General features: G+C 72.5%; 61 protein-coding genes (2 of these 61 cut by a window edge). 24 read left to right on the top strand and 37 right to left on the bottom strand.

Features of this window, described 5'->3' with window-relative positions; genetic code table 11:
• The 3 genes in view from ACFP2E_RS18420 to coxB are tightly spaced (each overlapping or abutting the next) and all read right to left on the bottom strand, a layout consistent with a single transcriptional unit that may run on beyond the window.
• Window positions 1–295, bottom strand: the 5' portion of a protein-coding gene (locus ACFP2E_RS18420; protein ID WP_378524195.1) for a cytochrome c oxidase subunit 4. Its footprint begins 104 nt before the window's first position; the window shows 295 of its 399 coding nt (coding positions 1–295); it begins with the start codon at window positions 293–295; its stop codon lies beyond the left edge, outside the window.
• The gene (ctaD, locus tag ACFP2E_RS18415) at window positions 295–2,049 is read right to left on the bottom strand and encodes a cytochrome c oxidase subunit I (protein WP_378524196.1); all 1,755 of its coding nucleotides are present in this window, start codon (window positions 2,047–2,049) and stop codon (window positions 295–297) included. Before ctaD ends, ACFP2E_RS18420 begins: the two co-directional genes overlap by 1 nt.
• Entirely contained in the window at window positions 2,046–2,849 is an 804-nt protein-coding gene (gene coxB, locus ACFP2E_RS18410; protein WP_378524197.1) for a cytochrome c oxidase subunit II, read from the bottom strand. The genes ctaD and coxB overlap by 4 nt, the downstream gene beginning before the upstream one ends.
• A 169-nt stretch (window positions 2,850–3,018) precedes the next feature.
• Between coxB and ACFP2E_RS18405 the strand changes: the two genes are divergently transcribed.
• Both ACFP2E_RS18405 and ACFP2E_RS18400 read left to right on the top strand, forming a co-directional pair.
• Complete coding sequence (locus tag ACFP2E_RS18405; protein WP_378524198.1) at window positions 3,019–4,218, top strand: cysteine desulfurase family protein; 1,200 nt, start codon at window positions 3,019–3,021, stop codon at window positions 4,216–4,218.
• Window positions 4,215–4,466 (top strand): sulfurtransferase TusA family protein, encoded by a 252-nt coding sequence (locus ACFP2E_RS18400; protein WP_378524199.1) that lies wholly within the window; start codon window positions 4,215–4,217, stop codon window positions 4,464–4,466. The genes ACFP2E_RS18405 and ACFP2E_RS18400 overlap by 4 nt, the downstream gene beginning before the upstream one ends.
• A 10-nt stretch (window positions 4,467–4,476) precedes the next feature.
• Here the strand turns inward: ACFP2E_RS18400 and ACFP2E_RS18395 are convergent, their stop codons facing one another.
• Window positions 4,477–5,724, bottom strand: coding sequence for an NAD(P)/FAD-dependent oxidoreductase (locus ACFP2E_RS18395; protein ID WP_378524200.1), 1,248 nt, complete (start codon window positions 5,722–5,724; stop codon window positions 4,477–4,479).
• Window positions 5,725–5,781: 57 nt separating this feature from the next.
• A complete protein-coding gene (locus tag ACFP2E_RS18390; protein WP_378524201.1) occupies window positions 5,782–6,768 on the bottom strand; it encodes a carbohydrate kinase family protein in 987 nt (328 codons plus the stop codon).
• Between the two features lie 109 nt (window positions 6,769–6,877).
• Between ACFP2E_RS18390 and ACFP2E_RS18385 the strand changes: the two genes are divergently transcribed.
• Window positions 6,878–7,138 (top strand): hypothetical protein, encoded by a 261-nt coding sequence (locus tag ACFP2E_RS18385; protein ID WP_378524202.1) that lies wholly within the window; start codon window positions 6,878–6,880, stop codon window positions 7,136–7,138.
• 129 nt (window positions 7,139–7,267) lie between these two features.
• Here ACFP2E_RS18385 and erpA read toward each other — a convergent pair whose 3' ends face one another.
• Window positions 7,268–7,630, bottom strand: coding sequence for an iron-sulfur cluster insertion protein ErpA (gene erpA, locus ACFP2E_RS18380; protein ID WP_378524203.1), 363 nt, complete (start codon window positions 7,628–7,630; stop codon window positions 7,268–7,270).
• A gap of 91 nt (window positions 7,631–7,721) precedes the next feature.
• Window positions 7,722–8,816 (bottom strand): glycerate kinase, encoded by a 1,095-nt coding sequence (locus tag ACFP2E_RS18375; RefSeq protein WP_378524204.1) that lies wholly within the window; start codon window positions 8,814–8,816, stop codon window positions 7,722–7,724.
• Between the two features lie 45 nt (window positions 8,817–8,861).
• Here ACFP2E_RS18375 and ACFP2E_RS18370 point away from each other — a divergent pair, with 45 nt between their 5' ends.
• Window positions 8,862–9,743, top strand: a complete 882-nt coding sequence (locus ACFP2E_RS18370) for a GNAT family N-acetyltransferase (RefSeq protein ID WP_378524205.1) — start codon at window positions 8,862–8,864, stop codon at window positions 9,741–9,743.
• A gap of 29 nt (window positions 9,744–9,772) precedes the next feature.
• The gene (gene nadA, locus ACFP2E_RS18365) at window positions 9,773–10,957 is read left to right on the top strand and encodes a quinolinate synthase NadA (RefSeq protein WP_378524206.1); all 1,185 of its coding nucleotides are present in this window, start codon (window positions 9,773–9,775) and stop codon (window positions 10,955–10,957) included.
• A gap of 5 nt (window positions 10,958–10,962) precedes the next feature.
• Here nadA and ACFP2E_RS18360 read toward each other — a convergent pair whose 3' ends face one another.
• From ACFP2E_RS18360 to ACFP2E_RS18340, 5 genes are read right to left on the bottom strand one after another with little or no spacing between them, the layout of a single operon-like run.
• A complete protein-coding gene (locus ACFP2E_RS18360) occupies window positions 10,963–11,727 on the bottom strand; it encodes a histidine kinase dimerization/phospho-acceptor domain-containing protein (protein WP_378524207.1) in 765 nt (254 codons plus the stop codon).
• Window positions 11,724–12,293 (bottom strand): hypothetical protein, encoded by a 570-nt coding sequence (locus tag ACFP2E_RS18355; RefSeq protein ID WP_378524208.1) that lies wholly within the window; start codon window positions 12,291–12,293, stop codon window positions 11,724–11,726. The genes ACFP2E_RS18360 and ACFP2E_RS18355 overlap by 4 nt, the downstream gene beginning before the upstream one ends.
• A gap of 4 nt (window positions 12,294–12,297) precedes the next feature.
• Window positions 12,298–13,200, bottom strand: a complete 903-nt coding sequence (gene htpX, locus ACFP2E_RS18350; RefSeq protein ID WP_378524209.1) for a zinc metalloprotease HtpX — start codon at window positions 13,198–13,200, stop codon at window positions 12,298–12,300.
• Between the two features lie 6 nt (window positions 13,201–13,206).
• On the bottom strand, window positions 13,207–13,485 hold the full coding sequence (locus ACFP2E_RS18345) for a hypothetical protein (protein ID WP_378524210.1): 279 nt from the start codon (window positions 13,483–13,485) through the stop codon (window positions 13,207–13,209).
• Window positions 13,482–14,273 carry a PspA/IM30 family protein gene (locus ACFP2E_RS18340; protein WP_378524211.1) on the bottom strand — a complete coding sequence of 264 codons (792 nt, stop codon included), beginning with the start codon at window positions 14,271–14,273 and terminating at the stop codon, window positions 13,482–13,484. Before ACFP2E_RS18340 ends, ACFP2E_RS18345 begins: the two co-directional genes overlap by 4 nt.
• A 172-nt stretch (window positions 14,274–14,445) precedes the next feature.
• Between ACFP2E_RS18340 and ACFP2E_RS18335 the strand changes: the two genes are divergently transcribed.
• Window positions 14,446–15,039: a DUF3043 domain-containing protein gene (locus ACFP2E_RS18335; RefSeq protein WP_378524212.1), complete on the top strand. Its 594-nt coding sequence runs from the start codon at window positions 14,446–14,448 to the stop codon at window positions 15,037–15,039.
• Window positions 15,040–15,046: 7 nt separating this feature from the next.
• Window positions 15,047–16,000, top strand: a complete 954-nt coding sequence (locus ACFP2E_RS18330) for a hypothetical protein (protein WP_378524213.1) — start codon at window positions 15,047–15,049, stop codon at window positions 15,998–16,000.
• On the opposite strand, the gene ACFP2E_RS18325 is transcribed toward ACFP2E_RS18330, so the two are convergent.
• Window positions 15,882–16,886, bottom strand: coding sequence for an aldo/keto reductase family protein (locus ACFP2E_RS18325; RefSeq protein ID WP_378524214.1), 1,005 nt, complete (start codon window positions 16,884–16,886; stop codon window positions 15,882–15,884). The genes ACFP2E_RS18330 and ACFP2E_RS18325 overlap by 119 nt on opposite strands.
• Window positions 16,887–16,983: 97 nt before the next feature.
• On the opposite strand from ACFP2E_RS18325, the gene ACFP2E_RS18320 reads away from it, so the two are divergent.
• On the top strand, window positions 16,984–17,709 hold the full coding sequence (locus ACFP2E_RS18320) for a class I SAM-dependent methyltransferase (RefSeq protein WP_378524215.1): 726 nt from the start codon (window positions 16,984–16,986) through the stop codon (window positions 17,707–17,709).
• Between the two features lie 22 nt (window positions 17,710–17,731).
• Here the strand turns inward: ACFP2E_RS18320 and paaE are convergent, their stop codons facing one another.
• The 5 genes from paaE to paaA are packed head-to-tail and all read right to left on the bottom strand — an operon-like array spanning window position 17,732 to window position 21,372.
• Entirely contained in the window at window positions 17,732–18,808 is a 1,077-nt protein-coding gene (gene paaE, locus ACFP2E_RS18315) for a 1,2-phenylacetyl-CoA epoxidase subunit PaaE (protein WP_378524216.1), read from the bottom strand.
• A complete protein-coding gene (gene paaD / locus ACFP2E_RS18310) occupies window positions 18,808–19,317 on the bottom strand; it encodes a 1,2-phenylacetyl-CoA epoxidase subunit PaaD (protein ID WP_378524217.1) in 510 nt (169 codons plus the stop codon). Before paaD ends, paaE begins: the two co-directional genes overlap by 1 nt.
• Window positions 19,318–19,322: 5 nt before the next feature.
• Entirely contained in the window at window positions 19,323–20,090 is a 768-nt protein-coding gene (gene paaC, locus ACFP2E_RS18305) for a 1,2-phenylacetyl-CoA epoxidase subunit PaaC (protein ID WP_378524218.1), read from the bottom strand.
• Complete coding sequence (paaB, locus tag ACFP2E_RS18300; RefSeq protein WP_378524219.1) at window positions 20,087–20,368, bottom strand: 1,2-phenylacetyl-CoA epoxidase subunit PaaB; 282 nt, start codon at window positions 20,366–20,368, stop codon at window positions 20,087–20,089. The genes paaC and paaB overlap by 4 nt, the downstream gene beginning before the upstream one ends.
• Window positions 20,365–21,372: a 1,2-phenylacetyl-CoA epoxidase subunit PaaA gene (paaA, locus tag ACFP2E_RS18295; protein ID WP_378524220.1), complete on the bottom strand. Its 1,008-nt coding sequence runs from the start codon at window positions 21,370–21,372 to the stop codon at window positions 20,365–20,367. Before paaA ends, paaB begins: the two co-directional genes overlap by 4 nt.
• An 83-nt stretch (window positions 21,373–21,455) precedes the next feature.
• Here paaA and ACFP2E_RS18290 point away from each other — a divergent pair, with 83 nt between their 5' ends.
• From ACFP2E_RS18290 to ACFP2E_RS18275, 4 genes are all read left to right on the top strand, one after another.
• Window positions 21,456–22,001 carry a GNAT family N-acetyltransferase gene (locus ACFP2E_RS18290; RefSeq protein ID WP_378524221.1) on the top strand — a complete coding sequence of 182 codons (546 nt, stop codon included), beginning with the start codon at window positions 21,456–21,458 and terminating at the stop codon, window positions 21,999–22,001.
• Window positions 22,002–22,150: 149 nt separating this feature from the next.
• Window positions 22,151–22,354, top strand: coding sequence for a hypothetical protein (locus ACFP2E_RS18285; protein WP_378524222.1), 204 nt, complete (start codon window positions 22,151–22,153; stop codon window positions 22,352–22,354).
• Between the two features lie 33 nt (window positions 22,355–22,387).
• Window positions 22,388–23,089: an AzlC family ABC transporter permease gene (locus tag ACFP2E_RS18280; protein ID WP_378524223.1), complete on the top strand. Its 702-nt coding sequence runs from the start codon at window positions 22,388–22,390 to the stop codon at window positions 23,087–23,089.
• Window positions 23,086–23,397, top strand: coding sequence for an AzlD domain-containing protein (locus ACFP2E_RS18275; RefSeq protein WP_378524224.1), 312 nt, complete (start codon window positions 23,086–23,088; stop codon window positions 23,395–23,397). The genes ACFP2E_RS18280 and ACFP2E_RS18275 overlap by 4 nt, the downstream gene beginning before the upstream one ends.
• A gap of 33 nt (window positions 23,398–23,430) precedes the next feature.
• Here the strand turns inward: ACFP2E_RS18275 and ACFP2E_RS18270 are convergent, their stop codons facing one another.
• Window positions 23,431–25,353, bottom strand: a complete 1,923-nt coding sequence (locus ACFP2E_RS18270; RefSeq protein WP_378524225.1) for a PTS mannitol transporter subunit IICBA — start codon at window positions 25,351–25,353, stop codon at window positions 23,431–23,433.
• A 243-nt stretch (window positions 25,354–25,596) separates the two neighbouring features.
• On the opposite strand from ACFP2E_RS18270, the gene ACFP2E_RS18265 reads away from it, so the two are divergent.
• Window positions 25,597–26,655: a zinc-dependent dehydrogenase gene (locus ACFP2E_RS18265; protein WP_378524226.1), complete on the top strand. Its 1,059-nt coding sequence runs from the start codon at window positions 25,597–25,599 to the stop codon at window positions 26,653–26,655.
• 51 nt (window positions 26,656–26,706) lie between these two features.
• Here ACFP2E_RS18265 and dapB read toward each other — a convergent pair whose 3' ends face one another.
• Window positions 26,707–27,450, bottom strand: coding sequence for a 4-hydroxy-tetrahydrodipicolinate reductase (dapB, locus tag ACFP2E_RS18260; protein WP_378524463.1), 744 nt, complete (start codon window positions 27,448–27,450; stop codon window positions 26,707–26,709).
• Window positions 27,451–27,536: 86 nt separating this feature from the next.
• On the opposite strand from dapB, the gene ACFP2E_RS18255 reads away from it, so the two are divergent.
• The 3 genes from ACFP2E_RS18255 (at window position 27,537) to ACFP2E_RS18245 (ending at window position 29,288) form a co-directional block, all read left to right on the top strand.
• Entirely contained in the window at window positions 27,537–28,052 is a 516-nt protein-coding gene (locus ACFP2E_RS18255; protein ID WP_378524227.1) for a class I SAM-dependent methyltransferase, read from the top strand.
• 80 nt (window positions 28,053–28,132) lie between these two features.
• Window positions 28,133–28,732, top strand: coding sequence for a transposase (locus ACFP2E_RS18250; RefSeq protein WP_378524228.1), 600 nt, complete (start codon window positions 28,133–28,135; stop codon window positions 28,730–28,732).
• A 1-nt stretch (window position 28,733) separates the two neighbouring features.
• Entirely contained in the window at window positions 28,734–29,288 is a 555-nt protein-coding gene (locus ACFP2E_RS18245; RefSeq protein WP_378524229.1) for a hypothetical protein, read from the top strand.
• A 28-nt stretch (window positions 29,289–29,316) separates the two neighbouring features.
• On the opposite strand, the gene ACFP2E_RS18240 is transcribed toward ACFP2E_RS18245, so the two are convergent.
• The 6 genes from ACFP2E_RS18240 to ptsP form a co-directional block, all read right to left on the bottom strand.
• Window positions 29,317–30,177, bottom strand: a complete 861-nt coding sequence (locus ACFP2E_RS18240; protein ID WP_378524230.1) for a universal stress protein — start codon at window positions 30,175–30,177, stop codon at window positions 29,317–29,319.
• A gap of 155 nt (window positions 30,178–30,332) precedes the next feature.
• Window positions 30,333–31,676, bottom strand: a complete 1,344-nt coding sequence (locus ACFP2E_RS18235) for a M16 family metallopeptidase (protein ID WP_378539368.1) — start codon at window positions 31,674–31,676, stop codon at window positions 30,333–30,335.
• A gap of 32 nt (window positions 31,677–31,708) precedes the next feature.
• Window positions 31,709–33,937, bottom strand: a complete 2,229-nt coding sequence (locus ACFP2E_RS18230) for a polyribonucleotide nucleotidyltransferase (RefSeq protein ID WP_378524232.1) — start codon at window positions 33,935–33,937, stop codon at window positions 31,709–31,711.
• Between the two features lie 267 nt (window positions 33,938–34,204).
• Window positions 34,205–34,480 (bottom strand): 30S ribosomal protein S15, encoded by a 276-nt coding sequence (gene rpsO, locus ACFP2E_RS18225; protein ID WP_378524233.1) that lies wholly within the window; start codon window positions 34,478–34,480, stop codon window positions 34,205–34,207.
• Window positions 34,481–34,648: 168 nt separating this feature from the next.
• On the bottom strand, window positions 34,649–34,906 hold the full coding sequence (locus ACFP2E_RS18220; RefSeq protein ID WP_378524234.1) for a DUF6458 family protein: 258 nt from the start codon (window positions 34,904–34,906) through the stop codon (window positions 34,649–34,651).
• 153 nt (window positions 34,907–35,059) lie between these two features.
• Window positions 35,060–36,754 (bottom strand): phosphoenolpyruvate--protein phosphotransferase, encoded by a 1,695-nt coding sequence (gene ptsP / locus ACFP2E_RS18215; RefSeq protein ID WP_378524235.1) that lies wholly within the window; start codon window positions 36,752–36,754, stop codon window positions 35,060–35,062.
• A 101-nt stretch (window positions 36,755–36,855) separates the two neighbouring features.
• Here ptsP and ACFP2E_RS18210 point away from each other — a divergent pair, with 101 nt between their 5' ends.
• From ACFP2E_RS18210 to ACFP2E_RS18190, 5 genes are all read left to right on the top strand, one after another.
• Window positions 36,856–37,626 (top strand): DeoR/GlpR family DNA-binding transcription regulator, encoded by a 771-nt coding sequence (locus ACFP2E_RS18210; RefSeq protein WP_378524236.1) that lies wholly within the window; start codon window positions 36,856–36,858, stop codon window positions 37,624–37,626.
• The gene (locus ACFP2E_RS18205) at window positions 37,623–38,582 is read left to right on the top strand and encodes a 1-phosphofructokinase family hexose kinase (RefSeq protein WP_378524237.1); all 960 of its coding nucleotides are present in this window, start codon (window positions 37,623–37,625) and stop codon (window positions 38,580–38,582) included. The genes ACFP2E_RS18210 and ACFP2E_RS18205 overlap by 4 nt, the downstream gene beginning before the upstream one ends.
• A 2-nt stretch (window positions 38,583–38,584) precedes the next feature.
• Complete coding sequence (locus ACFP2E_RS18200; protein ID WP_378524238.1) at window positions 38,585–40,633, top strand: fructose-specific PTS transporter subunit EIIC; 2,049 nt, start codon at window positions 38,585–38,587, stop codon at window positions 40,631–40,633.
• A 40-nt stretch (window positions 40,634–40,673) separates the two neighbouring features.
• Entirely contained in the window at window positions 40,674–40,931 is a 258-nt protein-coding gene (locus ACFP2E_RS18195) for an HPr family phosphocarrier protein (protein ID WP_378524239.1), read from the top strand.
• Between the two features lie 186 nt (window positions 40,932–41,117).
• The gene (locus ACFP2E_RS18190; protein WP_378524240.1) at window positions 41,118–41,576 is read left to right on the top strand and encodes a PTS sugar transporter subunit IIA; all 459 of its coding nucleotides are present in this window, start codon (window positions 41,118–41,120) and stop codon (window positions 41,574–41,576) included.
• 3 nt (window positions 41,577–41,579) lie between these two features.
• Here the strand turns inward: ACFP2E_RS18190 and ACFP2E_RS18185 are convergent, their stop codons facing one another.
• The 6 genes from ACFP2E_RS18185 to ACFP2E_RS18160 all read right to left on the bottom strand — a co-directional run bounded on the left by ACFP2E_RS18185 (window position 41,580) and on the right by ACFP2E_RS18160 (window position 48,211).
• Window positions 41,580–42,590, bottom strand: a complete 1,011-nt coding sequence (locus ACFP2E_RS18185; RefSeq protein WP_378524241.1) for a hypothetical protein — start codon at window positions 42,588–42,590, stop codon at window positions 41,580–41,582.
• Window positions 42,587–43,525 carry a bifunctional riboflavin kinase/FAD synthetase gene (locus ACFP2E_RS18180; RefSeq protein ID WP_378524242.1) on the bottom strand — a complete coding sequence of 313 codons (939 nt, stop codon included), beginning with the start codon at window positions 43,523–43,525 and terminating at the stop codon, window positions 42,587–42,589. Before ACFP2E_RS18180 ends, ACFP2E_RS18185 begins: the two co-directional genes overlap by 4 nt.
• Before the next feature lie 22 nt (window positions 43,526–43,547).
• Entirely contained in the window at window positions 43,548–44,435 is an 888-nt protein-coding gene (gene truB, locus ACFP2E_RS18175) for a tRNA pseudouridine(55) synthase TruB (RefSeq protein WP_378524243.1), read from the bottom strand.
• The gene (gene rbfA / locus ACFP2E_RS18170) at window positions 44,432–44,905 is read right to left on the bottom strand and encodes a 30S ribosome-binding factor RbfA (protein ID WP_378524244.1); all 474 of its coding nucleotides are present in this window, start codon (window positions 44,903–44,905) and stop codon (window positions 44,432–44,434) included. The genes truB and rbfA overlap by 4 nt, the downstream gene beginning before the upstream one ends.
• Before the next feature lie 79 nt (window positions 44,906–44,984).
• On the bottom strand, window positions 44,985–47,819 hold the full coding sequence (gene infB, locus ACFP2E_RS18165) for a translation initiation factor IF-2 (protein ID WP_378524245.1): 2,835 nt from the start codon (window positions 47,817–47,819) through the stop codon (window positions 44,985–44,987).
• Window positions 47,820–47,941: 122 nt separating this feature from the next.
• Window positions 47,942–48,211, bottom strand: coding sequence for a YlxR family protein (locus ACFP2E_RS18160; protein WP_378539366.1), 270 nt, complete (start codon window positions 48,209–48,211; stop codon window positions 47,942–47,944).
• Between the two features lie 115 nt (window positions 48,212–48,326).
• Between ACFP2E_RS18160 and ACFP2E_RS18155 the strand changes: the two genes are divergently transcribed.
• Window positions 48,327–49,148 carry a glycoside hydrolase family 16 protein gene (locus ACFP2E_RS18155; RefSeq protein ID WP_378524247.1) on the top strand — a complete coding sequence of 274 codons (822 nt, stop codon included), beginning with the start codon at window positions 48,327–48,329 and terminating at the stop codon, window positions 49,146–49,148.
• A gap of 8 nt (window positions 49,149–49,156) precedes the next feature.
• Here ACFP2E_RS18155 and nusA read toward each other — a convergent pair whose 3' ends face one another.
• A complete protein-coding gene (gene nusA, locus ACFP2E_RS18150; RefSeq protein ID WP_378524248.1) occupies window positions 49,157–50,134 on the bottom strand; it encodes a transcription termination factor NusA in 978 nt (325 codons plus the stop codon).
• Entirely contained in the window at window positions 50,134–50,619 is a 486-nt protein-coding gene (rimP, locus tag ACFP2E_RS18145) for a ribosome maturation factor RimP (protein ID WP_378524249.1), read from the bottom strand. The genes nusA and rimP overlap by 1 nt, the downstream gene beginning before the upstream one ends.
• A gap of 62 nt (window positions 50,620–50,681) precedes the next feature.
• On the opposite strand from rimP, the gene ACFP2E_RS18140 reads away from it, so the two are divergent.
• Window positions 50,682–51,200 (top strand): hypothetical protein, encoded by a 519-nt coding sequence (locus ACFP2E_RS18140; RefSeq protein WP_378524250.1) that lies wholly within the window; start codon window positions 50,682–50,684, stop codon window positions 51,198–51,200.
• Window positions 51,197–51,655 (top strand): DUF4439 domain-containing protein, encoded by a 459-nt coding sequence (locus tag ACFP2E_RS18135; protein ID WP_378524251.1) that lies wholly within the window; start codon window positions 51,197–51,199, stop codon window positions 51,653–51,655. Before ACFP2E_RS18140 ends, ACFP2E_RS18135 begins: the two co-directional genes overlap by 4 nt.
• 197 nt (window positions 51,656–51,852) lie before the next feature.
• Here ACFP2E_RS18135 and ACFP2E_RS18130 read toward each other — a convergent pair whose 3' ends face one another.
• From ACFP2E_RS18130 to ACFP2E_RS18120, 3 genes are all read right to left on the bottom strand, one after another.
• Entirely contained in the window at window positions 51,853–52,905 is a 1,053-nt protein-coding gene (locus tag ACFP2E_RS18130; RefSeq protein WP_378524252.1) for a zinc metalloprotease, read from the bottom strand.
• Window positions 52,906–53,072: 167 nt separating this feature from the next.
• Entirely contained in the window at window positions 53,073–53,801 is a 729-nt protein-coding gene (locus tag ACFP2E_RS18125; RefSeq protein ID WP_378524253.1) for an HAD family hydrolase, read from the bottom strand.
• Window positions 53,794–54,394: the end of a proline--tRNA ligase gene (locus ACFP2E_RS18120; RefSeq protein WP_378524254.1), read on the bottom strand. Its footprint extends 1,175 nt past the window's final position; only the last 601 of its 1,776 coding nucleotides appear in the window; its start codon lies beyond the right edge, outside the window — the gene reads right to left on this strand; it ends in the stop codon at window positions 53,794–53,796. The genes ACFP2E_RS18125 and ACFP2E_RS18120 overlap by 8 nt, the downstream gene beginning before the upstream one ends.

Here is a 54,394-nt window from a genome sequence, read left to right as displayed (position 1 = left end):
CGGCGTACACGCAGACACCCAGCGTGAGGGCGCACCACAGCGGCCACCAGGAGTACGGCGGGAAGAAGCCCAGCTCGCCCGCACCGTCGGCGATCTCGCCGTCCTTGCGGTCCTCGGGACGCGGGTCCATGCGGGCCGCGTGGAAACCGAGGTAGAGCGTCACCATGGCCGCGAGCAGCGTGGTCATGGTCAGGGCGGACGTCCCGGTCCAGTCACCGGTGATGAACCAGTACGCAGGGGTGACGAGCACGAAGAACGCGGTCGTCATGGCGAAGATCCAGGCTTCGGCCTTCATCAGGCGTTCTCCTCCGGGTTGGTACCACGGCCGCGGAGCATCTCCTCGCGGCCCTCCACCTCAGGGGCGTCCGCCGGACGACCCTCGCGCTCGGCGTCGTTCTCCTCGAGCTCCAGCGCAGCCACCTCGGGGTGGTGCAGGTCGAACGCCGGGGACTCCGAGCGGATCCGGGGGATCGTGACGAAGTTGTGGCGCGGCGGCGGGCAGCTGGTGGCCCACTCGAGCGAGCGACCCCAGCCCCACGGGTCGTCGACCTCGACCAGCGGAGCGCGGCGCGAGACGTAGACGTTGTAGAGGAACGGCAGCGTCGACGCACCGAGCAGGAACGCACCCACCGTGGAGACCTGGTTGAGGAACGTGAAGCCGTCGTCGGGCAGGTAGTCGGCGTAGCGCCGCGGCATGCCCTCGACACCCAGCCAGTGCTGCACGAGGAAGGTCAGGTGGAAGCCGACGAAGAGCAGCCAGAAGTGGACCTTGCCGAGGCGCTCGTCGAGCATCCGGCCGGTCATCTTCGGCCACCAGAAGTAGAAGCCGGCGAACATCGCGAACACGACCGTGCCGAACACCACGTAGTGGAAGTGCGCCACCACGAAGTAGGAGTCGGACACGTGGAAGTCCAGCGGCGGGCTGGCCAGGATGATGCCGGTCAGACCACCGAAGAGGAACGTCGTGAGGAAGCCGATCGACCACAGCATCGGGGTGTCGAACGAGATGGACCCGCCCCACATCGTGCCGATCCAGTTGAAGAACTTCACGCCGGTCGGGACCGCGATCAGGAACGTCATGCCGGAGAAGAACGGCAGGTCGACCGCGCCGGTGACGAACATGTGGTGCGCCCACACGGCGACCGAGAGGATCGCGATGCCGAGCGTGGCGCCGACCAGGCCGACGTAGCCGAAGATCGGCTTGCGGCTGAAGACCGGGAGGATCTCCGTCACGATGCCGAAGAACGGCAGCGCGATGATGTAGACCTCCGGGTGGCCGAAGAACCAGAACAGGTGCTGCCACAGGATCGCGCCACCATGGGCGGCGTCGAAGACATGGGCGCCGAGGATCCGGTCGGCCTCCAGCGAGAGCAGCGCGCCTGCGAGCACCGGGAAGGCGATCAGCACCAGCAGGCTGGTGACGAGGGTGTTCCAGACGAAGATCGGCATCCGGAACATCGTCATGCCGGGGGCACGCATGCAGATGATCGTGGTGATGAAGTTGACCGCACCCAGGATGGTGCCGAGACCGGCCATCCAGAGGCCCATCACCCACAGGTCACCACCGACACCCGGCGAGCGCACGGAGTCGGAGAGCGGCGTGTAGGCGAACCACCCGAAGCTCGCGGCGCCCGACGGGGTCAGGAAGCCGGAGGCGGTGATCAGGCCGCCGAACAGGAACAGCCAGTAGCTGAACATGTTGAGGCGCGGGAACGCGACGTCGGGCGAGCCGATCTGCAGCGGCATGATCACGTTCGCGAAGCCGAAGAACAGCGGCGTCGCGAACAGCAGCAGCATGATCGTGCCGTGCATCGTGAACAGCTGGTTGTAGACCTCGTCGCTCACGACCTGCGAGCCCGGGTAGGCCAGCTCGGAGCGGATCAGCATGGCCATGAGGCCACCGATCAGGAACCATGCGAACGACGTGATGAGGTACATCTTGCCGATCAGCTTGTGATCGGTCGTGGTCATGATCCGGGCCAGCTGCTGGCCCAGCGGCTTGCGACCGCCCGAGGGGCTGGTCGTCGGGTGGGATGCAGTCGCGGTCACTCCGCGCTCCCCTCTTCGTCGTCGTCCTCGTCGAGGCCGGACTGGGTGTAGGCGTCGGCACCGCCGAGGATCGGCTCCTGCGACACGAAGCCGGCCTCCTCGAGGTCCTGGAGGTACTGGTCGAAGTCCTCGGGGCTCACGACCTCGACGTTGAACAGCATCCGGGAGTGGTAGGAGCCGCAGAGCTCGTAGCACTTGCCCTTGAAGGTGCCGATGGTGTCGGGGGTGACCTCGTAGTGGTTCACCCGACCCGGGATGACGTCCATCTTCATGAGGAAGCCGGGGACGCCGAAGGAGTGGATCACGTCGGGCGAGTAGAGGTTGAACTGCGTGGTCTCGCCCACGGGGAGGACCAGGGTGGGGATGTCGCTGCCCGTACCGGCGGTGTAGACGTTCGTCCCCTCGCCGCCGACGGCCTCCTCGTCCGTGTAGTTGAAGGTCCAGGACCACTGCTGGCCGACGACGTTGACGACGTGGTCCTCGTCGGTGTCGGCGAGGACGGCGTTCTGCACGTCGACGGTGGCCTTGAAGAAGACGATCACCATGATGATCGGGGCGATCGTGTAGAAGATCTCGAGCGGCAGGTTGTAGCGCGTCTGCACCGGGATCTCGTCGGCGTGCCGGCGCCGGTAGCGCCAGATGGCCCAGAAGATCAGGCCCCAGACGATGACACCGGTGATGAGCGCGGCGACCCACGCCCAGCGCCAGAGGTAGAAGATGTGGTCGGCCTGCTCGGTGGCCGGGTTCGGCATCGCAAGGTTCTTCCACTCCTGCTGCGACTCGGCGGAGCAGCCGCTCACGAGCAGGAGCGCGCCGAGCGTGGCAACGAGGGCCGCGCGGCGAAGGAACCTGGATGCGCGGTGGAGTTGGGGACCCACGAACAGGCCTCTCTCTTCGGCGATCACAGTCGTGAACTTTATCGGAACCGTCCACAACTCACGCGTCAGGGGCACCCGCTAGGTTCGGGCCGTGAGCAAAGCCATGGACGGCGCCCCGGGCGGTGCCCCGGACGGCGCCGAGCAGGGCCCCGGCCGGCCGGCCGCCACCTACCTCGACGCGGCCTCCTCCGAGCCGCTCCACCCCGCGGCCCGGGACACCCTCCTGGCCGCCCTCGAGCAGGGGTACGCCGACCCGCGGCGGCTGCACCGGTCGGCCCGGTCGGCGCGGCTGCTGCTCGACAACGCCCGGGCCGTCGTGGCCGAGTGCCTCGAGGTCCGCCCGGACGAGGTGACGTTCACGACATCCGGCACCGAGGCGGTCCACCGCGGCCTGCTCGGGCTGCTCCTCGCCCGCTCCCGCGCCGGCCGCGGGGTGGTGCACTCGGCGGTCGAGCACTCCGCCGTCCTCCACGCCGCCCGCTGGGCGGCCGACACGGGCGCCGCCGACGAGGTCGTCGGCACCCCCGTCGACCCCTCCGGTCGGGTCCGTGTCGAGGAGCTGGTCGCCGCGGCGCGCCGCCCGGGCACGGCGGTGGTGGCGCTGCAGTCCGCCAACCACGAGGTCGGCACGCTCCAGCCGGTCGAGGAGGTCGCCGCCGGGATCGGCGACGTGCCGCTCCTCGTCGACGCCTGCACGGGCGCCGGGCGGGTCCCGCTGCCGAACGGCTGGGCGGCCGCGGCGGCGTCGGCCCACAAGTGGGGCGGCCCCGCCGGCGTCGGCGTGCTCCTGGTCCGCAAGGGCACCCGCTTCCGCAACCCCCTCCCCACCGACGACCGCGTCGACGAGCGGACCTCCGGCTTCGAGAACGTCCCGGGCGCCCTGGCCGCCGCTGCGGCGCTGCAGGCGGTGGTCGCCGACCGGGACGAGGTGGCGCGCCGCCAGCGCGCGCTCGTGGACCGGATCCGGGCGGCCGCGGCACGGATCCCCGACGTCGAGGTCGTCGGCGACCCCGTCGACCGGCTCCCCCACCTCGTGACCTTCTCCTGCCTCTACGTCGACGGCGAGGCGCTCGTCACCGAGCTGGACCGGCGCGGCTTCGCGGTCGCGAGCGGCTCGGCGTGCACCGCCTCGACCCTCGAGCCGAGCCACGTGCTGGCGGCCATGGGGGCGCTGACCCACGGCAACGTCCGTGTCTCGCTGACCCGCGACACCACGGACGACGAGGTCGACGCCTTCCTCGCCGCGCTGCCCGAGGTGGTCGAGCAGATCCGGGCCGAGGTGGCCCGGTGACGGCCGGTCCCCTGCCCGAGCCGGCCCTCGAGCTCGACTGCCGCGGGATGCTCTGCCCCCGGCCGGTCATCGAGCTCAACCGCCACCTCGGCGACGTCGAGCCCGGCGAGGTCCTCGCCGTCGTGGCCACAGACGCGGCGGCCCGGGTGGACGTCCCGGCCTGGTGCCGCATGCGCGGCCACGAGTACGTCGGCGAGGACGCCGCCGCCGACGGCGTCCCGCGCTACCTCGTGCGCCGGGTCGACTGAGGCTGGGGTCTCAGCCCTCGCCGCCCGCGAGGTCCTCGATCGGCACCGACTCGTCCCCCAGCCGTGCCGGGTCGACCCGCCGGCCCACCAGCGCCCGCAGGTGGTCGGTGCTGTCCCACTCGTTGAGGTGCATGCCGGCGAGCACCCTCCCGTCGTCGTGCCACAGCGCGTAGCCGCTCAGCCCGTCGAGGTCGCCGCGCACGACGACGTGGTCCAGGTGGTCACCGGGCACGTGGCCGACGTACTCCATGCCGAGGTCGTACTGGTCGGTGAAGAAGTACGGCAGCCGGTCGTACGGCGCGTCCCCGCCGAGGAGCGTCCCGGCTGCGACCTTGCCCTGCTCGCGCGCGTTGTCCCAGTGCTCGACCCGGACCGGGGTGCGGAGGACGGGGTGGTCGTGGGCGGCGATGTCGCCGGCGGCGACGACGGCGGGGTCGGAGGTGCGCAGCGCCGCGTCGACGAGCACTCCCCCGTCGACCGCCAGCCCGGCGCGCTCGGCGAGCTCGAGCCGGGGTGCGGCACCGATCGCGACCACGACCAGGTCGGCCGGGACGCTGGAGCCGTCGGAGAGCCGCACGGCGGCCCGGTCGACGTCGTCGACGGAGGTGCCGGTGCGGAGGTCGACGCCGTGGCGCCGGTGCAGTCCGGCGAACACGCCGGCCACCCGGTCGCCCAGGACCCCGCGGAGCGGCTGCTCCTGCGGCTCGACCACGACCACCTCACAGTCGGCGGCCCGGGCGGCCGCGGCGACCTCGAGGCCGATCCAGCCGCCGCCGACGACCACGAGGCGGGTGCCGGGGGTGAGCTGCTCCCGCAGCCGGGCGGAGTCGTCCCGGGTGCGCAGCCGCAGGACCCGGGCACCGCTGCCCTCGGCGACCGGGAGCCGGCGCGGCTCAGACCCGGTGGCCAGCAGCAGCCGGTCGTAGCCGACCTCGCCGTCGCCGGTCTCCACGACCCGCCGACCGAGGTCGAGGCCGGTCACGAGCCGGCCGGTCCGCACGTCGATCCGCTGCTCGTCCCACCACCCCGCGTCGTGGAGGCCGGTGGCGTCGGGCTCCTTCTCCCCGAGCAGGACCGACTTGGACAGCGGTGGCCGGTCGTAGGGCAGGTGCGGCTCGGCGCCGAGGACGGTGAGGTCACCGTCGTAGCCGCGGGAGCGGAGCTCCTCCGCGGCGGCGGCACCGGCCAGGCCGGCACCGACGATCACGATCCTGTGGGGCCCGCCCGGGCTGTCCGGGAGGCTGCTGGACTCGGTCATGCCCCCACGATGCCCGACGACCGGTCGGGCCGGGCCTGTTCAGGCCCGTTCAGGCCCTCACGAGCGAAGTGTGCGCAGGTGCGGCGCGAGCTCGGCGGCCGCCTCCGCGCCGTACGCCGCCTCGCACCGCTCCAGGAACGCCTCCCGGGACAGGGTGTACTCCTGGGTGCCGACCTGCTCCACGACGTAGACCGCCAGCAGGCAGCCGAGCTGGGCGGCGCGCTCGAGGCCCAGCCCCCAGCTCAGCGCCGCGAGGAAGCCGGCGCGGAAGGCGTCGCCGACGCCCGTGGGCTCGACCTTCTCGATCTCGGGGACGGCGGCGACCTCCACGGTGGGCTCGCCGCGACGCACCACCCGGACGCCCTCGGCGCCCATGGTGACCACCCAGGTGCCGACGCGCTCGAGCACGTCCTCCTCGGTCCAGCCGGTCTTCTGGGTGATGAGGGCCGCCTCGTACTCGTTGGAGAAGAGGATGTCCGCCCCGCCGACGAGGGCCCGGATGAGCTTGCCGTCACCGAAGGCGAGCTGCTGGGAGGGGTCGGCCACGAAGCGGTAGCCGCGCTGGCGGCACTCGTCGGTGTGGCGCAGCATCGCCTCGGGGTCGTTGGGGGCCACGAGCACGTAGTCGGGCTCGCCCACCCGGTCGGCGATCGGCTTGAGCTCGATCTCGCGCGCCTCGTGCATCGCGCCGGCGTAGAAGGAGGCGATCTGCGCCATGGAGGAGTCGTTGGTGCACACGAAGCGGGCGGTGTGCCGGGTCGCGGACACGTGCACCCCGGTGCAGTTGACGCGGTGCCGCTCCAGCCAGGCGCGGTACTCGACGAAGTCCTCCCCCACGGCGCCGACCAGCACCGGCTCGAGGCCGAGGTTGCCGAGGCCGAAGCAGATGTTGGCGGCGCAGCCGCCGCGCCGGACCTCGAGGTCCTCGACGAGGAACGAGACCGACAGCTTGTCAAGCTGGTCGACCACCAGCGAGTCGGAGAACCGGCCCGGGAACGACATCAGGTGGTCGGTGGCGATCGAACCCGTGATGAGCAGCGACATGGTTCGGCACCCTACTCGCGGCGCCCTCCGCGGGCGGAAACGGCGACGCGCGGAGGCTACCGACGCGTAGCGGTAGGAGTACCCACAGGTAGCCACTAGCGTCCGAGCCATGACCTCCGAGCACCGCGTCGCCTACGACGAGATGTCCCACCAGGCGCAGCTGCGCGCCGACTGCGAGGCCGTGAGCCGCAACCTCGGCCTGGACCTCACCCCGTCCTCCCGCCTCGAACGGGCCGCCCGCGCTGCGGTCGAGGGCGAGGCCCCGTCGCTGCACTTCGAGGACTTCCCGCGCGAGGTCCACAAGCGCGACATCACCGTCAGCGACGCCGCCGCCCGGATCGCCAACGCGCTGCACCTGCACCTGGACTGATCAGGGACCGACCGGCGCCCCGCCGGCACTGACCCGCTCCGGGACCGGGACACCGAGGAACCCACCCCCGGAGACGACGAAGCCCCCGCCACCGGCGGGGGCTTCGTGCTGTTCAGCTCTGCTGGCGCCTCAGTGGAACGAGTCGCCGCAGGCGCAGGACCCGGTCGCGTTGGGGTTGTCGATCGTGAAGCCCTGCTTCTCGATGCTGTCGACGAAGTCGATCATGGCGCCGTTGAGGTAGGGGACGCTCATCCGGTCGACCACGACGGTGACGCCGTCGAAGTCGGTCGTCACGTCGCCATCGAGGGTGCGCTCGTCGAAGAACAGCTGGTAGCGCAGGCCCGAGCAGCCGCCCGGCTGCACGGAGATGCGGAGCTGGAGGTCGTCACGACCCTCCTGCTCGAGGAGGCTCTTCACCTTGGCTGCGGCCACCGCGCTGAGGTTGATCTGGTCGGTACGACGCTCTTCGGTGGTCTCGACCTGCTCGGTCATGTGGCTGGCTCCCAGGGTCGGTACGGGCGTGTCACTGCGTCAATGGTCGCACACGTGGCGATATTCCCCACGGTGATGTGGGCCGCTCCGGTCACCGCGACCACGTGCGCGCCACACGGGCCGCGACGTCGGCCAGCGCACCGGCCGGATCGGCGAAGGCGCGCTCCTCCCCGACCGCGTCGACCAGGGAGTACGCCGCCTCGATGCCCAGGGCGCGCATCTCGCGGGATCCGACGTGGACCTGACCGGCGATGGCGACGCAGGGGCGCAGGACCTCGGCGGCCACCTCGGCGACGCCGTACGGGACCTTCCCGGAGCGGCTGGAGAAGTCGAAGGCTCCCTCGCCGGTGACGACCAGGTCCGCGCGGGCCGCCCGCCTGGCGAGCCCCACCTTCTCGGCGACCAGCGCGATGCCGGGCTCCCGGGTGCCGCCGAGCAGCAGGACGGCGAAGCCGAGGCCCCCGGCGGCGCCGGCGCCCGGCTCGAGCCGCACCTTGCGGCCTCGGTGGCCGGCGGCCCCGGCGAAGGCCTCCAGGATGCCGTCGACCGCGGGCAGCCGCGCCTCGGGGATGCCCTTCTGCGGGCCGTAGGTCTTGGCCGCGCCGAAGAGCCCGGTGAGCGGGTTGTCCACGTCGGTCGCGGCGACCAGCCGGACGTCGTCGAGGAACTCGACCGCGGGCGCCAGGTCGAGCGACCCGATGCCGTCGAGGGGGGCCACCCCGCCGTCGAGCCGCCGGTCCCCGAAGCAGCCCAGCGCCGCGAGGAGCCCGGCACCGCCGTCGGTCGTGCCGCTGCCGCCGAGGCCGACCACGACCGTGGCCGCGCCCTCGTCGACCGCGGCGCGGACCGCCTCGCCGACGCCGTAGGTGCTCGCGGCCTCGGGCTGCCGCCCCCTGGTCAGGTGGAGCCCGCAGGCCTGGGCCGCCTCGACGTAGGCGGTGGTCCCGGACAGCAGCACGGTCGCCGGAACGGGGTCGCCGAGCGGCCCGCGCACGGTGACGCCGAGCAGCCGACCTCCCACGGCCGCGTGCAGCACGTCGACGAAGCCGGGGCCGCCGTCGGACATGGGCGCGAGCTCGAGCTCGTCGTCGGGGCACTGCCGCGCCCACCCGGCCGCGATCGCGTCTGCGGCCTGGACGGCGGTGAGGGTGCCGGCGAACTTGTCGGGCGCCACGAGGATGCGCATGCGGGGCATTCTCGGGCATCCCGCGCGACGCCCTACGGTGACCCCGTGAGCGACGTCACCATCCGCCCGATGCGCCCCGAGGACGTGCCCGTGGCTGAGCGCCTCAGCGCCGAGGGGTTCCACGAGCTCGACAGCCGACTCGCCCGCCGGTCGTGGCCGGAGCCGGAGCTGCGCTCCCCCGAGCGGGGCCGGGCGTGGGTGGCCCGCACCGAGCACTTCCTCGCCACCGACCCGGGCGGTTGCTGGGTCGCCGAGGACGGCGCCGACATGGTCGGCTTCGCGACGTCGTACACCCGCGAGCTGATGTGGATCCTCGCGACGTACGCCGTCCGCCCGGTCGCGCAGGGGCAGGGCATCGGCACCGCGCTGCTCGCGGCCGCGCTGCACCACGGCCGCGGCTGCCTGCGCGGCATGCTCGCGGCCTCGGCGGACCCCCGGGCGGCGCGGGTCTACCGCCGAGCAGGGTTCACGCTGCACCCGCAGATGTTCCTGACGGGCACGGTCGACCGGGCCGCGATCCCGGTGCTGGAGAAGGTCCGCGAGGGCTCGGCCGGCGACATCGACCTGATGGACTCGGTCGACCGCGGCACCCGGGGCGCCGCCCACGGCGCCGACCACGAGGTCATGCTGCGGCTGTGGCGGCTGATCGTGTCGGACACGACCACCGGGTCCGGCTACGCCTACGTCGACGCGGGCGGTCGGGTGCAGCTGCTGGCGGCGACCAACCGGCGCACCGCGACCCGGCTGCTGTGGGAGGCGCTGGCCTCCTCGGACGGCCCGACGTCGGTCGACCACGTCACCGCGGCGAACGAGTGGGCGGTCGACGTGGGCATGGCGGCGCGCCTCGACCTGCACCAGGAGGGGTACCTCGCGCTGCGCGAGATGCGGCCGCCGGCGCCGTACCTGCACCACGGTGCGTTCCTCTGACTCATCGGGCGCCTCCTAGGATGGGGCCCATGACCACCGTCGACCTGCCCCTCCTGCCCCTCGGCAAGGGGAAGGACCCGTCCTCCGAGCGTGGCGTCGAGTGCCCCGGCGACCTGCCGCCCGCCTCCGACCCCGACCTCGTCGCGCGTGCCCGCGCGGCCAAGGAGGCGCTCGGCGACCGGCTGTTCGTGCTCGGCCACCACTACCAGCGCGACGAGGTCATCCAGTTCGCCGACGTCACCGGCGACTCGTTCAAGCTCGCCCGTGAGGCGGCCGCCCGGCCGGAGGCGGAGTTCATCGTCTTCTGCGGCGTGCACTTCATGGCCGAGTCCGCCGACATCCTCACCGGCCCGCACCAGCAGGTCGTGCTGCCCGACCTCGCCGCCGGCTGCTCGATGGCCGACATGGCCCGGCTCAACCAGGTCGAGGACGCCTGGGAGGCCCTGCAGGAGGCCGGCGTGGCCGACAGCGTCGTCCCGGTGACCTACATGAACTCCTCCGCCGACATCAAGGCGTTCTGCGGCCGCAACGGCGGCGTGGTCTGCACCTCGTCCAACGCCGAGGTCGCGCTGGAGTGGGCCTTCGAGCAGAAGGCCCACCTCGACGGCGGCGGCAAGGTGCTCTTCCTCCCCGACCAGCACCTCGGCCGCAACACCGCCGTGCTGCAGCTCGGCCTCTCGCTCGACGACTGCGTCGTGTGGAACCCGCTCCTGCCCGACGGCGGCCTCACCGCCGAGGAGCTTCGTGACGCGAAGATGATCCTCTGGAAGGGCCACTGCTCGGTCCACGGTCGCTTCTCCGCCGACGTGGTCGACGAGCTGCGCGCCCAGCACCCCGGCATCCAGATCCTCGTCCACCCCGAGTGCACGCACGACGTGGTCCTCAAGGCCGACCTGATCGGCTCGACCGAGTTCATCATCAAGACCATCGAGGCGGCCCCGGCCGGCTCGAGCTGGGCGATCGGCACCGAGCTCAACCTCGTGAAACGGCTCGCGGCCGCCCACCCGGACAAGCACATCGCGTTCCTCGACCGCACGGTCTGCTACTGCTCGACGATGAACCGGATCGACCTCCCCCACCTGGTGTGGGCGCTGGAGTCGCTGGTCGAGGGCACGGTGGTCAACCGGATCGAGGTCGACCCGGTGACCGAGGAGCAGGCCAAGGTGGCGCTGCAGCGGATGCTGGACCTGCCGGGGCGCTCGGCGCGCGACTGACCCCTTCAGGAGCGGGGTGCCGCGGCCTCGCCGCGGGCCAGCTCGATGACCTCGTCGATCATCGACCGCATCCGCTCGGCGCTGCGGCCCGCCCGCTCGATCAGCCCCAAGACCTCCTCGGGGAGGTCCCGCTGGGCTCCGCTGGCCTCGTCGCGCGCCAGCTCCAGCGACATCGAGATCGCGGCGAGGGGGTTCTTGAGGTCGTGGCTCACCTGCGACACGAAGCCGGCCAGCCGCTCGGCGGCCAGCGCGACCTCCTTGCGGGAGAGCTCCAGCTCGCGACGGGTCAGCTCGAGCTCGAGCACGTCGACCACCCGGGCCGCCAGGGAGGCCAGCGCCCGCGCACCGGCCTCGTCGAGCTCGTAGGGCTCCTCGTCGTAGACGCAGAGCCGGCCGATCGTGGTCCCGTCGGGGGTCACGAGGGGGTGCGAGGCGTAGAACCGCACCCGACCCAGCGGGCCGACGACGAACGGGTTGTCCCGGAACCGCTCGTCGGCACTGGCATCGGCGACCACGACCGTCGACGGCTGGGACAGCACCGCGTTGCACATGGAGTCCTCGCGGCGGCAGATCCTCGCGTCGAACCCGACCGCGGCGACCATGTGCTGCCGGTCGGCCGTCAGCAGGTTGATGCTGGCCATGGGCGCGGCGGTGACAAGGGCGGCGAGCTCGGTGAGCGCCTGGAGCGCCCGGCTGGGCGGCGCGCCCAGCACGTCGTAGTCGCGGAGGGCGGCGACCCGCCGGCTCTCGGTGCTCCCCTCGGTGCTCACAGTCCCGGAGCATCCCACAGGGCGAGCCACCGCTGCAGGTCCTTCTCCATCGGAAGCTCGCCCGCGAGGGCGTCGCGGACCGAGATCTCGGTGAGGTTGTCCCGCTGCCGGCCGGCGCGGGGCGCGAACGGGTAGAACGTCCCCTGCTTGTACAGGTAGACGAGCCCGACGCCCCCCTCGGACCCGCGGAAGGGCAGCAGCGAGCACAGCAGCCCCTCGCCGAACCCGTGCGCCTCGAGGGCGGTGTTGACGGCGTGCAGGTCCGTGCACAGGCCGGCGACGTCGGCGGCCTCGCGCTCGACGCTGATCCAGGTGAACCCGAACTCGTCGGTCGTGACCTCGACCTCGGGCGTGTCGGGGCTCGCCTCGATCAGCGCGACGACCTCGGCCTGGGTCTGGCGGAACGCCGCCCCGGCGGCAGCACGGAAGCAGACGGAGCCGCCGCCGGTCGGGGCCAGCCCCAGCGCCGTCTGCAGCGTGATGGCGGCGCTGGGCACGAGGAAGAGCGAGTCGAGGTTCGGGCGCACCGGCTTCCGACGGCCCAGGAGGGCGTCCCAGAGTCCCACCCGGTCACTCCATCGGGCGGCCGAGCTCGGCCTGGATCCGGGCGAGCTGCTCGAGGCGCTGCTCCAGGGACGGGTGGGTCGAGGTCAGCGTGCGCAGCGAGGCGCCCGAGACCGCCGGCGCGATGAAGAACGCGTTCATCGCCTTGGCCGAGCGCAGGTCGCGGTCGGGGATGGTCGAGATCTCGCCGCTGATCTTGCGCAGCGCCGAGGCGAGCGCGGCCGGCTTGAGCGTGAGGTAGGCGCCGGCCCGGTCGGCGCTGAGCTCGCGGTAGCGGCTGAGGAGCCGCAGCAGCAGGAAGCTGACGGCGTACACGACCAGGCTGACGGCCAGCGCGACCAGCAGGCCCGCGGCGCCCTCCTTGCTGCGGCGGCCCGAGAGGGCCCCGAACTGCGCGCCCCGGACCAGCATCCCGGCCACGATGCCCGACGAGGCCGCGACGGTCATCACCAGCACGTCGCGGTGGGCGACGTGGGACAGCTCGTGGGCGAGCACCGCCTCGAGCTCCTCCTGGGACAGCTTGCCGAGGATGCCGGTGGTCACGCAGACCACCGCGCGGTCGGGTGAGCGGCCGGTCGCGAACGCGTTCGGGATCGCCATGTCGGCCACTCCGACGCGCGGCTTGGGCATCTCCGCCAGGGCGCAGAGCCGGTCGATCATGCCGTGCAGCTCGGGCATCTCCTGCGGGCTGACCTCGCGGGCGCGCATGGCCCGCATCGCGACCTTGTCCGAGCTCCACCACTGGTAGACCGCGATGCCGATGCCGACCATGCCGATGATGGGCGCATAGCCGGAGAACGCGTACATCAGCGCGACGACGAGCGCCACGAACAGTGCCCCGAGCAGGAACATGACCGTGGTCATCCGGACCGTGAGTCCGGTGTCCTTGATGAAGCGGGAGCGGGCCACCGCGCCTCAGCCCGGGATCAGGCCCTCGCCGCCCAGCAGCGCGCGCACCTCGTCGAGGCTCGCGTCGGCGGGCGGGAGGATGAGGTCGGACTCGTCGAGGCTGTCCGCGTCATGGGGCACGCCGACCGTGCGGACCCCGTCGTGCAGCGCGTGCAGCGCCTGCGTGAAGGCCTCGACGTCCCCGGCGTCGACGGCCTTCTCGACCGCGTCGTCGAGATCGTTGAGCCGGTCGACGGCCTCGTCGGAGACGTCGTACTGACCCTCGCCGAGGATCCGGACGATCACGACGACTTCCCGCCCTCGGCGCGCTTCTCGGCCTGCGTCTCCGGCGCCTCCTCGAGGATGTCGTTGTCGCCCTGCTCGATCGCCTGCGGCTGGCCGCCGGACTTGAGGCGGGCCAGCTCGGCCTCGACGTCGGCGGTGGAGCTCATCGCGTCCAGCTCGCGGGAGATGTCGTCGCCGCCCCCGATCTGGCTGACGTCCTCGAGCGCGCCGGAGGCGATCAGCTCGTCGATGGCGCCGGCCCGGGCCTGCATCTGCGCCGTCTTGTCCTCGGCGCGCTGTATTGCGAGGCCGACGTCGCCCATCTCCTCGCCGATGCCCGACATCGCCTCGTTGATGCGGGTCTGGGCCTCGGCCGCGGTGTAGGTGGCCTTGATGGTCTCCTTGCGGGTGCGGAAGGACTCCACCTTGGCCTGCAGCCGCTGCTGGGCGAGGGTGAGCTTCTCCTCCTCACCCTGGAGCTGGGCGTGCTGCGTCCTGAGGTCGTTGATCTGGGTGGTCAGCCCCGACTTGCGGGTCAGCGCCTCGCGCGCGAGGTCCTCGCGGCCCATCGAGATGGCCTTCTCGGCCTGCCCCTGGAGCTTCGAGGACTGCTGCTCGAGCTGGTTGACCTGCAGCTCGACGCGCTTGCGGCTGGTGGCGACGTCGGCCACGCCGCGCCGCACCTTCGCGAGGAGGTCGAGCTGGCGCTGGTAGCTGTAGTCGAGCGTCTGGCGCGGATCCTCGGCGCGGTCGAGGGCCTGGTTGGCCTTGGACCGGAAGATCAGGCTGATGCGCTTCATGAGACTCATGGGGTTTCCGCCCCTCCTCGCACGTGGTTCCGTCGTTGGGATCACCCTAGGCCAGACACCAAGGTGGGGCGAGCGCCGAAGGACCGCTCCTCGGGCGCGCGTCGCCGGGCGGCCGCGGGTAGTGTGGGGACGTTCCTCGACCCGTCCCGCCCAGTCCTGAAGGTCCCCCGCGTTGTTCCGTCGCTCCAAGGCCGAGTCCGAGCCCATCTCCGACCAGTCCGTCTCCCACGAGAAGGCCCACGGCAAGGGTCGCCCTACCCCCAGCCGCAAGGAGGCCGAGGCCGCGGCCCGCGAGCGCGCCAAGCCGCCGCGGACCCGCCGGGAGATCGCCAAGGCCCAGCGCTCGGCGCGGATGGAGTCCAGCCAAAAGGTCCGCGCGGCCATGAAGTCCGGCGACGAGCGCTACTTCATGCCGCGCGACAAGGGGCCGGTCCGCCGGTTCGTGCGCGACTTCGTCGACAGCCGGATGTCGTTCATCGAGCTGATGATCCCGCTGCTGATCCTGACGATGGTCCTCGGTTACTCCGGCAACGCCCGGCTGGCCGGGATCGGCAACACAATCCTGCTCGGCACGATGATCCTGATCGTGGTCGACACCCTGGTCATGCGGTTCCGGCTGCGCCGCGAGCTGGCGCGCCGCTTCCCCGACGAGGACCTCAAGGGCACGACCTACTATGCCGTGATGCGCTCGCTGCAGATGAAGTTCATGCGACTGCCCAAGGCGCGCGTCAAGATCGGCCAGGAGCTCCCCGAGCACTACAAGTGAGCCGGCGATGAGCGGGCTGGCGCTCGGGCTGACCGCCGGCCTGCTCAGCGCGGTGCTCTTCGGCACCGGCGCCGTCGTCCAGGCCCACGCCGTACGGCGCCAGCAACGGTCGCCGGACCGGCTGGCCGGCTTCGTGGCCGTCGCCGTCCGCGACCCGTGGACGATGCTCGTCGTGGCGATGTACCTCGCCGGATTCGTGCTGCACGCGGTCGCGATCTGGTGGCTCCCGCTCTACCTCGCCCAGGCCACGATCTCGCTCTCGCTCCCGGTCACCGCGGTCACCTCGCTGCTGCTCCACGAGCGGCTCGGACCGGTGCACTGGTCGGCCCTGATCCTCGTCACGAGCGGTCTCGTGCTGCTGTCCCTGGGGGCGGGGAAGGCCGGAGCGGTCATCGTCACGCCGGCGTTCGCGCTGGCGCTGGCCGCGGGGGTCGTCGCCGTCGCGGCCGTCTCGCGCCTCGCGAGGGGCCTCGGCGGGAGCACGCTGGGGTTGCTGGCAGGGCTCGGCTACTCCGGCTCCGCGATCGCGGTGCGCGGCATCGACGCCGCCGTGGACCCGCTGGTGGCGGTCGCGGCGCTGGCGGTGCCGTCGTTCAGCATCGTGTCGTTCTGGATGTACTCGCTGGGCATGGACCGGTCGCCGGTCTCGTCGGTGACGGCCCCGCTGATCGTCACCCAGACGTTCGTCCCGGCCGCCGTCGGCGTGGCGCTGCTGGGCGACGGCGTGCGTGACGGCTGGTGGCCCCCGGTCGTCGCCGGACTGCTCCTGGCGACGACCGGGGCCCTGCTGCTCAGCCGTGACGACGGCCGCGCCCCCGGCGGCGGGGGCGGGGGCGCGAGCCTCAGAAGTCCCGGCGCCGCGGCGACCGGGTCTGGCCCGGGTCCCGCTCGACGACCGGCTCGAGCACCTCGTCGATCGCCTTCATCGCCGACCCCTCGAGGACCACACCGGCGGCCTTGACGTTCTCCGTCACCTGCTCCGGGCGGCTCGCGCCGATGATCGCGGCGCTGACGTTGCGGTTCTGGAGCACCCACGCGACGGCGAGCTGGGCGAGGCTCAGCCCGGCCTCGTCGGCGATCGGCCGCAGCTGCTGCACCCGCTCGAGGACGTCGTCGCGCATCCAGCGCGAGATCATGTCCGAGCCGCCCTTGCCGTCGGTGGCGCGCGACCCGGCGGGTGCCTGCTCCCCCGGGCGGTACTTGCCGGTGAGGACGCCCTGGGCGATCGGCGACCAGACGATCTGGCCGACGCCGAGCTCCTCGCTGGTCGGGACGACCTCGGCCTCGATGACCCGCCAGAGCATGGAGTACTGCGGCTGGTTGGAGACGAACGGGATCCGCAGCTCGCGGGCCAGCGCGTGCCCGCGGCGGATCTCGTCGGCCGTCCACTCCGAGACGCCGATGTAGTGCGCCTTGCCCACCCGCACGACGTCGGCGAAGGCCTCCATCGTCTCCTCGAGCGGCGTCTCGTAGTCGAAGCGGTGCGCCTGGTAGAGGTCGACGTAGTCGGTGCCGAGGCGGCGCAGCGAGCCGTCGATCGACTCCATGATGTGCTTGCGGGACAGGCCGTGGTCGTTGTGCTTGCCGGGGCCGGTCGGCCAGTAGACCTTGGTGAAGATCTCCAGCCCCTCGCGGCGCTCGCCGCTGAGAGCCCGTCCGAGCACCGACTCTGCCCGGGTGTTGGCGTAGACGTCGGCGGTGTCGAAGGTCGTGATGCCCTCGTCGAGTGCCTGACGCACGCACGCGACGGCGCCCTCCTCCTCCACCTGGGAGCCGTGGGTGAGCCAGTTGCCGTAGGCGATGGCCGAGATCTTCAGGCCGCTGCTGCCGAGGTTGCGAATCTCCATGGCCCGACCCTAGGACCAGGCGCCAACTGCCACCGGCCGGTCCTGACCACCGCGTCCGGCCACTACCCCTGCAACGCGGCCGGGCCTACCGTGAGCCATGCTGCCGGTCGAGGTCCGCGTCGAGGTCCGCGCGGTGCCGCCTCCCCCCAACGTGGTGAGGGCCTTCGCCCGCCGGGTGGCGGCCCACTGCCCGCCGGGGGCCCGCGTGCTCGAGGTCGGAGCGGGCGACCACCACTCCGACCCCCTGCGTCCGCTGCTGGCCCGCCGGCCGCACCTGGTGGCCGTGGACCCGGACCCCGCCGTCCTGCGCAACAGGTCCGCGGCGGAGTGCGTGGTGTCCGACGTCCAGGCGTACTCCGCGACCACGCCCGAGCCGTTCGACCTGGCGTTCGCGGTCTACGTCCTCGAGCACGTGGCCGACCCCCGGGGATTCGTCACGGCCTGCGCCTCGCTGCTGCGCCCCGGCGGGTCGTTCCTCGCGCTCACCGTCAACCAGCGGCACTACTTCGGCGCCACCACCTGGGCCCTGTCCCGGCTACGGCTGGAGGAGCAGGTGCTCCAGCGCCTGGGCGGGCACGACGGCCACCTGCACCACCACCACTTCCGGACGGAGTACCGCCTCAACTCCGTGCGGGCGCTCACGCGGGCGGCACAGGCCGCAGGGTTCGAGACCCTCGAGGTGGTCTGCTTCGACGCCACGGCGAACTACGCGTGGTACCTCCCTCGGGGCACCCGCTGGGTGGCGCCGCTGTGGACCCGCGCGGTGTACGCCGCCGGCACCCCTTCGCTGATGGGCCACCTGAGCGTGCGGATGGTGCGCTGAGCGACCATCGCGCGGGGGCTGCTCAGGCGTCGTAGTCGAGGACGACCTTCGCCGACGTTGGGTGCGACTGGCAGGTCAGCACGTAGCCCTTCTCGATCTCGTCCGGCTCGAGGGCGTAGTTGGCGTCCATCTGGACCGTCCCCTCGACGAGCTTCGCCCGGCAGGTGCCGCAGACGCCGCCCTTGCACGCGAACGGCAGGTCGGCGCGCTCGCGCAACGCCGCCTCGAGCACCGAGACGTCGTCGGGCCGGAGCGTGAGGTCGGTGCCGCGTCCGTCGAGGCGGATGGTCACTGACGCGGCACCCTCGGCGCCGTCGGCGAGAGCCGCCACGGGGGCCCGGGGCACCGGGTCGGCGTGGAAGAGCTCGGTGTGCACCCGGGTCGCGCCGGCGTCGGTCAGCACCCCGCGGAGGTCCTCGACCATCTGCTGCGGCCCGCAGAGGAACCAGTCGTCGACGTCCTCGGGCGGCAGGAACGCCTCGAGGATGCCGGTGAACCGCTTGGCGTCGAGGCGGCCCGAGAGCAGCTCGACGTCCTGCGTCTCACGGGACAGCACGTGGAGGACCTGGAAGCGCTCGGGGAAGCGGTCCTTGAGGTCGTGCACCTCGTCGAGGAACATCACCGACCGGCTGGTCCGGTTGGCGTAGACCAGCGTCACGAAGGACCCCGGCTCCCCCTCCAGGATCGCGGCGACGATCGAGAGCACGGGGGTGATCCCGGACCCGGCGGCGACCGCCGCGTAGCGCCGGACCGCGGTGGGGTCCAGCTCGGTGGTGAACCGGCCCGCAGGGGTGGACACCTCGAGCTCGTCGCCGACCCGCAGCCGGTCGACGACGCCCTCGCTGAAGGCGCCGCCCGCAAGCCGCTTCACCCCGATCCGCAGGACCCCGCTCGACGGCGGCGTGCAGATGGAGTAGCTGCGACGCACGTCGTCGCCGCCGCGGATGTTGAGGTGCTGCCCGTGGACGAACGCGTAGTCCTCGCGCAGCTCGTCGGGGACGTCGAAGGTGATCGCCACCGCGTCGTCGGTCAGCTCGTCGATCGCGGCGACCCTGAGCGGGTGGAACACCGCGTGGCGCGGCCTCTGGGAATCAGGCATCAGAGCGGCTTGAAGTGGTCGAAGGGCTCGCGGCAGGCGTTGCAGACCCACAGCGACTTGCAGGCGGTCGAGCCGAAACGGCTGGACTCGCGGGTGTCCGGGCTGCCGCACTGCGGGCACCGGACCGTCAGCCGCAGCGGCACCGGCCCGTCGGCCGGGGGCCGGGGCCCCGGCGGCGCGACGCCGTACGCCTCGAGCTTGGCGCGGGCCTCGTCGGTCAGCCAGTCGGTGGTCCACGCCGGCGACAGCACGAACTCGACCTCGACCTCCGGGTAGCCGGCCCCGGTGAGCGCCGCGACGACGTCCTGCCGGATGGTCTCCATGGCGGGGCAGCCGGAGTACGTCGGGGTGATGCGCACCAGCACGCTCCCGTCGCGCTCGACGACCTCGCGCAGGATGCCGAGGTCCTCGATCGTCACGACCGGGAGCTCGGGGTCGGGCACCCGCGCGGCGACCTCCCAGGCGCGGCTGTGAACCGTGCTGGTCGAGGTCGTCGAGATGGCCGTCATCGTCGTCACCACGTCGCCCCCGGGTGGGACCGGGTGAGGTGCTGCATCTCGGCGAGCAGGTAGCCGAGGTGCTCGGTGTGGAGGCCCTGCCGGCCGCCGCCCACCGCCGGCCGCACCTCGGGCACGTCGAGCGTCGCCTCCGCGACGACGGGCCGCAGCCGGGCGAGCACCGGCTCGCGCAGTCCGGAGGGGTCCACCGCCACGCCCGCCTCGACGAGCGTGGGGTCGACGAACGAGCCGTCGAACAGCTCGTCGAGCCAGGGCCACTCGTCGTCGAGGGCCGCCTGCATGCGGGCGTGGGACTCGTCGGTGCCGTCGCCGAGCCGGACGACCCACTGCCGGGCGTGGTCGAGGTGGTAGGCGACCTCCTTGACGGCCTTGCCGGCGATCCCCGCCAGCGTCTCGTCGGTGCTGCGGGCCAGCCGCGTGTAGAGCTCGAGCTGCCAGGCGGCGACCAGGAGGAGCCGCGCCATGGCGACCCCGAAGTCCGTCTGCGGCCGCTCGACCAGCTTGACGTTGCGGAAGTCGCGCTCGTCGCGCCAGTAGGCCAGGTCGTCCTCGCCGCGGCCCGCCCCCTCGAGCGCACCGGCGTGCGAGAGCAGCGACCGGGCCTGGCCGAGCTGGTCGAGGCCGATGTTGGCCAGCGCCACGTCCTCCTCGAGCTGCGGCGCGCGGCTGATCCACCAGCCCAGCCGCTGCGCGTGGACCAGCGCGTCGTCGGCGAGCGCGAGGACGTAGTCGAAGTGGCCGTGCGGGGCGGCGTCCGTGCTCACAGGTGCTCGACCCCCTCCGGCACGTCGTAGAACGTCGGGTGGCGGTAGATCTTGTCGGCCGCGGGGTCGAAGAACGCGTCGCGCTCCTCGGGGCTGCTCGCGGTCACCTCGGACGAGCGCACCACCCAGATCGAGACGCCCTCCTGGCGCCGGGTGTAGAGGTCGCGGGCGTTGCGCAGCGCCATCTCGGCGTCCGGCGCGTGCAGCGACCCGGCGTGTACGTGCGAGAGCCCGCGGCGCGAGCGCACGAACACCTCCCACAGCGGCCAGTCCCTCATGCGGCACCTCCTCGTGCGTCGGCCTCCCGGGCCGCCTGCTTGGCGGCGTACGCCGAGGCGGCCTCGCGGACCCAGGCGCCGTCCTCGTGGGCGCGGACCCGGTGGGCCATGCGCTCGCCGTTGCAGGGGCCGTTGCCCTTGATGACCTCGAAGAGCTCGGTGAAGTCGACGGCGCCGAAGTCGTAGTGGCCGCGCTCGTCGTTCCACCGGATCTCCGGGTCGGGCAGGGTCAGGCCGAGCGCCTCGGCCTGCGGCACCGTCATGTCGACGAAGCGCTGCCGCAGGTCGTCGTTGGAGAAGCGCTTGATGCCCCACGCCATCGACTGGGCGGAGTTCGGGGAGTCGTCGTCAGGAGGGCCGAACATCATCAGCGACGGCCACCAGTAGCGGTCGACGGCGTCCTGCGCCATCGCCTTCTGCTCCGGGGTGCCGTGGCTGAGGGTGTGCAGGATCTCGAAGCCCTGCCGCTGGTGGAAGGACTCCTCCTTGCACACGCGGACCATCGCGCGGGCGTAGGGGCCGTAGGAGCAGCGGCACAGCGGCACCTGGTTGACGATCGCCGCGCCGTCGACCAGCCAGCCGATCGCGCCGACGTCGGCCCAGGTCAGCGTCGGGTAGTTGAAGATCGAGGAGTACTTCTGCCGTCCGGAGTGCAGCTGGTCGAGCAGGTCGGCCCGGTCGGCGCCGAGCGTCTCGGCGGCGGCGTACAGGTAGAGGCCGTGACCGGCCTCGTCCTGGACCTTGGCCATGAGGATCGCCTTGCGCCGCAGGCTGGGGGCGCGGCTGATCCAGTTGCCCTCGGGCTGCATGCCGATGATCTCGGAGTGGGCGTGCTGGGCGATCTGGCGGATGAGGGTCTTGCGGTAGCCCTCGGGCATCTCGTCGCGCGGCTCGACGCGCCCGTCGGCGTCGATCACCGCCTGGAAGGCGTCGGGAGTCCCCTCGGGGCCCTGCGCGGAGGGCTGCCCGGGGGCGGCGTCGGTGCCGAAGTCGTTGCCGTACACACCTCGACGATAGCACCGTTGTTACAGCATCGCGCAGTCTTGGCACTGCGATGTAACAGAATCGCGGCTGACAGGATGGTCGCATGACGACTCCGTCCGCCGACGTGTCGGTCCGGGTGGCCTGGTCCGAGGACGCCGACGCGCTGGCCGCGCTCCAGGTACGCACCTGGCAGGACCAGTACGCCGACGTCCTGCCCGCCGAGGCCATCCCCAGCGACCCGACCACGACGCTGGAGGCGTGGCGCCAGGTGCTCGGCCGCCCGCAGGACGCCCGGACCCGCGTCCTGGTGGCCCTCGAGCACAACCGGGTCGTCGGCTACGCCATCACCGCGCCCGCCGCCGACCCCGACTGCGACCCGGTGGCCGACGGCGAGCTCATGGACCTGACGGTCGACCCGGCCGAGCGGGGCCGCGGGCACGGCTCCCGCCTGCTCCAGGCCGCCGTGGACACGATGCAGGCCGACCGGTTCACGCGCGCGCTGCTGTGGGCGGTGGCGTCCGACGACCGGCTCCGCCGGTTCCTGACCGACGCCGGCTGGGCAGCGGACCAGGCTCACCGCGAGCTCGACCTCGACGGCGAGGGCACGACCACGGTGAAGCAGGTCCGGCTGCACACGGCCATCGCCTAGGTCGGGCACGACGACCCGGGCGACATTCATCCGGTCGCGTGAAATTTCCGTGCGTTCCCTTGAAAACGGCCCGCGAGGGGCCAGTATGGAGAACTGCCGGCGGTTTGTGACGGACGACTCATCGGGACACGTCGGCGAAAGGAGTGACGGTGCTGGCTCCGCTTCCACGCCTGTACCGGTGGCTGGTCCTCGCGGTGCTCCTCCTCGGCAGCCTCGGCGCCGGGGTGTGGCTCGCCCAGACCTACACCTTCCCGTTCGGCGGCCTGCTGATCGGCAGCCTGGCCGGCCTCGCGCTCGGCTTCGCCGCGCTGCACGACTTCCAGCGGCGCGGCACCGCCCGCCGACACCCGTGAGTCGGCACCCCTGACGGGAGATACCGTCCGGGGGTGACCGCCCCTCCCCTGCCGCTCGCCGAGCGTCGGGGCATCCTGCGCGACAGCCTCGGCATCGGCGTGGCCACCGGCGCCTACGGCCTGTCGTTCGGCGCGGTCGCCGTGGCCTCCGGCCTCGGCGTCGCGCAGGCCTGCGCGCTGTCGCTGCTGATGTTCACCGGGGCGTCCCAGTTCGCCTTCGTCGGGGTGGTCGCGGCGGGCGGCGGCGCGCCGTCCGCGGTCGGCACCGCCCTGCTGCTCGGCACCCGCAACACGCTCTACGGGCTCCGCCTGGCCCCGCTGCTCGACTGGCGGGGCCAGCGGCGTGCCGCGGCGGCCCAGCTGGTCATCGACGAGTCCACGGCGATGGCCGTCGGCCGCTCGGACACCGCCGCCGCCCGGCTCGGTTTCCTCGGCACGGGACTGGCCGTCTTCGTGCTGTGGAACGCCGCGACGCTCGCCGGCGCCCTCGCGGGCCGCGCGATCGGCGACCCCCGCGCCTTCGGCCTCGACGCCGCCGTCGGTGCGGCCTTCCTGGCGCTGCTCTGGCCCCGTCTGGCCCACCGGCAGGGGCGTCGTACGGCGGCCGTGGCAGCCCTGGTCGCCCTCGCCCTGGTGCCGGTCACCGCGGCCGGGGTGCCGGTGCTGGCCGCCGGCGGCGTCGCGCTGCTCGCGGGGGTGCTGGCCCGCCCGGCTTCCCGCAGGGGGCAGCCATGACCGCCGGCACGCTCTGGGTGGCGGTGCTCGTGGCCGGGGCGGGCTGCTACCTGCTCAAGCTCGCCGGCCTCTCGGTGCCACCACGCGTCCTCGACCACCCGGTCGTCGCCCGGGTCGCCGACCTGATCCCTGCCGCGCTGCTCGCCGCCCTTGTAGCGGTCCAGGTGCTGGCCACCGAGGGCGGCCTCGCGGTCGACGCCCGGGTGGGCGGCATCGCCGTCGCGGCGGGCCTGCTCGTGCTGCGGGCGCCGTTCCTCGTCGTGGTGGCGGGCGCCGCACTGACCGCGGCCCTGCTCCGCCTCGTGTGAGACGGAGCAGGGCCGCGGTCGAGGCGACGGCGGTCAGCCGCTGGCGCCCTCCGGGACGACACCCAGGAGTCGCTGAACCTCGGCCGCCGTGGTGGCCCTCTCGAGCTCGGCCACCCGGTCTGTGTCGGTGAACACCTGGGCGATCTTGCCCAGCAGCGGCAGGTGGTCCTTGCCGGCGCCGGCGATGCCGACGACGAACTTGACCGGCTTCCCACCCCAGTCCATCCCGTCGGGGTAGCGGACGAAGGACAGCGCGGTGCGGTTCACCGTGTCCTTGGCCTCGTTGGTGCCGTGCGGGATCGCCAGCAGGTTGCCCATGGCGGTCGAGACCGACTGCTCCCGCTCGTGCATGGCCGTGACGTACGCCGCTGACACGGCACCGCTGGCCACCAGCAGGTCCCCGGCCTCGTCGATGGCGGAGCCGCGGTCGGCGGCGCGACCGTCGAGCACGATCGCGGAGGCCGGGAGGAGCTCCTCCCCCGTGGGCCCGGCCTCGGCCGGCTCGGCGGCCGCAGCCGCACCGGCCCCACCGGCACCACCGGCGTTACGCTCGTTGACCAGCTCGACGATCTCGTCGTACGCCGGAGTCGACATGAAGTCGTCCACGGAGACGTGGATGGCGTCGCCCGCGCTCCGCTTCGCCCGGTCGGTGAGGTCGCGGTGCGTCACGATCAGGTCGTGGTCGGCACGCAGGTTGGCCACCGCGAGGTTCACCACGGTCACGTCGGCGTGGCCGGCGTCGTGCACCTTGCGGCGCAGGATCGAGGCACCCATCGCCGAGGAGCCCATGCCCGCGTCGCACGCGAACACGATGTCGCGGATCGCACCGCCACCGGACCGGCCGGTCAGCAGGCCCGAGGCGACCGACGAGCGGCCCTTCATGCCCTCCATCGTCGAGGTGGCGCCGGCGAGGTCGCCCTCGTCCTCGGAACGGTCGAGCCGCAGCAGCACGGCGCCGACGAGGAACGAGGCGAGCGCGGCACCGAACACGCCGATGCTGACGCTGAGGAAGCTGCCGGCCGGGGTCTGCGCGTAGACCGCGATGATCGAGCCGGGGGCGGCCGGGGCGCGCAGGCCGGAGTCGAGCAGCACGTTGAGGAAGACACCGGTCATGCCGCCGGCCATCACAGCGAGGATCATCTTCGGCTTCATCAGCACGTACGGGAAGTAGATCTCGTGGATGCCGCCGAAGAAGTGGATGATCGCCGCACCCGGCGCCGACGCCCGGGCGACGCCACGGCCGAAGAGGCTGTAGGCGAGCAGCAGGCCGAGACCGGGGCCGGGGTTGGCCTCGAGGAGGAACAGGATCGACTTGCCCTCGGCGGCGGCCTCGGTGATCCCCAGCGGGGTGAGCACGCCGTGGTTGATGGCGTTGTTCAGGAACATCACCTTGGCGGGCTCGATGAACAGCGACGTGAGCGGCAGCAGGCCGTTGTCCACCAGGAACTCCACCGCGGAGCCCAGCCAGTCGGTCAGCCGCAGCAGCACCGGCGCCAGCAGGAACATGCCGGCGATGGCCATCACAGCGGCCGCGATGCCCGCGGAGAAGTTGTTGACCAGCATCTCGAAGCCGGGCCGGATCTTGTGGTGCCACAGCGAGTCGAGGCGCTTCATGACGTAGGCGCTGAGCGGGCCCATGATCATGGCGCCGAGGAACATCGGCGCGGCCGGCTCCTCGCCGATGAAGACGGGGTCGCTGGTCGCCATGATGACGCCCATCACCGACACGGCGCCCACGACGCCGCCTCGGACGTCGTAGATGATCTTGCCGCCGGTGTAGGCGATCAGGATCGGCAGCAGGTAGAAGATCGTGGGGCCGACCATGGTCGCGATCTCCTCGTTCGGGGTCCACCCGACCGGGATGAAGAACGCGGTGACGATTCCCCAGGCGATGATCGCGCCGATGTTCGGCATGATCATGTTGGACAGGAACGTCCCGAATCTCTGGACGTGCACCCGGGCCCCCACTCGAGGCTCTGACGTCGTGGTGGCCATCTCTCCCTCTCTCCGGCAACCGATCCGTGCGGTGAGCACGGTCACATCGTGTGCTCCAGTAAACCTCACGTTCGAAGGCAATGCAACACATTCGGAAGTCTTTTTCTGCCCGTTAGTGTGGCTTTGAGCCCGGACTTCGCTTACGGTGGAGTCATCGCCGACCCCCGTCGGCTCCTGTGAGACCACCGCCCTGGAGGAGAGACCATGAAGGCCCTGCGCTTCTACGCACCGGAGGACGTCCGCCTCGAGGACGTGCCCGAGCCCACCTGCGGCCCGGACGAGATCAAGCTGAGGGTGCGGAACTGCTCCACATGCGGGACCGACGTCAAGATCCTCTACAACGGCCACCAGAACCTCACCCCGCCGCGGACCATCGGCCACGAGATCGCCGGGGAGGTCGTCGAGGTGGGCGCCGACGTCAACGCGACGTACGGCGGCGACTGGAAGGTCGGCGACCGGGCGCAGGTCATCGCCGCCGTGCCCTGTGGCGACTGCCACGAGTGCCGCAAGGGCTGGATGGCGGTCTGCCAGAACCAGACCTCGGTCGGCTACCAGTACGACGGCGGCTTCGCGGAGTACATGATCGTCCCGAAGCAGGTGCTCAAGGTCGACGGCCTCAACCGGATCCCCGACAACGTCGGCTACGACGAGGCCTCTGCCGCCGAGCCCTTCGCCTGCGCGATCAACGCCCAGGAGCTGCTCGGCATCGAGGAGGGCGACAGCGTCGTCGTCTTCGGCGCCGGTCCCATCGGCTGCATGCACATCCGGATCGCGCGCGGCGTCCACAAGGCGGGCCCCATCTACCTCGTCGACGTCAACGCCGACCGGCTCAAGATGTCCGCCGACGCCGTCCAACCCGACGAGACGATCAACGGCTCCGAGGTCGACGTGGTGGAGCGGGTCATGGAGCTCACCGGCGGCCGGGGTGCGGACGTGATCATCACCGCCACCGCGGCGAACGTCACCCAGGAGCAGGCCATCTCGATGGCGGCCCGCAACGGCCGGATCTCCTTCTTCGGCGGCCTGCCCAAGACCGACCCGTTCATCAAGTGCGACTCGAACGTCGTGCACTACCGCCAGCTGCACATCCACGGCGCCAACGGCTCCGCGCCGGAGCACAACAAGCGGGCACTGGAGTACATCTCCACCGGTCAGGTCCCCGTCAAGGACCTCATCACCGAGCACATCCCGCTGGAGCGGGTCCTCGACGCCTTCCAGATCGTCAAGAACGGCGAGGCGATCAAGGTGACGGTCGAGCCCTGACCGGGGCCCTGCCGAGCCCTGGTCGAGCCCTGGTCGAGCCCTAGCCGAGCCCTAGTCGAGCTCGAGGATCTCCTCGAGCCCGACGGTCAGCCCGGGCCGGCTGCCGATGGCCCGCAGCCCGGCCAGGACGCCCGGCGTGAACGACGCCCGGTCCAGGGAGTCGTGCCGGATGGTGAGGGTCTCCCCCACACCGCCGAGCACGACCTCTTGGTGGGCGACGAGGCCGCGGATCCGCAGGCCGTGGACGTGAATCCCGTCCACCACCGCGCCGCGCGCGCCCTCGAGGGCGGTGGTGGTCGCGTCCGGCACCGGCCCGAGGCCGGCGTCCCGCCGCGCCGCGGCGACGAGCTCCGCCGTACGCCGTGCGGTGCCGCTGGGGGCGTCCGCCTTGTCGGGGTGGTGCAGCTCGACGATCTCCACCGACTCGTAGAACGGGGCGGCCGCGGCGGCGAAGCGCATCATCAGCACCGCCCCGATCGAGAAGTTGGGGGCGATCAGCACCCCCGTCGACGGGGAGTCGGCGAGCCAGCCGCGCAGCCGCTCGAGCCGTTCCTCGTCGAAACCGGTCGTGCCGACCACGGCGTGGATGCCGTGGCGCACGCAGAACTCGAGGTTGCCCATGACCGCGTCGGGGTGGGTGAAGTCCACGACGGCGTGCACCCCCGCCCCGACCAGGTCGTCCAGGGTGTCGTCGCGGTCGAGCGCCGCGACCAGCTCCAGGTCAGCCGCCGCCTCGACGGCGCGGCACACCTCGGAGCCCACCTTGCCCTGCGCGCCGAGCACGCCGATCCGCATCGTTCCTGCCACCCGGCAAACCTACCGTCGACACCTCCCCGGGGTGGTGCCTGACTCGGAGAGCGGGTGATGGCAGGCTGTCCCCCATGGCGCTGCAGACCATTCCGGCCCGGATCAGGTGGGCCGTGGACGTGATGGACGTCAAACCGGCCGACCACGTCCTCGAGATCGGCTGCGGACCCGGCGCGGGTGCGCAGCTGATCTGCGAGCGGCTCGAGACCGGCAAGCTGTTCGCGATCGACCGTTCGGAGTCGGGCGTCGACCGCACCAAGCGCCGTTGCAAGCAGCACGTCGACTCGGGCCGGCTCACGGTCCGGCAGATCGACCTGGCCACCCTGCGGGTCCCGGTCAAGCGGCTGCACAAGGTCTTCGCCTTCAACGTCAACCTCTTCTGGGTGCGCGACTGCGCCGACGAGGTCGCGCTGCTGCACGAGCGGGTCCTGCCCGGCGGCGCGGTCTACCTGTTCTACGAGGCCAACCGGCCGGAGCTGGTGCCGACCATGGTGCAGAAGGCGTCCGCGGCACTCACCGCGGGCGGCTTCCGGGTCTCCGTGGTCGAGCAGAAGGCCCCGCCGGTCGTGGGAATCATCGGCCGGCGTTAGGCCACAACCTGCATTGGCCCTTCCATAAGGTTCTAGCCTGATATATGGTTCAAATCAGGTTCTGACCTCAAGGGGGTGGCATGGCCGTCATCGTCGTCACCGCCGACCAGCGCGGCGGCCGCAAGGGGCCCGACCTGGTCCCGGCCGCGCTCGAGACGCTGGCCGCGACCCCGACGCTGCTCCCCTTCGAGCGCACCGCCGGCGACGAGGTCCAGGGCGTCCTCGACGACCCGGCCTCCCTGCCGGCCGTCGTGGAGCTGCTGCTGCGCGCCGGCCACTGGCACCTCGGCATCGGCGTGGGCCCCGTCGACGAGCCGCTCCCCGACCACGCACGGGCCGGCCGCGGACCGGCGTACCTGCGCGCCCGCGAGGCCGTCGACGCGGCCAAGACCAGCCCGTGGAACCTGCGGGTCGTCGCCGGCCCGGACGACACGGACGCCCGCGACCTGGAGTCGCTGCTCTGGCTGCTGGCCGCCCTGCTCCACCGGCGCACGGACAAGGGGTGGGAGGTCGTCGACCTCGCCGACGAGGGCCTGCCCTACGAGGAGATCGCCCGACGCGTCGGGGTGACCCAGTCCGCTGTGAGCCAGCGCGCCCAGGCCGCCGGCCTCGTCGAGGGCCGCCGCGCCCGCGAGGTGGTCGCGCGCCTCGCCGCCCGTCTTCTCGGAAAGGACGCCTGACGTGCGAGTGCAGACGCTCACCTCCCTGGCCCTCATCGCCGTGGGCCTGGTGGCCGCCGGTGGGGGCTGGTTGTTCCGGGACCGGAGCCGGACCCTGCTTGCCTCGGCGGCCGCCGCCACGACCCTGGCCCTGCTCGGCGTCCTCGCCGCCTCCCGCCCCGAGCTCGGGAACGGCACGCCCGGCTGGTCCGTGCTGTGGGTGGTGGCCCTCGGCCTGCTCGCAGTGGGCGGCGGAGGCCCCGTCACCACGGCGGTCTTCTCGCTGGTCGACGGCAGCCACGAGGCCGACGAGGACTCGGTGCGCTCCGCCGGTGCGGTGCTCCGCGGCGGTGCGTGGATCGGCGCGCTCGAAAGGGCGGCCGTCTACGGCACCCTGGTGGCCGGCTGGCCGGAGGGCGTCGCCCTCGTGCTGGGGCTCAAGGGCCTCGGCCGCTACCCCGAGCTGCGCAACCAGGAGCACACGGGGACCGCCGAGCGCTTCATCATCGGCACCTTCACCAGCGTGCTCTGGGCGGTCGGCTGCGCGGCGGTCGCCCACCTGCTGCGCGGGGCCTGAGCCCCGCCTGCCGGACGAGGGTTGGAGGTCACTCCGGGCGCGGCGCCCTGACGACCGCGACCGGGCACCCCGACAGGTGGGTCATCGCATGGGTGACCGAGCCGACGGCCAGGCCGTGGAAGCCACCCCGGCCCCGCGAGCCGAGGACCAGCAGGTCCGACCTGTGCGAGTCGCCGACGAGGGTCTCGACCGGGTTGTAGCGGTGGACGTCGAGCTCGACCTTCACGTCCGGGTACTCCTCGCACAACCCGGCGACCTGCTCCTCGACCTGAGCCCTCCGGGCCGCTACCTCCTGGTCCTCCTCGGGCAGCGGCTGCAGCAGGTGCCGGGGCCACCCCTGGGGCAGTCCGAGGGCGTTGACCACGCGGACCCGGTCACCCCGCAGCCTCGCCTCGTCGAAGGCGTAGGCCAGCGCGGCCGTCGAGTCCGGCGACCCGTCGGTGCCGACGCTGATGCGGCCGTGGCCGGTCGCGAGGTGGCCCACCACGACGACCGGGCACGCCGCGTGCCCGACGACCTGCAGGACGGTCGAACCGAGGAGGAGGTTGCCCACGTCCTCGCCCTTCGCCCCGAGGACCACCGCCTGCGCGTCAGCGGCCTCCGCGAGCAGCGCCTTGGCCGGGGTGCTCATCGGCTGGTCGGTCGACACCTCGAGCCCGGGCTGCGCCTCCCCGACGGCGGCCACCGCCTCCTTGATGATGCCCCGCCCCCGGAACTCGGCCTCCTCGAAGCGGCCGGGCGGGAACGCCGGGATGTCGCCGTCCCAACGGGGCAACGTGTGGATGACCCGCAGCGGCGCGCCGCGCATCGCGGCGTCCCGGGCAGCCCAGAGGAGAGCCCGCAGGCTGCGCCCGGTTCCGTCCACCCCGACGACGACGGGTTCGGTCATGGCTCCTCCGGCTGCTCGACCAGCGTGGTCCGAGTCCAGTCGACGCCTCACCCCGCCCCTAGGGGCGAACGACCCCTCGTCGGGTGACCAGCGACGCCGCGGCGCCGCCGGCCACCCCCGGGTCACGCCCGAGTCACGCCCGAGTCACTCCCGCATCACTCGGGGCCGACGACCGCCAGCACCTCCGGCTGCGCGAACAGCTCGGCGGCGATCTGCCGAACCTCCTCGCAGGTCACGGCGTCGATGCGCGCGATCACCTCGTCGACCGAGAGCAGCTCGTCGTAGACGAGCTCGGCCTTGCCCAGCCGCGACATACGGGAGCCGGAGTCCTCGAGGCCGAGCACGAGCCCGCCCCGCAGCTGGCCCTTGCCCCGCTCGAGCTCCTCCTCGCTGATGCCCTCGTCGGCGACCTTGGCGAGCTCGGCGCGGACGGTGGCCAGCACCTCGTCGTACCGGTTGGGCAGGCAGCCCACCGAGACGCCGACGAGGCCGGCGTCGGCGTGGTGGCTGGCGAACGAGAACACGGAGTAGGCCAGGCCGCGCCGCTCGCGGACCTCCTGGAAGAGCCGCGAGGAGGTGCCGCCGCCGAGCGCGGTGTTGAGCACCCCCAGCGCGAACCGGCGGTCGTCGTTGCGGGTGAGGCCGTTCATCCCGAGCACGAGGTTGACCTGCTCGAGTGGCCGGCGAGCCACCAGCGTGCCGGGCTGCACGCGCCGCTGGCGCGCACCTGTCCGGGGTGCCACCGGGGCCTCGTCTCCCGCCAGGAAGTGGTTGCGTCCGAAGGCCTTGCGGACCTGGCGAACCACCGCGGCGTGGTCGACGTTGCCGGCGACGGCCACGACCATGTTGGCCGGCCGGTAGTGCCGCTTGTAGAAGCGGGCGACCTGGTCGCGGCTCAGCGCCGCGATCGAGGACACCGTGCCGGCGATCGGGCGTCCCAGCGGGGAGTCGCCCCAGGCCTGCGCGGCGAAGAGGTTGTGAACGACGTCGTCGGGGTCGTCGTCGTGCATCGCGATCTCGTCGAGGATGACGTCGCGCTCGGCCTCGACGTCCTCGGGCGCGATCAGCGAGTCGGTGATCATGTCGCCGAGCACGTCGACCGCCAGCGGCAGGTCCTGGTCGAGGACCCGCGCGTGGAAGCAGGTGTACTCCTTCGCGGTGAAGGCGTTGAACTCGCCGCCCACGGCGTCGAGGGCGACCGAGATGTCCATCGCGGACCGGCTGCGGGTGCCCTTGAAGAGCAGGTGCTCGAGGAAGTGGGAGCAGCCGTGCAGGGCGGGCGTCTCGTCGCGGGAGCCGACCCCCACCCACACGCCGACGCTGGCGGAGCGGACGCCGGCCATGTGCTCGGTGATGACCCGGAGCCCGCCCGGCAGGACGGTGCGCCGGACGCGCGAGGTCACCTGGCCGTCACCGTCACGCACCGTCTCGAGGGTGCGCACGGAGCCGGTCTTCTGGGGAACGGACAACCGGCCAGCAGAGACCTGCTGGCCGGTCATCGTCGTTCCCGTGGTGCGTCGGGAGCGGGTGGTCACTCGGAGTCGTCCGACCCTTCGTCACCCGACTCGGCACCGGCCTCGGCGTCCTCGACCACCGGGACGAGGGACAGCTTGCCGCGATCGTCGATCTCGGCGATCTCGACCTGGACCTTCTGGCCCACCGCGACGACGTCCTCGACGGCGTCGACCCGCTTGCCGCCGGCCAGGGCGCGGAGCTTGCTGATGTGCAGCAGGCCGTCCTTGCCCGGGAGCAGCGACACGAAGGCACCGAAGTTGGTGGTCTTCACGACCGTGCCGAGGTAGCGCTCGCCGACCTCGGGCATGGTCGGGTTGGCGATCGCGTTGACCGCGGCCCGCGCGGCCTCGGCGGCCTCGCCGTTGGTCGCACCGATGTAGACCGTGCCGTCGTCCTCGATGGACAGCGTGGCGCCGGTGTCGTCCTGGATCTGGTTGATCACCTTGCCCTTGGGGCCGATGACCTCGCCGATCTTGTCGACGGGCACCTGCACGGTGATGATGCGCGGCGCGTGGACCGACATCTCCTCGGGCTCGTCGATGGCCTCGGCCATCACGTCGAGGATCGCCAGGCGGGCGTCGCGGGCCTGGGTCAGCGCCGCGGCGAGGACCTCGGCCGGGATGCCGTCGAGCTTGGTGTCGAGCTGCAGCGCGGTCACGAACTCGCGGGTGCCGGCGACCTTGAAGTCCATGTCGCCGAAGGCGTCCTCGGCACCGAGGATGTCGGTGATCGCGACGTACTTGGTCTCGCCGTCGATCTCACCGGAGATGAGGCCCATGGCGATACCGGCGACCGAGGCCCGCAGCGGGACACCGGCCTGGAGCAGCGACATGGTCGACGCGCAGACCGAGCCCATCGAGGTGGAGCCGTTGGAGCCCATCGCCTCGGAGAGCTGGCGGATCGCGTAGGGGAACTCCTCGCGCGTGGGGAGCACGGGCAGCAGCGCCCGGCGGGCAAGCGCGCCGTGGCCGACCTCGCGCCGCTTCGGCGAGCCGACGCGGCCGGTCTCACCGGTGGAGAACGGCGGGAAGACGTACTTGTGCATGTAGCGGCGCGACTTCTCCGGGGAGAGGGTGTCGAGCTGCTGCTCCATCTTGAGCATGTCCAGCGTCGTGACGCCCAGGATCTGGGTCTCGCCACGCTCGAACAGCGCCGAGCCGTGGACCCGCGGGATCACGCCGACCTCGGCGTGCAGCGGACGGATGTCGGCGAGGCCGCGGCCGTCGATGCGCACGTTGTCGCGCAGGACGCGCTCACGCACGACCTGCTTGTTGACGGCGCGGAACGCGGCGCCGATCTCCTTCTCGCGACCCTCGAACTTGTCGGCGAGCTGGTCGAGCAGCGCAGCCTTGAGCTCGTCGGTCTTCGCCTCGCGCTCCTGCTTGTCGGCGATGGTCATCGCCGCGGTGAGGTCGGACTTCACGGCCGCCTCGACGGCGTCGTACACGTCGTCCTCGAAGTCGAGGAAGACCGGGAACTCCTGGACCGGCTTCGCGGCCTCCTTGGCCAGCTCGGCCTGCGCGTCGCAGAGCTGCTTGATGAACGGCTTGGCCGCGTCGAGACCGCTGGCGACGACCTCCTCGGTCGGCGCCTGGACGCCCGACTGGACCAGGGTCCAGGTCTGCTCGGTGGCCTCGGCCTCGACCATCATGATCGCGACGTCGCCGGACTCGGTCACGCGACCGGCCACGACCATGTCGAAGACGGCGTTCTCGAGCTGGCTGTGCGTCGGGAAGGCGACCCACTGGCCCTCGATCAGCGCGACGCGGACGCCGCCGATCGGGCCGGAGAACGGCAGGCCGGAGAGCTGGGTGGAGATCGACGCGGCGTTGATCGCGAGCACGTCGTAGGGGGTGTCCGGGTTGAGCGCCATGACGGTGATGACGACCTGGACCTCGTTGCGCAGGCCCTTCTTGAAGGTCGGGCGCAGCGGCCGGTCGATCAGGCGGCAGGTGAGGATCGCGTCCTCGCCCGGGCGGCCCTCGCTCCGGAAGAAGGAGCCGGGGATCTGGCCCGCGGCGTACATCCGCTCCTCGACGTCGATCGTGAGGGGGAAGAAGTCGAAGTGGTCCTTGGGGTGCTTGCCGGCGGTGGTCGCCGACAGCAGCATCGTGTCGTCGTCGAGGTAGGCGGTCACCGAGCCGGCGGCCTGACGGGCGAGGAGCCCGGTCTCGAACTTGACGGTCCGCTGGCCGAACTTGCCGTTGTCGAGAACCGTCTCGACGGCGGAAATGGTGGGTTCCACGCTGATGTGGGCCCTTTCTCTTCGCGGAGCGATCCGCGAACGCCCCCGCAGGACTCGCCTGTCGAGTCCGTCGGGTTCCGCCGGTCTTCGATCGAGGCCCGCAGGGAGCCGCACCTGCGGGTCCTGAGGGCCACTACCGAGGACCGGGCCGACGTGCGGGTCGCTCCTTGGTGGTGATGGTGTTGAGTTGTGCGCCTCGACCCTACTACCGGGTGGAGGGTGGGAATACGACAGGAGCGGCCGCCCGAGGGCGACCGCTCCTGGAGGTCATCGACGCAGGCCGAGACGCTCGACGATCGAGCGGTAGCGCTCGATCTCCGTCTTCTGCAGGTAGTTCAGCAGACGGCGGCGCTGACCCACGAGGAGCAGCAGGCCGCGACGGCTGTGGTGGTCGTGCTTGTGCTGCTTGAGGTGCTCGGTCAGGTGGCTGATCCGGTGGCTCAGCAGCGCGATCTGAACCTCGGGCGAACCGGTGTCGCCCTCGGTCATGGCGTACTCGGCGATGATCTTCTTCTTGGTCTCCGCGTCGGTACCAATAGACATACGCGGGCTCCTTCCGGTGTCGTTGCGCGGCGCGCCGGGGCCTGTTCACCCGGGCACTCGAATCCGCGGCCGTTGCACGGCAACCGAAGAAGGCTACCAACGCGCGTCGCCCGGCCCCAAAACGGGCGATCCCCGCTGGGGCCGGGCGACCCGGCGTGCGTCGGTCGGTCAGACCGCCGGCGGCTGGTCCTGCTCGGTACGACGCTCGCTCACCGTCTGCGAGCCGTCGGGGTGGGTGGTCCGCGCCACGCTGGCGGCCTGGCGGCCCCGGTTGAGCTGCACGGCGGTCAGCACGATGACCAGCAGGCCCGCGGCCGACAGGATGTAGCCGATCATCACGAGGTCGACCCCTGCGATGGCGTCCTGCACGGCGAACGCCAGGATCAGCCCGAGGGCCAGGAGGAACACACCGAGTCCGTATCCCATGGACACTTCCCTTTCCGGTTCACGGCCGCCCGCTTCAGGCAGCCCTCAGGACCGGCCACTGCCGGCCCCGCACCGGATCGTTCCCCGACGGGCCCCGGTCCATGCGCGTTGTCCGGACCACACCCGACACCGCCGTCCCCAGCCGTCCCGCCGTCAGCGGGTGAGCAGGGCGCGGACCGCCTCGCGGGCGGACATCGGGTCGCTGGCGGACAGCGCGGCCTCGGCGACCTCCTCGCACGTCTCGTAGTCGGTGGCGGCGAGCCGGGCACCCACGGGCCGCACGGCGGCCGCAGCCATCGACAGCGAGGTGACCCCCATGCCGACCAGCGCGCACGCCAGCATCGGGTCGGCCGCGGCCTCCCCGCAGACGCCGACGGACTTGCCCACCTGGCGGCCGGCCTCCGCCGTGATCGCAATGAGCTGCAGCACCGCCGGCTGCCACGCGTCGGTGAGGTGGGCCAGGTCGGTCGCCATCCGGTCGGCGGCCATCGTGTACTGGGTGAGGTCGTTGGTGCCGATCGAGAGGAAGTCGACGACCTCGAGCATGCGGTGGGCCAGCAGCGCGGCGCTGGGCACCTCGACCATCACGCCGGCCTTCAGGCCCCGGTCGTGGACCTTCGCGGCGAACTCGGCCGCCTCGGCCACCGTGGCGACCATCGGCGCCATCACCCACGTCTCGGTGCCGGTGGTGGTGGCGGCCCGGGCGATGGCGTCCAGCTGCCGGTCGAGCAGCCCCGGGTTGCCGAAGGAGAGCCGGAGGCCGCGGACCCCGAGGGCGGGGTTCTCCTCGCCGTCGAGCGTCGCGAAGGCCAGCGGCTTGTCGGAGCCCGCGTCGAGCGTGCGCACCACGACGTACGGCGCGCGCTCCCCCGCCGCACCGCCGAAGGCCGCCAGCACCTGGCCGTAGATGTCGGCCTGCTCTTCGACGGTCGGCTCCTCGGTCCGGTTGAGGAACGAGAGCTCGGTGCGGAAGAGCCCGACGCCCTCCACGGGCGCGGCGGCCGCCTGGCGGGCCGACTCCCCGTCGGCCACGTTGGCGAGGATGCGCACGGGACGGCCGTCCCGCGTGACTCCCGGCCCGGACCAGCTCGCCAGGGCAGCCCGCTGGTCACGGTCGGCGGCGACCCTGCGCCCGGCCTCGTCCGCGTCCGGCGCGACCTCGACGGTGCCGGCGGTGCCGTCCACCAGCACACTGACGCCGGTCGCGAGCTCGAGGACGCCGGGCACCCCGACGACGCAGGGGATGCCGAGCTGGCGGGCGATGATCGCGGTGTGGCTGGTCGGGCCGCCCCGCTCGGTCACCAGTGCGACCACGCTGGCGGGGTCGAGCCCGGCGGTGTCGGAGGGCGCGAGGTCCTCGGCCACCAGGACCGAGGGCACCTCGGGCGTCGGCACCCCGGGCTCGGGCTCGCCGACCAGCCGCGCGACCAGTCGCCGCTCGATGTCGCGCAGGTCGGTCACCCGCTCGGCCATCAGTCCGCCCATGTTGGCGAAGACGTTCGCGAACTGTTCCACGGCCGCCTGCACGGCGGCGACGAGGTCGTCGCCGGAGCGCAGCTGCTTGCGGACCGCACCGCGCAGGCCCTTGTCACGCGCCAGGCCTGCGCTCGCTGAGAGCACCTCCGTGGCCGCCCCGGAGGTCTGCTCGGCCTTGCTCGTGAACCCGGCGGCCACGGCCTCGACCGCGGCGTCGTAGCCCGCGAGCGCGGCCTCCTCGTCCAGCGGGGGCGCGGCACGGAACCGGTCGACGGCCTCCGGGGAGACCTCGGCGGCCACGAGGACGACCGGGGCGTGCACGACCCCGGGGACGACGGGGGTGCCCTGAAGGGAGGTGGTGGTCGCTGTCATGCCCCAAGTTAAACCCGTCACATGCTTGACAGTCAACACATTCGGGCGTAAAACAACATATACAAAGTTTCAGCCGCCCCTAATCAGGCAAGGACGGACGCATGTCACTGTATGCCGAGGAGCGCCAGCAGGCCATGGCGCAGCTGATCGCCACGCACCGCCGACTCTCGGTGGCCGAGCTCGCCAAGCAGTACGACGTGACCCAGGAGACGGTCCGCCGCGACCTCTCCGCCCTGGAGCGCATGGGGCTCGTCCGCCGGGTCCACGGCGGCGCGGTGCCCGCGGGCAGCCTGGTCATCGAGCCCGCCCTCGGCGAGCGCGACGCCGAGCACACCGAGGAGAAGGAGCGGATCGCCCGGGCAGCGGTGGCCGAGCTCCCGGCGACCGGATCGACCGTGCTCCTCGACGCGGGCTCCACCACCGCCCGGCTGGCCGGCCTGCTCCCCCGCGACCTCGAGCTGGTCGTGCACACCCACGCGGTGCCGGTGGCGGCACGGCTGGCGGGCAACCCCCGCGTGGAGCTGCACCTGCTGCCCGGCCGGGTGCGCACCACCACGCAGGCCGCCGTGGGCGCCGAGACCGTCGATGCCCTGCGCACCCTGCGGGCGGACGTCGCCTTCGTCGGCACCAACGGCCTCACCGTCGACCACGGCCTCTCGACGCCGGACCGCGACGAGGCCGCGACCAAGCGGGCCCTCGTCGCGCGGGCCCGCCGGGTCGTCGTCCTGGCCGACTCCAGCAAGATCGGGGCGGAGGCGCCGCTCAGCTTCGCCGCCCTCACGGACGTCGACGTGCTGGTCACCGACTCGGGTCTCGGCGACGAGCAGCGGCGTGAGCTCGAGGGCGCCGGGCTGCAGGTCGTGGTCGCATGATCATCACCCTCACGGCCAACCCGAGCCACGACCGCACCGTCACGCTCGCCGCGCCGCTCACGCGGGGTGCCGTCCAGCGCGCGGAGTCGGTGACCTCGCAGGCCGGGGGCAAGGGAGTCAACATCTCCCGCGCCTCCGTGGCCGCGGGCGTCCCCTCGATCGCGGTGGTCCCCGCCCCCAAGGACGACCCCTTCGTCCTCGAGCTGCTCGGCGCCGGCGTCGACTGCCGCCCCGTCCTCCACGAGGGCGACCTGCGCGTCAACATCACCATCACCGAGCCCGACGGCACCACCACCAAGCTCAACTCGCCGGGACCGGCCATGACCGCCCACGTCCTTGACGACCTCGCCGGCGCGCTGCACCACCGCGCCGAGGCAGGTCACTGGGTGGTGCTCGCCGGCTCGCTGCCCCCGGGCACCCCCGACCGGTGGTACGCCGACCTCGTGGCCGGGCTGCACGACACCGGCGCCAAGGTGGCCGTGGACACCAGCGAGGCCCCGCTCCGGGCGCTGGTCGACGGGCTCCCGGCGAGCGCACCCCACCTGATGAAGCCCAACGGCGAGGAGCTGGCCTCCTTCACCGGCGGCGACCCGGACAAGCTCGAGGCCGACCCGCACGCCGCCGCGGAGGCTGCCCGGACGCTCGTCGACCGGGGCGTCGAGGCCGTGCTGGCCACCCTGGGCGCCAACGGTGCCGTGCTCGTCACCGCCGACGGCGCCTGGCACGCCACGCCGCCACTGACCGAGGTCGTCAGCACCGTCGGCGCCGGCGACTCCAGCCTCTTCGGCTACCTCCTCGGGGCGATCGAGGACCGGTCCCCCGCCCACAGACTCGCGCTCGCCGTGGCCTACGGCAGCGCGGCAGCCGGACTCCCCGGCACGACCATCCCGCAACCCGCACAGGTCGACCCCGAGCTGGTCTCGGTCCGCGACCTCGCACTCACCCAAGGAGGGTGACGATGACCGACCTGATCACCACCGATCTGGTCCGGCTGGACGTGGACCTCGGCACGAACAAGAACGACGTCATCCGGGCCCTGGCCGGCGTCGTCGCCGATGCCGGCCGGGCCGACGACGTCGACCAGCTCGTGACCGACACGCTCGCCCGTGAGGAGACCTCCCCCACCGGCCTGGCCGGCGGGATCGCGATCCCCCACAGCCGGACCTCCGGCGTCTCGGTGCCGACCCTCGCCTTCGCCCGTCTGAACCCGCCGGTCGACTTCGGTGCCAAGGACGGCGCCGCCGACCTGGCGTTCCTCATCGCCGCGCCGGCCGAGGGGGACGCCGACCACCTCCAGATCCTCACCAAGCTCGCACGCGCCCTAGTGAAGCCGGCCTTCACCGACGCGCTGCGGGCGGCGGAGACGCCGTACGAGGTCGTGGAGCAGGTCAGCCTCGCGCTCGGCCTCCCCGCTGCCCAGCCCGCGGCCGCAGCCGCGGCCGCACCGGCCGCCGCGGAGCCCGCCCCGGCCGCACCCGCCCCGGCGACGAGCGAGCGCCGCAGCCTGGTCGCGGTCACGGCCTGCCCCACCGGCATCGCCCACACCTACATGGCCGCCGAGGCCCTCGAGGCCGCCGCGATGCGCGCCGGCGTCGACATCGACGTCGAGACCCAGGGCTCGGCGGGCGCACACCCGCTCGGCCACGACACGATCGCCAACGCGGCGGCGGTCATCTTCGCCGTCGACGTCGGAGTTCGCGACCGCGGCCGGTTCGCCGGCAAGCCGGTGGTCTCCTCGGGCGTGAAGCGCCCGATCGACGACGCCGACGCGATGATCGCCGAGGCGCTGCGGTACGCCGACGACCCCAACGCTCCCCGCGTCGAGGGGAGCGCTGCCGAGGAGCCCGGGGGCGCGGCGGCCGAGGAGACCTGGGGCGCCCGGATCCGCCGGATCCTGATGACCGGTGTGTCCTACATGATCCCGTTCGTCGCCGCCGGCGGTCTCCTGATCGCGCTCGGCTTCCTCTTCGGCGGCTACGAGATCACCGGCCCCGGCTCGGAGATCGCGACCACCAACACGCTGTTCAACCTGCCGGACCTGCAGGAGACCGGGCTCGAGCACGCGCTGTTGGACAGCGCCCTCCTGGCCTACCTCGGAGCGCTGTTCTTCGTGCTGGGTGGTGCCGCCTTCGGCTTCCTGGTGCCGGCGCTGGCCGGCTACATCAGCTACGCCATCGCCGACCGGCCGGGCATCGCGCCGGGCTTCGTCATGGGCGCCATCGCGGTCACCCTGCAGAGCGGCTTCCTCGGCGGCATCATCGGCGGTGTGCTCGCCGGCATGGTGGCGCACTGGATCGGCAGCTGGCGGGTGCCGGCCTGGTCGCGCGGCCTCATGCCGGTCGTCGTGATCCCCCTGGGGGCCACCCTCATCAGCGGCTTCGTCATGGTGGTCGTGCTCGGCCGTCCGCTGGGCGAGCTCATGGAAGCCCTCAACAATGGCCTCACCAGCATGAGCGAGGAGCCCGGCCTGGCCGTCCTGCTCGGCGCCGTCCTCGGCCTGATGATGGCCTTCGACATGGGCGGCCCCCTCAACAAGGTCGCCTACGGCTTCGCGGTGGCGGGTCTCGGCGCCGCTGCCACCGCCACCGACGCGCCGGAGCTGAAGATCATGGCTGCGGTGATGCTCGCCGGCATGGTGCCGCCGCTGGCGCTGGCCCTGGCCACTGTCGTCCGCCCCCGCCTGTTCAACGCGCCGGAGCGGGAGAACGGCAAGGCCGCGTGGCTGATGGGAGCCTCGTTCATCACCGAGGGCGCGATCCCGTTCGCCGCAGCGGACCCGGTCCGCGTCATCCCGTCGATCATGCTCGGCAGCGCGGTCACCGGCGGCATGGCGCAGGCGCTCGACGTCACCCTGCGGGCCCCGCACGGCGGCATCTTCGTGCTCTTCGCCGTCGACAACGTGCTCGGCTTCCTGCTCGCCCTCGTGGTCGGCACGCTGGTGGCCGCAGCCTCGGTCATCGCCCTCAAGTCCGTCGGTCCGCGCGACCCCGACACCATCGTCGCCTGAGCCGGAACCACCCGTCCCGACCCATCCCGAAGGAGAACCCATGCCCAGCAAGTCCGTCGTCGTCGGCTCCGCCGTCGGCCTCCACGCCCGTCCCGCCTCGATCATCTCCGAGGCCGCCGCCGAGCTCGACAGCGAGGTGCTGATCGGCGTCCCCGGCGACGAGCCGGTCGACGCCAGCTCCGCGCTGCTGATCATGACGCTCGGCGCCGGCAACGGCGACACGGTCGAGGTCTCCAGCGACGACCAGTCCGCGCTCGACCAGATCGCGGCCCTGGTCGAGCAGGACCTCGACGCCTGAACGGTTCGGCCACCTCCTCGGGCGACCGGGGGCCAGGGCCCGGGGCCCGGCCTTAGACTCGCCCTCGCCGTGGCCCACGGGAACGCGGCTGCCGGACTCCCCGGCACGACCCATCCCCCGACCAGCGCAGGTCGAGCCCGAGACGGACTCGGTCCGCGACCTCGCACCCACCCAAGGAGGGTGACGATGCCAGACCTGATCACCACCGATCTGGTCCGACTGGACGTCGACCTCGGCACGGACAAGAACGACGTCATCCGTGCCCTCGCCGGTGTCGTCGCCGAGGCAGGCCGGGCCGACGACGTGGACCGGCTCGTGGCCGACACGCTCGCCCGGGAGGACATGGCCCCGACCGGCCTGCCCGGAGGCATGGCGATCCCCCACTGCCGCAGCGGCGCAGTGTCGGAGCCGACCCTCGTCTTCGCCCGGCTCGACCCGGCCGTCGACTTCGGCGCCTCGGACGGAGCCGCTGACCTGGTGTTCCTCATCGCGGGTCCTGACACCGGCGACCACCACCTCCAGATCCTGACCCGGCTCACGCGAGCCCTGGTCAAGCCGGCGTTCACCGACGTGCTCCGCAGCGTCCGCAGTGTCGACACGGCCGTCGACCACGTGGGCCACGCGCTGGGTCTGCCGACCGGGTAGCAGTCAGCGCGCTTCCGCGGTCGGCTCGGCCCGCAGCGCCAGGTAGACGGCGCGGACGCCGACCGCCCGCTCGAGCTCGCGCAGCACCGCGCCGAAGAACTGGGTGCGGTAGGCCTCGTCGGTGACCGTCGCGACCGTCAGGTAGAGCGTCGAGAACGCCGCGAGGAACACCGAGACCTGCAGCAGCTCGGCCGAGACGTTCGGCAGCCCGGGGATGTTGTGGGGGTCGTCGCCGGTCCAGTTCGCGACGATCGCCGGCTCCATGACGATGGCGCCGAAGACGAGGAAGAACACGAAGACCGACAGCGACAGCAGCAGGACCTGCGTGGCCTGGATGATCAGGAGCACGATGACGAGGTTCCAGCGCTCGTAGCCGGTCACCTCGGCGTACGCCGTGGGGGTGCTGTCGGGGTCGTCGACCAGGCGGGCGCACTCGCGCTCCAGCGGCGTGCCGGCGCAGGCGCGCCGCAGGAAGGCGTCGTCGACGTGGTCGTCGGTGCGGTCGACCTCCTCCGGCAGCCGCACGAGCAGGAAGCCGCCCGCGAGCACCCCGAACAGGAGCGCGACCAGCCACAGCACGGCGCCGTCGAGCGCTGCGGCGACCTCCCAGACCTCCGCGTTGATGAACAGGAAGGTCACGAAGAGCAGCAGCAGCGGCAGCGCCCGACTCATCATCGGCAGCAGGGTGCGCAGCCCGCCGAAGGTGCGGTGCAGCGCCCAGGTGACGATCGGGCGGGCGCGCAGCGCGGTCAGGGCGTACCAGAGGCCCGCGAGCAGGCCGAAGGTGAGCAGGGTCGCGGGGGCGAAGCTGAACTGGTCGCTGACCCAGGCGAGCGCAGCGCCTGCGCCGGCGGCGGACAGGCCCGTGAGCACCAGCAGCGGCAGCGTCCGGCCGAGCCGGAGCGCGTCGCGGGCGGCCTGCCGCTCCTCGGGGACGAAGTAGGACAGCCCGTGGCCGATGAACCACCGGTGGGTGGCCGTCAGCGTGTCCCCCGCCACCGGCGCCTCGCTCACGCGCGTCCCAGCAGCTCGCGCGCCCGGTCCACGTCGTCGGCCATCTGCGCGACCAGCTTGTCGACGGAGTCGAACGCGACCATGCCGCGCAGCCGCTCGACGAAGGCGACCTCGACCTCGACGCCGTAGAGCTCGAGGTCGTCGCGGTCGAGGACGTAGCTCTCGACGCGCCGCTCCCGCTCGCCGTCGAAGGTGGGGTTGGTGCCGACGCTGATCGCGGCGGGGTGCTCCTCGCCGGTGTCGAGCCGCCGCAGCCAGCCGGCGTACACCCCGTCGGCCGGGGCGGCGGTCGCCGTCGAGGTCGGCACGTTGGCCGTCGGGTAGCCGAGCTCCCGGCCGCGACGGTCCCCCTGCACGACCGTGCCGCGCACGGCGAACGGCCGGCCCAGCGCCTCCGCGGCCCCGGCGACGTCGCCGGTGGTCAGGCAGGTGCGGACGTACGTCGAGGACCACACCTGCGGCCCGCCGTCGAGCTCCACGCCCTCGGCGACGAACCCGCGCTGCTCCCCCACCTCGCGCAGCAGCGCGACGTCGCCCGCGGCGCGGTGGCCGAAGCGGAAGTTGGCGCCGACCACGACCCGGGAGGCCTGCAGGCCGTCGACGAGGACGGTGTCGATGAACTGCTCCGGCGTCCACGCCGCGACGTCGCGGTCGAACGGCAGCGCGAGCACCCGGTCGGCACCGGCCTCGCCGAGGAGCCGGGCCCGGGTGTCCAGGTCGGTCAGCGTGGGGGGTGCGTGCTCGGGCCGCAGCACCGCCATCGGGTGCGGGTCGAAGGTGAGCGCCACGAGCAGCGTGCCGTCGGCGTCCGCGTCGCGGCGGGCGCGCTCGAGCACGGTGCGGTGGCCGCGGTGGACGCCGTCGAAGTTGCCGATGACGACCGTGGTCGGGCCGACGTCGCCGGGGACCTCGTCGAGGGAGCGCCAGATCTGCACGCGGGAAGCCTAACGGGACGGCTCAGACGAAGACGGCGACCGCCCGCGCCACGTCGCCGCGGGGCTCGTAGAGCGCGAGGAACTCCCCGTCGGGCGCGAAGACGGCGGTCAGCCCGTCGAGCGGGACGTCGAGGGCGCGGCCGAAGCGGACGTCGGTCGCCTTCACCTCGTCGAGGTCGACCGAGCTGAAGCAGGCGCGTGCCACGTCGGCGACCGGCACCATCTTGAACTGCTCGGCGAGCTCCTCCAGCGTGCGCGCCCGGTCGAGCCCGAAGGGCCCCACGGCGGTGCGGCGCAGCGCGGTCAGGTGGCCGCCGACCCCCAGGGCGGCACCCACGTCGCGTGCCACGGCCCTGACGTAGGTGCCGCTGCTGCAGCGCAGGCTCAGGTCGACGTCGAGGTGCTCCCCCGCCGGGCGGACGTCGTGGACGTCGAGCGCGTGGATGGTGACGGGACGGGCGGCGAGCTCGACCTCCTCGCCCTCCCGGACCCGCTGGTAGGCGCGCTTGCCGTCGACCTTGATGGCGGACACCGCGGTCGGCACCTGGAGCAGGTCGCCGACCTGGGTCGCGAACGCGTCGCGGACGGCGGCCTCGTCGAGGCCCAGGGCCGGCGCGGTCGACACGACCTCGCCCTCGGCGTCGTCGGTCGTGGTGGCGACCCCGAGCCGCACCGTGGCGTCGTACGCCTTCTCGGTGAGCATGAGGTGGCCGAGCAGCCGGGTGGCCCGGTTGACGCCCACCACCAGCACGCCGGTGGCCATCGGGTCGAGCGTGCCGGCGTGGCCGACCTTGCGGGTCCCGGCCAGCCGGCGCACTCGCGCGACGACGCCGTGAGAGGTCATCCCGGCCGGCTTGTCGACGACGACCACACCGGCCGAGCCGGCCGGGACTGCGGCGGGTGCGGTCACCGCTCGGCGGCGTCCTCGCCGGCGCCCGCCTCGGCGCTCTCCGCCTCGTCCTCGTCCTCACGGGGCTTGCGGTACGGGTCGCTCTCGCCGGCGTACGCCGTGCCGCGGGCCGCGGCGACCGCCTCGTCCTGGGCCTTGGCCCGGGCCAGCACCTCGTCGAGGTGGCGGGCGTTCTCGGGGAGCGCGTCGTGGACGAACGTCAGCGTCGGGACGTGGCGCATGCCGAGCTGCTTGCCGACCTCGGACCGGATGAGGCCCTTGGCCGACTCCAGCGCCGCGGCCGTGCTCGAGAGGTCGCCCTCCTCGCCCAGCACCGTGTAGAAGACCGTCGCCTGCTGGCTGTCGCCGGTGACCCGGACGTCGGTCACGGTGACGAAGCCGAGCCGCGGGTCCTTGATGCGGCGCTCGAGCATCTCGGCCACGATCACCTGGATCCGGTCCGCGATCTTGCGCACGCGTGGGTTGCTCATGGTGTCTTTCCTATCAAGTGCAAGGGTCTCGACGAGCCCGACCGACGTCGGTCGAGCTCGTCGAGACCCAGTGAGGTGATCAGCTGCGCGGGATCTCGCGCATCTCGAAGGCCTCCACGACATCGCCTTCCTTGATGTCCTGGAAGTTCTTCAGCACCAGACCGCACTCGAAGCCCTCGCGGACCTCGGAGGCGTCGTCCTTCTCCCGCTTCAGCGAGGCCAGGTCGAGGTTGTCGGCCACGACCGCGCCGTCGCGGATCAGGCGCACCTTGGCGTTGCGACGGATCAGGCCGCTGGTGACCATGCAGCCGGCGATGTTGCCGATCTTGGACGAGCGGAAGATCGCGCGGATCTCCGCCTGGCCCAGCACCGACTCCTCGTACTCCGGCTTGAGCATGCCCTTGAGGGCCGCCTCGATCTCCTCGATCGCCTGGTAGATGACCGAGTAGTAGCGGATCTCGACGCCTTCCTTGTCGGCCATCTCGGTCGCCTTGCCCTGCGGGCGGACGTTGAAGCCGATGATGATGGCGTCGGAGGCGGCAGCCAGGTCGACGTTCGTCTCGGTGATCGCACCGACACCGCGGTCGATGACCCGGAGGCTGACCTCGTCGCCGACGTCGATCTTGGACAGGGCGTCCTCGAGCGCCTCGACCGAACCGGACACGTCGCCCTTCAGGATCAGGTTGAGCTCCTGGCTCTCGCCCTTCTCCATCGAGGCCATGAAGTCCTCGAGCGTACGGCGCACGCGGCGCTTCGCCTGGGTGGCGGCACGCTCGCGGGCCTCGCGCTTCTCGGCGATCTGGCGGGCCATCCGGTCGTCCTCGACGACCAGGAAGTTCTGGCCCGCGCTCGGCGCGGCGTTGAGGCCGAGGACCATCGCGGGACGCGACGGGTCGGCTTCCTCGATGTTCTCGCCGTGCTCGTCGAGCATCGCGCGGACACGGCCGTGGGCCGGACCGGCGACGATCGAGTCGCCGACGCGCAGCGTTCCGCGCTGGACGAGGATCGTCGCGACCGGGCCGCGGCCACGGTCGAGGTGCGCCTCGACCACGAGGCCCTGCGCGTCCTGCTCGGGGTTGGCCCGCAGGTCGAGCGAGGCGTCCGCGGTCAGCACCACGGCCTCGAGCAGCTTGTCGAGGTTGAGCTCGGACTTCGCCGAGACGTCGACGAACATCGCGTCGCCGCCGTACTCCTCGGGGATCAGGCCGTACTCGGTCAGCTGGCCGCGCACCTTGGTCGGGTCGGCCTCGGGCTTGTCGATCTTGTTGACCGCGACCACGATCGGCACACCGGCCGCCTTGGCGTGGTTCAGCGCCTCGATCGTCTGCGGCATCACGCCGTCGTCGGCCGCCACCACGAGGATCGCGATGTCGGTCGCCTGGGCACCACGGGCACGCATGGCGGTGAACGCCTCGTGACCCGGGGTGTCGATGAACGTGATGCGACGCTCCTGGTCGTCGACCTCGGTCGTGACCTGGTAGGCACCGATGTGCTGGGTGATGCCACCGGCCTCCTTGTCGACGACGTTGGCCTGGCGCAGCGCGTCGAGGAGCTTGGTCTTTCCGTGGTCGACGTGACCCATGACGGTGACGACCGGCGGACGGACCGCGAGGTCCTCCTCGTCGCCCTCGTCGGCGCCGAACTCGATGTCGAAGGACTCGAGCAGCTCGCGGTCCTCGTCCTCGGGGGAGACGACCTGGACGACGTAGTTGAGCTCCTCACCGAGCAGCTCGAAGGTCTCGTCGTTGACCGACTCGGTGGCGGTGACCATCTCGCCGAGCGAGAAGAGCATCTGCACCAGGGCGGCGGGGTCGACGTTGATCTTCTCCGCGAAGTCCGTCAGCGAGGCGCCACGGGCGAGACGGATGGTCTCGCCGTTGCCCTTGCGGACGCGCACGCCGCCGATCGTCGGGGCCTCCATGGCCTCGAACTCCTGACGACGCGCCCGCTTCGACTTGCGGCCACGGCGCGACGGGCCGCCGGGACGGCCGAACGCACCCTGGGTCTGGCCGCGACCGCCGGGGCGACCGCCACCGGGACGACCGCCGCCACCGGGACGACCGGCGCCGGGGCCGAAGCCGCCGGGAGCACCGCCCGGGGCACCACCGCGACCGGGCGCACCGCCACGGCCCGGGGCGCCACCGCGACCCGGAGCACCGGGACGACCGCCGCCACCGGACGGGCGACCGCCGGGACCGGTGCCGAACGCAGCCGGTGACTTGGGCATCATCGCCGGGTTGGGACGCGGCATGCCGGGACGACCCGGCGCGCCGCCGCCACCGTCACGCCCGGCGGGCGGACGCGGCGGACGCTGCTGGTCGCCACCCTCGGCACCGGCGCCACCGGGACGCTGCGGCGCGGGACGACGGCCCATGCCCTGGCTGGACGCGAAGGGGTTGTTGCCGGGACGCGGGGCGCCGGGACGGCCGACCGGACGGGGCGCGGGCGCCTTCGGGGTCGGGCCACCCTTGGCGGCCGGGGCCTGCGGCTGCGGCGGCTCGGGCTTGGTCGGCTCGGGCTTGGTCGGGGCCGGCTTCGCGGGCTCCGACTTCGGGGCCGGCGGGGCCGGGGGTGCCGGCGGGCCGGGCTTGGGAGCGCCCGGCGCACGCGGCGCGGGCCTGGGGGCCGCGGCGGACTTCTCCGCGGGGGCGGCCGGGGCCGGCTTCTCCGCCTTCTCGGCGGGCGCCTGCTCGGTCTTGGGGGCGGCCTTGGCCGGCTGGGCGGGCGCCTCGGCCGGGGAGCCGGCAGCCTTCAGCTGCGCGCCGTACTCCTTCTTGAACCGCATCTCGACGGGCGGCTCGACAGTCGACGACGCCGACTTGACGAACTCCCCCATCTCCTTGAGCTTCTCGAGAACGAACTTGCTCTCGACGCCGAACTCCTTGGCGAGTTCGTGGACTCGGGTCTTAGCCACGCTTCTCCTTCTGGCCCGAGTCCCGCTCCAGGGAGGGGGTGAATCGGACCGTTAGTGGTTGTGCAAACTCATCGCGAGGTACTCATCGAGTGCTCATGAGCTGCTGCTCCAGTTTCTGTCGGTCATGCCTCGGTCGGTTGGTGCCCGTCACCGGGCTGCGAGAGGTGCTGGGCGAGCGGTGCGCTGGAGAGCCCCTCCCCGGCCCGCAGGGCCCGGGAGAACGCCCGGCGGCGCACCGCGAGCTCCAGACACGCCGTCGTGGGGTGCAGGTGCGCCCCGCGGCCGGGTGCCGTGCCGTCGGGATCCGGGAGGACGGCCGGCCGGCCGTCGGGCCCCGTGCCCGCGACGACGCGCAACAACTCGCGCTTCGTGGCCCGCTCCCGACAGCCCACGCACGTCCGGACAGGCTCTGAGCCGACCCGTGCGGGTGGGTGTTGTTCGCGCGCCACTGGCGTCAACCCTACCGCGACCGACCTCGGGAACCCCAACCGGCACTACCGTGGTGCCGTGAGCGGCGTCACCTCGCTGGACACCTCGGCCGGGGCCGCGGGATTCAGCGACGACTTCGAGGGCGACGACCTCGACCGACGGGTGTGGTCTCCCCACTACCTGCCCGCGTGGAGCTCCCGGGCTGCGACCGCCGCCGCCTACGAGGTCAGGCACTCGACGCTGACCCTGCGCATCCCACCGACCCATCCGCGCTGGTGCCCGCAGGAGCACGCCGAGCCGCTGCGGGTCTCGGGGATCCAGTCGGGCAGCTGGTCCGGGCCGGCCGGCTCCATGCTGGGCCAGCAGCGCTTCCGGGACGGCCTGCGGGTCCGGGAGGAGCAGCCACGGTTCGAGGGGTGGCTACCCCATCCCCGCCAGGGCCCGGCCCGGGTCGCCGTGCGGGCGCGCATGACGCTGTCCCACCGGTCGATGGCGGCGCTCTGGCTCGCCGGCTTCGAGGACGACCCCGAGCAGCTGCGCTGCGGCGAGCTGTGCGTCTTCGAGGTGTTCGGCAACGCCGTCGTCCCGGCCGACAGCCCGGAGGGGCCGTCGGCCGAGGTCGGCGTGGGCATCAAGCCCTTCCGCGACCCCGCGCTCGCCTCCGACTTCGGGGCACCGAGGGTGCCCGTCGACGTCACCACCCCGCACACCTACGAGGTCGTGTGGGACGCCGACGAGGCACGCTTTGCCGTCGACGGCGAGGTCGTACGCCGGTGCGCCCGGCCGCCGACCTACCCGATGCAGCTGATGCTCGCCGTCTTCGACTTCCCGGGGTGGTCCACCGGCGTCGACGACCACCTCGTCCCCGAGCTGGTCGTCGACAGGGTGTGGGGCGACTGACGCGGGGCTCAGGCGTCCCCGGCCGCCTCGTCGCTCTTGATGTCGATGCGCCAGCCGGTCAGCCGGGCGGCGAGCCGGGCGTTCTGGCCCTCCTTGCCGATGGCCAGCGACAGCTGGAAGTCGGGGACGACGACGCGCGCGGAACGGGCCGCGGCGTCGACCACCTCGACGGAGGTGACCCGCGCCGGCGACAGCGCGTGCGCGACCAGCTCGGCGGGGTCGTCGGACCAGTCGACGATGTCGATCTTCTCGCCGTGCAGCTCCGACATCACGTTGCGGACCCGCTGCCCCATCGGGCCGATGCAGGCGCCCTTGGCGTTGACGCCAGGCGCGGTCGACCGCACCGCAATCTTGGTGCGGTGGCCCGCCTCGCGCGCGATGGCCGCGATCTCGACGGTGCCGTCGGCGATCTCGGGGACCTCCAGCGCGAAGAGCTTGCGGACCAGGTTGGGGTGGGTGCGGGAGAGCGTGACCTGCGGGCCGCGCATGCCCTTGCGGACCGACACGACGAGGCACTTGATGCGGGTGCCGTGGTCGTAGGTCTCCCCGGGCACGCGCTCGCCGGCGGGCAGCAGCGCCTCGAGCTTGCCGAGGTTGACCATCACGTCGTCGGGGTTGCGACCCTGCTGGATCACGCCCGAGATGATGTCGCCCTCCTTGCCGGAGAACTCGCCGAAGCGGATGTCGTCCTCGGCGTCGCGCAGCCGCTGCAGCATGATCTGCTTCGCGGTCGTCGCGGCGATCCGGCCGAACCCGTCGGGGGTGTCGTCGTACTCGCCGACCTGGTTGCCCTCGGCGTCGAGCTCGGCGGCGTGCACCGTGACGTGCCCGGTCTTGCGGTCGAGCTCGACCCGCGCGCGCTCCTGGGCGCCGGGGGTCTTGTGGTAGGCGGTGAGCAGCGCCTGCTCGATCGCCTCGACGAGGACGTCGAAGGAGATCTCCTTCTCGCGCTCCAGCATCCGCAGGATGCTCAGGTCGATGTCCATCAGGCCTCCTTCGCCGACGGGCGGTTGAACTCGACCTGCACCAGCGCCTTGGCGACGTCGGCGAGGGCGATCTCGCGGTGGGAACCGTCCACGTCGAGCACCACGGCGTGCTCGTCGCTGGAGACGACCCGTCCGGTGACGGTGTCGCCGTCCTGGAGGGTCGCCTTGACCAGACGGTCGGTGTTGCGGCGCCAGTGGCGCGGCAGGGTCAGCGGGCGGTCGACGCCGCGGGAGGTAACCTCGAGGGTGTAGGGGTGCTCGCCCATCACGTCGGACTCGTCCAGCACCCGCTCGACCAGGCGGGTCGCGTCGGCGACGTCGTCGAGCGTCACGCCCCCGTCCTTGTCGACGGCGACGCGGAGCACGCGCCGCTTGCCGGCAGGGGTGAGCTCCACCGCCTCGAGGTCGAGCCCGAGCTCGAGCAACGGGTCGACGAGAGCCGTCTCGATCCGTTCCCGGGTGGCGTCCTGACTGGCCTTGCTCACGGGGTGGCGACCTCCTTGTGCAGTTGGAAGGCTCCACGATAGCGGCAGGTAGGGTCTGCGCCGTGTCCCCCTCCCCGCGTGCGGTCGCGAGCCGACGTGCGACCATCGGCGCGGCGGCGGCGCTGGTCGCGCTCACCGCCTGCGAGGCGGACGGGGGCACCCCCGGCAGCCCCGCCACCCCGGCCGGGACCGCACCGGGCAACCCGGACGCCGACCCGGACCGGACGCTGGTCGAGGACGTCGTCGCCGAGGTGACCGCCGCCCTGGCGCTGGTGGAGGCCGCCCGCGGCCGCGGCAGGACCCTGTCGCGACGGCTGGCCGGCCTCGCGGACACCCACCGGGCCCACCTCGACCTGCTCGACGCCGGGACGACCCCGCCGCCGGCGGACGACCAGTCCCTGCGCGGCGGCGCCGAGGCCGTCGTACGACGGGTCGTCGAGCGCGAGCGCGTGCTGCAGCGTCGGCTGACCGGCCGCTCGGTCACGGCGCAGAGCGGCCAGCTCGCGGCGCTGCTCGCGGCGATGGTCGCCGCGGTCGCGCAGCAGGTGGCACTCCTCGAGGCTCAGGGAGGTGCCTCGTGACCACCACCGGCCCCACCGTCGCTCCGGGCACCGAGGCGCTGCAGGCGGCGCTGGCGACCGAGCACCGCGCCGTGCACGTGCTCGGTGCCCTGGGCGCCCGGACCTCCGCGACAGCCACGCCCGAGCTGCACGCCACCCTGGTGGCGGCCTATACCGCTCACCGCGCCCGCCGCGACCAGCTGGCACGGTGGATCCGCGACGACGGCGCCGTACCGGTGGCCGCCTCGCCGACCTATCTCCTGCCCGAGGGCTCCGGTGCCCCGGAGGCGGTAGCCACGGCCGCCCGGGAGGTGGCCGAGGAGGCGGCCGGCGCCTACGCCTGGCTCGTCGCGGGTGAGACCGGGAGCCGCCGGCGCTGGGCGGTCGGGGCCCTGACAGACGTCGCGGTCCGCGTGCTCGCCTTCCGGGGAAGTCCCGAGATCCTCCCCGGAATCGACGAGCACGCGGACCGCTGAGAGCCCTCGTGGCCGGAACGAGCCCCGTCGGGTTGTGGGGACCTGTCGACGCTTGTTCCTGCACAAGAGTGCAACAGCGCAGGTCAGGCGACTAGAGCATCGCCCGCTCACCTTCGTGCATTGCACAAACTTGCAAGTGTCGACTTTCGGTGCCCACGACGCCGACGGGGCTCGCCCAGCGGACGGTCGGCCGGACGTCAGACCGCCCGGTAGGCCGCCCACATGTCGGCCGACCGGCTCGCCTGGCCCGGGGTGAACTCCGTGTAGCAGCTGTCGTAGCTGTAGTCCATGAAGTTGTGGATCGGGTCGAGGCCCGGCAGCGCGCACGAGTCGCGACCCTCGGGGCAGCCGTTGGTCGAGCTCGACTGGGCCGGGGTGTCCGCGACCTCGTCGTTCGTGCTCGTGCAGCCGCCCTGGAAGGTGTGGTACAGCCCGAACCAGTGGCCGGCCTCGTGGGTCGCGGTCTCGCCGAGGTTGTAGTTGGCGATCGAGCCGCCGGGCAGCGAGGCGTAGTTGACCCGGATGCCGTCGATGCCGGGGTTGCGGCTGTAGTCCCACGGGAAGGTCGCGATGCCGAGGTAGCTGAAGTCGACCAGCCACATGTTCAACGCGTTGGCGCCGCCCTTGCGGGTCTGCTTGCGGTAGGTCGAGCTCTGCTTGTCCTCGTGCCACTGGGTGTTGTTGTAGCGGTACGTGCCGGCCAGCGTGAACCGGAAGCCGGTGTCGGCCGCGGTGGCGGACTTCTGGCCGGCGAAGCTGGCGTTCATGACCGCGATCTGGTCGGCGATCTGCTGGTCGGTGACGTCGCCGTTGCCGGCGTTGTCACGCATGACGTGGACGTAGACCGGGACCGTGGTCGTCGCCGTCGCCGACATCCGCTTGCGCTCGGCGGGGGTGATCGCGGCGAGCCGGCGCTCGGTACGCCGCTCGATCGCGCGCTGCTCCCTCGGCGAGATCTCGCGGTGGTCGACCTCGTGGACGCCACGGGCAGCGGCGGCGTCATCGGCGTGGGCCTCCTGCTCGAGCGGGGCCTCGTCGAGGTGGGCCTCCTGCTCGAGCGGGCGCTCCTGCTCGAGGGGGCGCTCCTGCTCGAGCGGGCGGGCGTCGAGGTGGGCCTCCTGCTCGACGCAGTCGCGCTGCGAGTCCGGCACGGCGGTCCGGGCCTGGGCAGGACTGGAGAGGCCCGCGGAGAGTGTGGCCGCGGTCAGCGCGAGCACGGCCGCCGACCGGAGCGTGGTGGTGAGACGCATGAAAGGGGGTGTCCTTCGCTTCTTCTGGCCGCCGGGTGGTGCGGCGCGTGAGGGACGACCTTCACCCACGGCGCCGCGGTGCGGGAGCGTCTCGGTGCCTCAGATCCGTGCAATGCAGGAACTTGTAGGCGACCGACGCCACGCGGGCGCGCGCCGGCGCGGGCCCGTCAGCGCCAGGCGCGCACCACCTCGACGACCTCGGCGAGCGAGTGGACGACCGCGTCCGGGACGCCCTCGGTGTGGCCCACCTGCTCGGCCGGGATGCTGCTGTGCGGGACGTGGATCGCCCGCAGCCCGGCGTTCTGGGCGCCCCACACGTCGTCGAAGAGCCGGTCCCCGACGTAGACGCAGCGCGAGGGGTCGGTGGCGCCGACGGCCGCCATGGCCGCTGTGAAGGCGTGCGGCGACGGCTTCGTCCACGGGATCTCGGAGGTGTAGACGTCGCCGTCCAGGAGGTGGCGGACGCCGTCGCGCTCGAAGAAGCCCTCGTGCCAGGCGCGGGGCCAGATGGTGTTGGAGAGCACCCCCACCCGAACGCCGTCGGCGCGCAGGTCCTCCAGCATCGGCCCCACCTCGGGGTCGGTCAGGGTGTGCGGCTCCCAGAACTCGTAGTACGCCGTGAGGAGATCGGGGTCGTGCTCGAGCCCGGCCTCCACGAAGAGGTCGGCGACGGTCGCGCTGCGCTGGTGGTCGCGGCTCCGCCCCCAGATGACGCCGCCGGCGGCGTGCAGCCGCTGCTGCGACACCTCGACCGGGTGGTCGGCGTCGACGACGGCCTGCGCGAGAGCCAGCGACTCGGCGTGGAAGTCGACGTCGTGCCAACGGGTGAGGGTGCCGCCCCAGTCGAACAGGACGGCCTCGACGCCCAGGCTCCCCAGGCCGGCGCCGTCAGCCACGCGACCGCCTGACCACGCGCACGACGTGGTCGACGACGTGGTCGACGGCGACGTTCTCGCGCTCGCCGGAGGCCCGGTCCTTCACCTCGACGGTGCCGTCGGCCAGGCCCTTGCCGACCACGACGATGGTCGGGACGCCGATCAGCTCGGCGTCCTTGAACTTCACGCCGGGGCTCACCTTGGCGCGGTCGTCGTAGATGACCTCGACCCGCTGGTCGGCGAGCTCGTGGGCGATCCGCTCCGCGACGGCGTACACGTGGTCGTCCTTGCCGGTGGCGACGAGGTGGACGTCGGCGGGCGCGACCTCGCGCGGCCAGCACAGACCGAGCTCGTCGTGGGTGCCCTCGGCGATCGCCGCCACGGCGCGCGACGGGCCGATGCCGTAGGAGCCCATGGTCACCGTGACCAGCTTGCCGCCCTCGTCGAGCACCTGCAGGTCGAGCGCGGCGGCGTACTTGCGGCCGAGCTGGAAGATGTGGCCCATCTCGATGCCGCGCGCGGACTCGAGGGTGCCCGCCTCGCAGTTGGGGCAGGCGTCGCCGTCGCGCACCTCGGCGGCCTCGATCGTGCCGTCGGGGGTGAAGTCGCGGCCG

Source organism: Nocardioides sp. GCM10027114, from assembly GCF_042659625.1.
Classification (GTDB): Bacteria; Actinomycetota; Actinomycetes; order Propionibacteriales; family Nocardioidaceae; genus Nocardioides.
The sequence above is the reverse complement of the archived record's forward strand: the minus strand, read 5'-3'. Positions and strand labels throughout refer to the sequence as shown.

Coding starts and splice junctions, on each gene's coding strand:
- ACFP2E_RS18395 (WP_378524200.1), bottom strand. CDS start 5,724: ATGACCGAGTCCAGCAGCCTCCCGGACAGCCCGGGCGGGCCCCACAGG.
- ACFP2E_RS18390 (WP_378524201.1), bottom strand. CDS start 6,768: ATGTCGCTGCTCATCACGGGTTCGATCGCCACCGACCACCTGATGTCG.
- ACFP2E_RS18385 (WP_378524202.1), top strand. CDS start 6,878: ATGACCTCCGAGCACCGCGTCGCCTACGACGAGATGTCCCACCAGGCG.
- erpA (WP_378524203.1), bottom strand. CDS start 7,630: ATGACCGAGCAGGTCGAGACCACCGAAGAGCGTCGTACCGACCAGATC.
- ACFP2E_RS18375 (WP_378524204.1), bottom strand. CDS start 8,816: ATGCGCATCCTCGTGGCGCCCGACAAGTTCGCCGGCACCCTCACCGCC.
- nadA (WP_378524206.1), top strand. CDS start 9,773: ATGACCACCGTCGACCTGCCCCTCCTGCCCCTCGGCAAGGGGAAGGAC.
- ACFP2E_RS18340 (WP_378524211.1), bottom strand. CDS start 14,273: ATGAGTCTCATGAAGCGCATCAGCCTGATCTTCCGGTCCAAGGCCAAC.
- ACFP2E_RS18330 (WP_378524213.1), top strand. CDS start 15,047: ATGAGCGGGCTGGCGCTCGGGCTGACCGCCGGCCTGCTCAGCGCGGTG.
- ACFP2E_RS18325 (WP_378524214.1), bottom strand. CDS start 16,886: ATGGAGATTCGCAACCTCGGCAGCAGCGGCCTGAAGATCTCGGCCATC.
- ACFP2E_RS18320 (WP_378524215.1), top strand. CDS start 16,984: ATGCTGCCGGTCGAGGTCCGCGTCGAGGTCCGCGCGGTGCCGCCTCCC.
- paaE (WP_378524216.1), bottom strand. CDS start 18,808: ATGCCTGATTCCCAGAGGCCGCGCCACGCGGTGTTCCACCCGCTCAGG.
- paaD (WP_378524217.1), bottom strand. CDS start 19,317: ATGACGGCCATCTCGACGACCTCGACCAGCACGGTTCACAGCCGCGCC.
- paaB (WP_378524219.1), bottom strand. CDS start 20,368: ATGAGGGACTGGCCGCTGTGGGAGGTGTTCGTGCGCTCGCGCCGCGGG.
- ACFP2E_RS18290 (WP_378524221.1), top strand. CDS start 21,456: ATGACGACTCCGTCCGCCGACGTGTCGGTCCGGGTGGCCTGGTCCGAG.
- ACFP2E_RS18275 (WP_378524224.1), top strand. CDS start 23,086: ATGACCGCCGGCACGCTCTGGGTGGCGGTGCTCGTGGCCGGGGCGGGC.
- ACFP2E_RS18265 (WP_378524226.1), top strand. CDS start 25,597: ATGAAGGCCCTGCGCTTCTACGCACCGGAGGACGTCCGCCTCGAGGAC.
- dapB (WP_378524463.1), bottom strand. CDS start 27,450: ATGCGGATCGGCGTGCTCGGCGCGCAGGGCAAGGTGGGCTCCGAGGTG.
- ACFP2E_RS18255 (WP_378524227.1), top strand. CDS start 27,537: ATGGCGCTGCAGACCATTCCGGCCCGGATCAGGTGGGCCGTGGACGTG.
- ACFP2E_RS18250 (WP_378524228.1), top strand. CDS start 28,133: ATGGCCGTCATCGTCGTCACCGCCGACCAGCGCGGCGGCCGCAAGGGG.
- ACFP2E_RS18240 (WP_378524230.1), bottom strand. CDS start 30,177: ATGACCGAACCCGTCGTCGTCGGGGTGGACGGAACCGGGCGCAGCCTG.
- ACFP2E_RS18235 (WP_378539368.1), bottom strand. CDS start 31,676: ATGACCGGCCAGCAGGTCTCTGCTGGCCGGTTGTCCGTTCCCCAGAAG.
- rpsO (WP_378524233.1), bottom strand. CDS start 34,480: ATGTCTATTGGTACCGACGCGGAGACCAAGAAGAAGATCATCGCCGAG.
- ACFP2E_RS18220 (WP_378524234.1), bottom strand. CDS start 34,906: ATGGGATACGGACTCGGTGTGTTCCTCCTGGCCCTCGGGCTGATCCTG.
- ptsP (WP_378524235.1), bottom strand. CDS start 36,754: ATGACAGCGACCACCACCTCCCTTCAGGGCACCCCCGTCGTCCCCGGG.
- ACFP2E_RS18210 (WP_378524236.1), top strand. CDS start 36,856: ATGTCACTGTATGCCGAGGAGCGCCAGCAGGCCATGGCGCAGCTGATC.
- ACFP2E_RS18205 (WP_378524237.1), top strand. CDS start 37,623: ATGATCATCACCCTCACGGCCAACCCGAGCCACGACCGCACCGTCACG.
- ACFP2E_RS18200 (WP_378524238.1), top strand. CDS start 38,585: ATGACCGACCTGATCACCACCGATCTGGTCCGGCTGGACGTGGACCTC.
- ACFP2E_RS18195 (WP_378524239.1), top strand. CDS start 40,674: ATGCCCAGCAAGTCCGTCGTCGTCGGCTCCGCCGTCGGCCTCCACGCC.
- ACFP2E_RS18190 (WP_378524240.1), top strand. CDS start 41,118: ATGCCAGACCTGATCACCACCGATCTGGTCCGACTGGACGTCGACCTC.
- rbfA (WP_378524244.1), bottom strand. CDS start 44,905: ATGAGCAACCCACGCGTGCGCAAGATCGCGGACCGGATCCAGGTGATC.
- nusA (WP_378524248.1), bottom strand. CDS start 50,134: ATGGACATCGACCTGAGCATCCTGCGGATGCTGGAGCGCGAGAAGGAG.
- ACFP2E_RS18130 (WP_378524252.1), bottom strand. CDS start 52,905: ATGCGTCTCACCACCACGCTCCGGTCGGCGGCCGTGCTCGCGCTGACC.